Source organism: Methylomonas sp. (genome assembly GCF_023228165.1).
Lineage (GTDB): Bacteria > Pseudomonadota > Gammaproteobacteria > Methylococcales > Methylomonadaceae > Methylomonas.
Genome location: NZ_JALOBS010000032.1, coordinates 1 through 54,672, shown reverse-complemented (window position 1 = coordinate 54,672; position 54,672 = coordinate 1). Strand labels below are relative to the sequence as shown.

Here is a 54,672-nt window from a genome sequence, read left to right as displayed (position 1 = left end):
AATCCAGATCAGGCTGAAACTAAAATCAAATCGACCCAGGAGATTGCTAACCAGGAGCAAATAGCTGCATAAGAGTTTCACACTGAGGCGACAACTAGCTTGAAATTTTCCGAGGCATGCCTGAAACCGCGGCGTTTCACATCATCGCAACCAATGACGGTAAGCAGTACTTCTTTGGTGACCCTTTAAACAATGCTCTTGCAGGCACTCAACATTCCGTTTGGAGTTTGGCGGCTGGAGCTGCACAGCATGCAGGCGCCAAGGAGCTTCCCGACCTCAACGAAATTTTTCAGCACACCACATCAGTGCTGGGCGGCGAGCAGTTTGGCATTCCTCGCATACCGGAGAATAATAGTGCTCGCGACACGCCAATCAACTACTTAAAAGCAAACTGGCCATCGCATTTTCCAGTAGTGAAGCTGTTTTGCCCCAACTCTGTCGACTGGCCAATCCTTTATGGTCTCGCGATTCAAGAAGCCATTGATGCAGGCAAAAGCGCTCTTGACCCCCATCTGGCACTAAAGATAGTAATGGAAAGTGCCGTGCCTATGTCTAAGGTTGATCTGGCAAACCCCTAACCAATCAAAGAGTGGTTAGCATTTGGAAAGTAGAGCCGTAGTCTGAGTTGAGTAAGGCGAAAACCAGCATTACGAAACTATCGACTGGCATTCAGGTTTTAAATTCTAAAGACCATGGCTTAGCCGAGCAACTGCTTCGGCATATCGTCCTTTAAATGAACGCCGGAAACCCCGCTCCGTAACGCTTCGCGGCTCAGATAGGCTAGTTTTTGCGCGGCGGCTTGGTAAGATAATCCCTCCGGTGGGCGGATGTTGGAGAGGCAGTTGCGTTCGGCGTCGGTATTGCCTTCCCGAGGCGCGTAAGTCAGATACAATCCCAAACTGTCGGCGGCGCTGAGACCAGGGCGTTCGCCGACCATGATCACCGCCAGACTGGCCTGCAATAACGCGCCGATGCAGTCCGAAATGGCCACTCTGGCGTTGGGGACCAGACAAATGGGCGCTATGCTTAATGCCATTTCCGCATAGCGAGCCACGATGTGTTGCAACATAGGTATGCCGTGGGTTTCCACCGCCGTGGACGACAAACCGTTGCTGATGATAATCGCCACATCGAAGCCCGGCTCGGCAAGCTCCATAAGGCGTTTCAAGCCGTCGGCATCCAGCCGGCGCCCCAAATCGGGCCGCTGCAAATAACGGGTTCTGTCGCTTATCGGGGTATTCAAGCGGATATGGGCCAGCGACTGTTGTTGTAGTTGCGCGGCAAAACCGTCCACATCCCAAGTTTTCAGTACGGCATCGCGGGCACTGGCATGCGCCAGCTGAAAATCCAGATAGGCCGCCGTAGTGATGCCGTTGCCGGCCCGACCTAAAGCAATTCTGGCCTGGGTAAAGCGGCGCAGGCTGTGCCAGGGATCGTTCATAACGGTTCTCCCGAGATGCCGCGAAATTCGCTTAATAACGGAATAGTCGCACGCGCATCCGCCAAGCTGTTGCAACCATTGAATATGCCCATGGCATCCAGCCAGGCCTCGAACTCCGGCGCGGGCCGCAAGCCCAAGGCGTGGCGCAAATATAAGGCATCGTGAAACGAGGTGCTTTGGTAGGCCAGCATCACGTCGTCCGCCCCAGGCACCCCCATAATATAAGCACATCCCGCCACACCCAGCAGCGTTAACAGATTATCCATGTCGTTTTGATCGGCTTCAGCATGATTGGTATAGCAAACGTCACAACCCATGGGCAGACCCAGCAGCTTGCCGCAGAAATGGTCCTCCAGTCCGGCCCGGATGATTTGTTTGCCGTCGTACAGATATTCAGGGCCGATAAAACCCACCACGGTATTGACCAGCAATGGCGAAAATTCCCTGGCTACCGCATAAGCCCGCGCTTCGCAAGTTTGGGCGTCGATACCGTGATGCGCATCGGCGGACAGCGCGCTGCCTTGGCCGGTTTCGAAATACATCACATTGCTGCCCAGGCCGCCCCGCCCTAACGATTCGGCCATGGCTTTGGCTTCCCCCAGCATAGCCAAATCGACGCCAAAACTGCGATTGGCGGCTTCGGTGCCGGCGATGGATTGAAACACCAAATCCACCGGCGCACCGCGCTGCATCAGTTGCATGCTAGTGGTGACATGGGCCAGCACGCAGGATTGAGTCGGTATTTGGTGATATTGGATGATTTCATCCAGCAGATTCAGCAAGGTGCAGACATTATCGAGATTATCGGTGGCGGGGTTGATGCCTATCACCGCATCGCCGCTACCGTACAGCAGGCCATCCAGAATACTGGCGGCAACCCCACGCGGATTGTCGGTGGGGTGGTTGGGTTGAAGACGGGTGGATAGCCGGCCCGGCAAGCCTATGGTATCTCGGAAACGGGTCACCACCCGGCAGCGGCGCGCCACGGCAATCAAATCCTGATTGCGCATGATCTTGCTGACCGCAGCCACCATCTCCGGCGTCAAACCGAAACTCAAGCTGGACAAATCGCTACTGTCGGCCAACAGCCATTCACGAAACTCGCCGACACTCATGCCGGCAAAGGTAGCGAATGCCTCGGCATCGTGTTGTTGCAGAATCAACCGGGACACCTCATCGATTTCCGGGGCAATCAGCGGTTCCTCGATAAACCGGCTTAACGGCAGCTCGGCCAACAGGCGTTGCGCCAACGCACGTTCTACTTCCGATTCCGCCGCAAGCCCGGCCAATTCATCGGCGGCCCGGCGCGGTGAGGCTTTGGCAAGCAAAGTCCGCAAATTTTGGAAATTAAAGCATTTGCCCTGAACGGAAACCGAATAGTTCATGTTATGCGCCTAAAGAGAAGCAGGCTGATTCCTTTGTCAGTGGCCGAGCAGGCAAGAGTACTGTAAATATATGACGGCTATATGACAAGGTTTGAGCGAAAAGCACGCCACGCTTAGTGGTCGAGTGTGGGCGATGAGGCCGATTCCGGCTAATATTCAATCAACCCGGGCTAGTTACCTTAACATCTCCAAAGCTAAATCCGCCATGTTTTTCGAACCGCCGCCTTCGCCCAACAAGCGCTTGACCCGTTGTAACTCAGCCAGTATGCACTGACGATAATCGGCGTCGAACAGCAGTCGCTCTATCTCATCCGCCAGATTTTCCGCACTGACGGCCTGCTGTATCAGCTCTTTAACAACCGCCTTACCGGCAATGATGTTAGGCAAGCCTATAAACGGAATTTTCACCAGTTGTTTACCTAGCCAATAGGTGAACGGCGACAGGCGATAGGCAATCAGCATCGGCACTTGCAGCAAGGCGATTTCCAGCGAAGCGGTTCCGGAGGTGGTCATCACCGCATCGCAACATTGAATGGCGTCATAGGCTTGCTGTTTGATGACTTTGACCGGCACGGCAAAATCCTGCAGATAACTTTGCAGTACCTCATCGGCAACGGAATCGGCTTGCGGCAGCACAAACTGCAACTCCGGAAAGCGTTGCGACAGCAACTTTACCGCCTCCAGCATCACCGGCAGCATGCGTTTTATTTCATTAGCCCGACTGCCAGGCAACACCCCCACTACCGGGCGGGTGCTATCCAGACCGAATGATTCAAAGTCCGCCTGTTTGCTGCGCAAGGGCTGCACTTTATCGACAGACGGATGGCCGACGTAACGCACCGGTACGTTTTTCGCGTCGTAATAGGCGGTTTCAAACGGAAAGATCACCGCCATCATGTCGATGGCTTTGCCGTAAGTCTCCACCCGACCGGATCGCCAGGCCCAAACTTGCGGACTGACGTAAAACAGCACTTTCACACCCTGGCGCTTGGCAAACCGGGCCAGTTTTAGATTAAATTCCTTGTAATCGACACAGACCAGCAAATCCGGTTTTTCGTCGGCGACGATTTGTTTCATCAACCGTAAGGCGCGGCGGATCTCGCCATAGTGTTTGAGAATTTCCACCAGTCCGATCACACCGATACCGGACGAGTCGAAACGAATCTCGACGCCGGCCTGGCGCATTTTGTTACCGCCCATGCCCATGCCTCGAATATCCGGATATTGCTTTTGCAATTCCTGAAACATGTGCGCGGCGTGTTGATCGCCGGAGGACTCTCCGGCGCTGAACATTACCGTGTAAGACTGATTGGAAACCGTCATGAACAATTGCGTTTAGGCAAGGCGGAAGAGATGGCGTAGCCCGCCATTGATGAACAATTGCTTACCGATGCGTTACAAATCAAGCCGTCAAAGCTGTCCGAATCACATCGACAATTTGTTTAACGGTTTCGTCGCTCAAATTAGAACAAATCGGCAAGGAAAAGCATCTGGCCGCCACCGATTCGGTCACGGGCAGCGCCAAACCGGCGCATTCGTCCTTAAAGACTTTTTGCTGGTGTAACGGCACCGGATAATAGACGGCACAACCGATTTGCTGATCTTGCAAGGCTTTCATCACCTCGTCGCGGCGATCGCACAGCAAGGTGTACTGATGATATACGTGTACGCCCACCCCATCTTCATACGGCGTGGTCAGCGGCAAATCCGCCATCAAGCTGGAATATAAATGCGCAGCATGGCGGCGGGCAGCGTTGTATTGATCGATACGCTTCAATTTGGCCCGCAATACCACGGCTTGCAATTCATCCAGCCTGCTGTTGTAGCCGACCACGTCATGGTAATAACGCACGTCGGAACCATGATTACGGTATTGTTTGATTTTGGCCGCGGTGTCATCGCAATCAGTGGCAACCAAGCCGCCATCGCCGAAACACCCCAAATTTTTGCTCGGGAAAAAACTGAAGCCCGCCGCGTCGCCAAAGCTGCCGGTTTGCTGATTGTTAACCGTGGCGCCGAAGGATTGCGCGCAATCTTCGATCAGTTTCAGACCATTATTGTCGCAAATGGCTTTGATAGCCGGCAAATCGGCCGGTTGACCGAACAAATGCACCGGCATTACCGCCTTGGTTTTAGCGGTAATCGCCTTCAGGATATTTTGCGGGGTGATGTTGAAGGTACCCGGATCGATATCCACGAATACCGGCGTAGCCCCAACGTATTTGATGGCTTCCGCAGTCGCTATAAAGGTAAAGGCACTGGTGATGACTTCATCGCCCGGCCCTATGCCGGCCGCCAGCAACGCCAGATGTAATGCGTCCGTTCCCGACGCGCAACCGATGGCATGTTTAACCCCCAAGTACTTGGCCGCCTCCTTTTCGAACGCCTGTACATTAGGCCCTAGAATAAAGGCGCAATTGTCTAAAGTTTCGGCAAAGCCGCCAAGAATTTCCTCTTGAATATCTGCGTATTGCGCCTTTAAATTGACCATGGGGATCATAACTATTGCCTTTAACCGTGTTTTAGGAATTTGGTGATTTCAATCGCGGTAGCCAGTGCTTTGCGCCCTGCCTCACCCGATACCAGCGGATTTTCGCCGGTTTTAACGCAATGTACAAAATGTTTAATTTCTTCCAGCAAGGCATCTCCCGATTCGAATACCGATTCTTCGGTGACAATCTCGGGAATACCGGGGAACATTTCTTTTTCGCCGGTGCGGTGTTTTATCAGCACCCGGTTTTGGAAATCCACCGAAATATAAGAGCAAGGCCGGAACATGCGCATTTTGCGCTCCATTTTCATGCTGATACGGCTGGCGGTAACGTTGGCGACGCAACCGTTTTGGAAGGTAATACGGGCGTTGGCAATGTCGGTCCCCTGGGTCAACACCGATGTACCGCTAGCATCGATACGCTCCACTTCGGAACCGACCAAGGCCAGGATAATATCGATATCATGGATCATTAAGTCCAGCACCACGCTGACATCGTTGGCGCGCGGGTTAAAAGGCGACAAGCGGTGAGATTCGATAAACAGCGGTTTGTCCGCCATTTTCTCAAGCCCGCTAATCGCGGGGTTGAAGCGTTCCAGATGCCCTACTTGCAGAATGACGTTTTTTTCCCTGGCGATGGCAATCAGTTCGTCGGCTTCTTCAACCGTCACTGTAATCGGCTTTTCCACCAAAACGTGCGCACCTGCATGCAGAAAATCACGCGACACCAGGTGATGCAAACTGGTGGGCACTACAACGCTAACCGCATCAACCTGACCCAACAACGGTTGGTAGTCCGTCATGGCTTTTGCGCCATATAACTGAGCGACCTGCTCGGCCGCCTCCTGATTAATATCAACGACGGCGACTAATTCACAATCCTTTATCCCCGCATATTTTTCTGCATGAAATTTTCCTAAATAGCCGGCGCCAATAACAGCACACTTCAGTTTACTCATAAACGACCACACGTTGATTCAGCGTTCTCCCAAGCCAAAGCGACCCGGGCGTAAAACGGGTTATTGTAACATTAGAATGTATTCAGAATCAGCCGTAGCTGCAATTAGCAAACTGCATGTATCGCAATGAAAACGACAGCAAAGGCTGCGATTGAATTTTAATCAAACCGCGCACCGCCAGAAAAACAGTTACCAATTTGACGGGGCCGGCGAACGTTTTCCAAGCGCTCGCCGGCGTTATTCAGGAACTAGGTTCTTCGTCGCTGAGTTTAATCCAACGCAAGCGGTTGGCGTTACTGACAACCGTTACGGACGACATGGCCATGGCCGCTCCGGCAATCATCGGATTCAACAATATACCGAACACGGGATACAACAAACCCGCCGCGACCGGAATGCCGATGGTGTTGTAAAAAAACGCACCCAATAAATTTTGTTTGATATTGGCCACAGTCAATTTAGACAGGCCCATCGCTTCCGGCACTTTTAACAACGACCCCTGCAGCAGCACCACATCGGCGCTTTCAATGGCCACATCGGTGCCGGTACCTATGGCAAACCCGACATCGGCCTGCGCCAAAGCCGGCGCGTCGTTAATGCCGTCGCCCACCATGCCGACTTTCTCACCCTGGGTTTGCAATTCCTTAACTACGGCCGCCTTATCCTGCGGCAGCACCTGCGCGCGCACTTCGGTAATTCCCGCTTGGGCCGCAATCGCTTTCGCAGTGATTTCATTGTCGCCCGTCACCATCAACACCCGCACGCCGCGTTGTATTAACTGTTTCACAGCCTTTGCGGAATCCGCTTTAATCGGATCCGCCACCGCTACGATACCCACCAGCGTTTTATCGACCGCCAACAGCATCGGGGTTTGCCCCTGCCTAGCCAGTTCGGCCATTGCGTCCGCATGCGCATCGATAGCAATGTCATTTTCAGCCATCAGCGCCGCATTACCAAGCAACCAGGGCTGTTTATCGATCAGACCGGTGATGCCGTGCCCCGCCACCGCGTGAAATTTTCTGACCTTATCCAGTTTGAGCTGTTTTTCCTCGGCCGCCGTCAATATCGCCGCCGCCAGAGGATGCTCGGAACCGGATTCCAGGCTGGCGGCACGTTGCAACACTTGGTGGTCGGTATAGCCTTCAAAAGCCGCGATATGCGACAGCGTCGGCTTACCTACCGTAACCGTACCGGTTTTATCCAAAATCAAACAAGTCAGCTTGCCGGCCGTTTGCAGGGCCTCGCCTTTGCGAATCAGCACCCCCATCTGCGCCGCCCTGCCCACGGCCACCATTACCGAAATCGGTGTCGCCAGCCCCAAGGCACACGGACAGGCTATCACCAGCACTGTCATCGAGGTGACAAAGGCATAACCCAGCGATGGCGACGGGCCGAATATCAGCCAGACAAAAAAGGTGAATACCGAGATAGCCACGACCACGGGCACAAAAATCGCCGAAATTTTATCGGCCAGCTTGGCCAATTCGGGTTTGCTGTTTTGCGCCTGGCGGACGCTGTAAATGATTTGCGCCAAAGCGGTATCGCGGCCGATTCGAGTCGCCGTGAACAAAAAACTGCCGTTTTGATTGATAGTGCCGGCGGCCACGTTAGCACCGACGTTTTTTTCCACCGGCAGAGATTCGCCGGTCAACATGGATTCGTCGACCGTGGAGTGACCTTCCTGCAACACACCGTCCACGGCGATTTTTTCGCCGGGCCTGACCCGTAGCACTTCGCCCAAACCGACTTCTTCTATCGGAATATCGATTTCCTGTCCCTCCCTAACCACTCTAGCGGTGCGGGGTTGCAGGCCGATTAAGGCCCGAATGGCCGCCGACGTTTTGCCGCGGGCCCGGGTTTCCAAGGCGCTACCCAGATTAATAAACGCCAGGATAATCGCCGACGCTTCGAAATAAGCGTGATTCGATAATGACGGCAGTTGATCGGAATAATCGATAACTATGGATGAATACAACCATGCCGAACCGGTTCCCAAGGCAATCAGGGTGTCCATATTGGCTTGCCTGACCCGAATTAACTTGATGGCACTGGCGAAAAAATGCCCGCCGGAATAAAACATCACCACCAGCGTCAATAACGCTACGTTGGTCCAGAATCCTGTGCCGGCGCTGGTGCCCATCAACGGAAACCAGTCCAGATGAGCACCCAACATGAGCGGCACGCCCAAGGCACCCGCCACGGCGGCTTTCCGCATCAAATCCCGATAACGTTCTTCTTCCTGTTTTTCCTCTTCGCCCGGATCTTCCAACCCTTCCATCACCGCCGCATCGTAGCCGGCTTGCTTCAAAGCCAGCTTCATTTGCTCCGGTTCCGCCGCGCCCGCCACCACGGCGGAGTGATCGGCAAAATTGACGTTAACGGCTTTAACACCGGCCACGCCTTGTAGCGCCGTTTCCACGGCGGCAATACAGCCGGCGCAGCGCATACCCAAAATGGATAAACGTATTTCCTGCTCCTGACTCATCGTTTGTTCTGTATTCATAACAACCTGCTCGGATGGGTTTTGGTTTAACATTTAGGGGATGCGGATGACATCTCTATTCGACGCTGAATCCGGCATCGGTGATGGCGTCTTCGATCTCGTCCAGATCGGTTTTGCTCGGATCGAACTCGACATCCACCTTTTTGTCCTGATGCGAAGCTTTGACGGATAACACGCCGTCAATTGCCTTTAGCGCTGTGCTTACCGTATTTTCACAACCGCCGCATTTCATGCCAGTGACGTTGATCGATGCTGATTCGGACATAATGTACCTCCTGATTTAAAAATGAAAAATTGACTAAAAACCTTAAGATCAAGCGCCGCCTCGACTTGGTTTTAACTCTCATGGTATAAGGTTTTTAATTTCCATCATAGTTCAACGCTTCTCGATTCGTAAACTAAATGACAGACTTCTTAATCGGTCGCCAACAAATTCTTGACGATAAACTGAATACCTTTGCCTATGAAATTCTGTTCCGTGGCAAGGATTTTGATTTATCCATTCAAGAGAGCGCTGCTTCGGCCACCAACCAAGTCATCACCGACACTATTCTGGAAATCGGCTTAAACGAATTAGTGGGGCCTCATTTAGCTTTTATCAACTTTACCGCACAAAACATTCTGGAAAAAACCCCGTTGCATCTTCCCAAGGATCGCATCGTAGTGGAGGTATTAGAGAATGTGAAAGTGGATAAGCAAATCGTCAAAAATTTACGTGAATTGTCCGCCCAGGGCTATACCATTGCCCTAGATGACTTCGAACTGACTCCGGAATGGTTGCCGCTACTGGAATTTGTCGACATCATTAAGCTGGATATCATCGCCTTTAGCCTGGAAGACACTCAACAACTGATCGAAAAACTTAAACCCTACAAACTCAAACTACTGGCTGAAAAAGTCGAAACCTATCAGGAATTCAAACTGCTAAGGGATTGGGGCTGCGAGTTGTTTCAAGGCTTTTTTTTCAGCAAGCCCAATATCGTGGAAGGCAAACGCCTCGGCGTCTCGCAAATTACCACGCTGCAGCTGTTGGCGACCATTAACAAACAAGACGTCACTTTTCTGGACGTCAGTAAAGTCATCGCACAAGACATCAACTTAAGCTACAAGTTACTGCGCTACATTAATTCGGCTTCCTTCGCATTACCCAACAAAATCGATTCGCTGCAACATGCCGCCACCTATCTGGGACTTAAGGAAATACGCCGATGGGCGAATATTCTGGCTCTTTCTTCAATGTCGTCAAAACCGGATGCCGTGTTACAAACGATTTTAGTGCGGGCCAAAATGTGCGAATTACTGGCGTTCGAGGTCAAACAAGATCCGGAAATTTATTTTTTGATCGGCCTGCTGTCCGGCTTGGATAGTATTTTGGATATGCCCTTGGAAAAGAGCCTGCAACAATTGCCTTTGTCCGACCAAGTCTGTGAGGCGATATTACAAAAAACCGGTTCTGCCGGCGAAGCCTTACAATATGCGCTAGATTACGAACGCTGGGATGTCAATCGTCCAACGTTTGGCGGCATCAAGCCCAAGCGTATTGCCGATATCTACCTCGAGAGCATCCAATGGTGGAGTAGACAAGTGTTTCCTTACATCCAATAATGCCATCTTAAACACATGAGACGAATAGTAAATTCGATATTTGCCTGCTTGTTGTCATGTAGCCAACCGTTGCTGGCCGAAGATGTAACCGCTATCAGCCCCGAGCAGTTGCTGGATATGCAACAGCACAACAACGCGCTGGTCGTCGACATTCGCACCGAAGCGGAATGGCAACATTCCGGTATCATCGCCGAAAGCCACAAGCTGCAATTCTTTGATCAGCAAGGCCATTTCGAACAAGATAAATGGCTGGCCGATCTGGAAAAAATGAAATCTTCGCCCAATCAACCGGTAATCCTAGTGTGCCGTTCGGGCAACCGTAGCAGCAAGGTCGGATCGCTGTTAGCGCAACAACTGGGCATGAAAAATATCTACCATCTGGATAACGGCCTGCAATCGTGGCTTAAAACCGGCCATCCAGTCTCAGCCAATTGTTTACAAGTAGCCTGCAAATAACCTTCATGACCTTAATATCGCTCAGCAATCAAACCATCGCCCTGGCCGGCATTGCCCAAGCCTGCTCACTGGTTCGCCAACTAGCCACTACCGGCAATGCGGATCTGGAAGCCATGACGGCCAGCATCGGCAGCGTGTTAAAAATAGATTCCGACAGCGTGGCCGATGTATACGGGGGCTTGAACGGCATAAAACTCGGCCTGGAACAGTTGGATCTGCAACTCACCAGCCGCGTGGTCGCCAACCCCGAGCAAGCCCGTTATGCGGCCCAATTGGTGCATCTGCAAAAACAGCTAAGCCAAAGCCCGGATATGTTAAACCAGATCCGCATCGGCATAACCAAAGCCCAAAATCAAGCTGAACATTTTGGCGTTATGCACGAAAATGTGTTGGCGAATCTTGCCGATGTTTACCACAGCACCATCAGCACGCTACAGCCGCGCATCATGATTAATGGCGATCCGCAACATCTCGGCAATCAAACCACTGTCAACAAAATCCGCGCCTTACTGCTGGCGGGCATTCGCGCCAGCCTGTTGTGGCGCCAATGCGGCGGTAGCCGCTGGCATTTATTACTCTCTAGAAAAAAATTGCAAAACGAAGCAGACCGCTTGCGCTCGCAAATCTAAACGCCATGCCGGAACTACCCGAAGTCGAAACCAGCCGGCGTGGCATTGCCCCGCATATTCTCGGCAAAACCTTCAAACAAATAATCGTGCGCCAACCCAAGTTACGCTGGCCGGTGCCCGATAGTTTGATAAGCACGCTGCCCGGGTTGGCTCTGCTACGGATCGAGCGTCGCGGAAAATATTTGTTGCTGACCACAAAAGCAGGCACCTTGTTACTGCATCTAGGTATGTCGGGTAATCTGCGCATCTGCGATCCTCGTCAGCCGCTTCTTAAACACGATCACGCCGATTTCATATTCACCGACGACACCATCCTCCGATTTAACGACCAACGACGCTTCGGCGTAATTTTGTGGACCAGTGCCCCAGTGGAGCAACATGCGTTGCTGGCCGGATTGGGTCCCGAACCGCTTTCGGAGGCCTTTAACGCTGAATTCTTGCTGCAGCATTGCCAAAACCGCCGTATTCCCATTAAAAGCCTGATCATGGATAGTCATATCGTAGTCGGCGTAGGGAATATCTATGCCAGCGAATCGTTATTTCTGGCTGGCCTGCATCCCAACCGGCCGGCTGGAGAGCTTGATCTAGCCAATTGCCAATGGTTATGCGAATCGATAAAAACCGTATTGCAGCGGGCGATTGAGCAGGGAGGCACTACGTTACGTGATTTTATTAACGCGCAAGGAAAACCCGGATATTTTCAACAATCGTTATCGGTATATGGCCGTGCCGGACTGGCCTGCTCGCAGTGCGCCGAACCCATACAGCAGGTCAAAATTGGCCAGCGTGCCAGCTATTTCTGCGCCACTTGTCAAACCTAACCGCAGCTCTTCCAGTCGAACACCGCTGTCACCCGATTACCCTTGCCGTGATACGTCAGACTCGAACACAAGCTTTCCACCAGTTTGACGCCACGTCCGCAAAAGCCTTCATTGCCTTCCAGCATGCGATAAGGCATTTTCCAATCGAAACCATCGCCGCTGTCCGTCACCTTGATGGTTAGTTGACCACCTTCCGGCGTCGGCTTATGAATCGCCGACAACCTGACTTTGCCCTGCGCCCAGCTGGACAACCGATCTTGTTTTAATTGATAAAAGCGCATAAAGCCTTCCGGGGTTGATTTGACAGCCGAATCCAGCTTTAACACGCCATGGTCCAAAGCGTTAGCAAACAATTCGCTGACAATTAGAAAAATGGCTTGCCTATACTGCTTTAGGCCTTGTATTTCCATCAAGGCATTCACCAACACCGGCACCGGATTGACTATCCGTAACGCATCGATATCGAACTCCATAACGCTTTTCCAATGCAAGGCTACCGGCTGATGCTCGGTTTGAGCGGCTGGACTAGTCTGCCAAGAGATTTGGTCGACATCGCAAACCAGTTCGACCAAGGAAATATCATCTTGCTGACTTGAGCCCCGGCTATGTTCATTCAAACAAGCATGCAAAACAGCAAGCCCATCGCCTGGATTTTGCTTTATGGCGCTAAGCGCGCGCTCGTAGCCGAAGGCCTCGCCCCGTGAATTTTTTGCTTCTAATACGCCATCCGTCATAAGGAACACATGGTGATGATTATCCACACTAAAATTCTTAATCTCCAGCTCCATTCGATCCAATATCCCCAACGGAATATTTTTAGACTTTACAGTCGTATGTTTACCGTCCAAGTCGCTAACGATAAAATGCTCCGGCAAACCGCAGGTGATCATACTTAGGGTTTTGGAATCCGGATAAAGCCCGACTGCGGTAGCCGCCAAAAACATGTTGGTGGGCAACATATTGTAGAGCTTTAGATTGATCTCCTGGACGATATCGGGCAGGGAAAACCCCTTGCGGGTCATGCCGTAAAAAACGTCCGCGACCGGAGTTGCCCCCACCGACGCAGACAAGCCGTGCCCGGTGAAATCGCCCAATAACAAATACAATTGGTTGTCCGGGGTTTTTTCCACCAGCAGCAAATCGCCGTTAAATAAAGCGAGCGGGGACATCACGGATTTAACCGCTTCGGTCTGCAGCAAATTGGACTGCAGCACCGCATTGTAAATTTTAGCGGCCAACTCGCGCTCAATCTCCACGTTTTGCCGATAACACATCAATTGGCTGTGCTGATCGCATTCGTGTTGATAGAGCTGCCGCATCCTAAAAGCCGATTTGATTTTGGTCTGCAATAACCGAAAATTGACCGGCCTAACCACATAACTATCAACATTGGCATCCTGATAGCCATCCATCAGCGCATCATCGATGACTTCGCTAACGACGATGATGGGCAAATAGTCGTCCGCCAAACGCCTGAAGCTATCGACCTCGGCATTAAGACAGGCTGTTGTCGCTATAATCAACAGCCCAACCCCATCCTCGGTTTCGAGGAATTTCGTGGCTTCCGGCGCGGATACCGCGCACTGAATGCGATAACCGGCCTTAACCAGAAATTGCAACAAGCTTTGGTCATGAATTATTTCATCCGAAATCCATAAAATTATTTCAGGATTGGCTGGGTTTGGAGGACTTAAATTCATGATCTTTAAAATATTACAGCAGGCAGACAAGCATTTGGCATTTTATAATAGACGAACTTGTCGATTTCCCGAGCATGCTATTTATGTCAATACTGTTTTTTAATTTAAGAGGCGTTCCCGAGGATGAAGCGGAAGACATAAGAGAACTCCTTTCGGTCAACGGCATCGCATTTTACGAAACCTCGGCCGGTATCTGGGGTATTTCGCTACCGGCTATCTGGCTGCAACAACAGGATGACATGCCGGTTGCCCAACAATTGTTCCAGTCCTATCAACGGGAACGAGCCCACCGGCAGCGCGCCTTGTATGAAGAGCGTCAAAAGCAAGGTCGACAACCCGGCTTTTTACGGCACAACCTACAAAACCCGCTTCGATTTATCGCCTTATGTTTGGTCGCGGCCGTGGTTATTTATGCTTCCTGTCATTGGGTATACAAATTAGGGCTGTAAACAGCTCCTTATTTGGCCTTTAAAATGGTCAGCATCCTTTGCGCATGTTCAGCGACTTCAATACCTAAATCGGTGAGATAACCGCCATCTGGCTGATTGGTCAGGCCTTTTTCGTATAATCGTTTAGCGGCTTCGATCAGATGCGCTTCAGCATCACGATGAACTTTCACCCCTTCCTGAACAGATGCCAGATTAAATAATGATAATAAATGAATTTCTGCGACAGTTTCGTCGGTTATGCGCATTGAGCTGCTCCTGATTGATGGTTTATAAATTAGTTGGGGCCTAGGCTTAATGCCAGCCAGCTGTAGATACGTTTAATCAACATAACGGGATCATGCTGATAGGTATGGTTTTCGCCATTGATTCTGATTTGCCTAAAAACCGGATTATCCTTACCCAACATGCGCCGCTGTCGGGCGGTATCAACCACATCCGGCAAGTCGAATTCAGCGTACACATCGAGAAAAGGCAACGCGATATTTTTAATGAATTGGCCAATTTGCGCTTGCGGTAAAGTGCTTTCCGGCAGCGGCAGGCTGATCGCCGCCAGTGCACTCAAACCCTTGGGATCAAGGCTGAGGGCATAAGCGGCCATGGCGGCACCCACACCGTATCCAACCACGGCAATGTTTTTTGCACCCTGGTTGCGCAAATAATCCACGCCAGCCTGAATCCGCCCATGCGCCTCATCGAACAAGCCATAATAATCCTCCTGACTCGCGCCGATTTCCCGCAGCGGCAACTGTATCGACAATGTCGTCCAATTATGCTGGGGCAGCACGGCGCGCAAACCGTGAATGACGGGCCGTTGATCGGGATGCTCGCCCATATCATGCAACACGATCACCGCCTGGCTGTTATCGGTTTTTTCGGCTTCGGTAAATAATGCGAAAAAACGCTGCCCGCCCGAGGTTAACCAAATTCCACGCCCCATGCCTGCGGTTTGCTGCAAATTGCTGGCGTAATCCGATTCGCGTTGCAGGTTGCCGGCTTCAACCGTCCCGCACACAACCGCAAACACCCATAATCCCAGCAGCTGAAACTTCACAAATGGGAACCATTGCTATAGAAGATGCTAAAGGTATAGCGTTCGTGAATATGCCGCAACAGTACCATGATGACCGAAGCCACCGGCAAAGCCAGCAAAACCCCTAAAAACCCGAACAGTTGCCCGCCGGCCAGCACCGCGAAGATAACGGCGACCGGGTGCAAGCCGATTTTATTACCCACCAGCCAGGGTGTGAGCAGCATACTTTCCAAACTGTGGCCGATGGCAAACACGATCAGCACCGGTACCAGATGCATGGCGTCTTGAAATTGCAGTATCGCCGCTACGCACGCCATGCCGATACCTACGATAGCGCCCATATAGGGTATAAAGCTGATCAAACCCGCCATCATGCCTATCGGCAGGGCCAAATCAAGACTAATTAGGCGCAAACCGATGCTGTAAATCAGACCTAATGCCAACATGACATAAAACTGCCCGCGCAAAAACGCGCCGAGTACCGTGTCCGCTTCGGCGGCCAATTTGCCCACTGTATTTGCCATACGCCTGGGGAACAAATTATGTACTTTGATCACCAATCCATCCCAGTCACGCAACAGGTAAAATGTAATGACCGGAATCAACACCGTATTCATCATCCACCCCAATACAATCGCGCTGGAATGCGAGACGGATTTGATTAAATTTTCCGACACTGCGGAACCGTCCTGCCAATAACCGCGCACCAGCTCAATCAATTGTCCGGTTTTTACCGGCCGAATCCCCTTACCAAAATACTTCTGCAAAGTAGGAATAACGGATTTGTTTAACCACTGCAGATATGAAGGCAGCTTATCGATAAATACGCCGATTTGATATTCGATTGTAGGAATGATGACAAGTAAAATGGCGGTCGCGCCGATGATGATGCCAAAAAAGACCAACGTGACCGCCATGGTACGGTTCAAGCGAAATTTTTTATAGCGCCAGGTTTCCAGCCTATCCACCAGAGGGTCCCCCAGGTAAGCCAAAATTGCCGCCACGGCAAACGGCATCAATATGGGGGCCAACAAATACAGCAACCAACCCAATCCGGCCACAACAAACAGCACGAGCCACTTTTGCGAGTCATTCATAGTTAGTTTTGCTCCGGGAAAGGCCGGTACGTCCGCGGAATCATCAAATGACCGCCAGACAGTAAGTTACAAAAAATGCGTTTTCCATGGTTTGTTTAAACGGCTTATTTAACCCAAAATGCGTATGCCGCCGCCAGCGCGGCACTCACCAAACCCAACGCGACGGCAGCTATCCACAACCACTTTTTAGATATATTCGTCGATGCTTCTACTAATTCCACCCCTTCGATACTGGCGTTGACAGCTTTAAACTTTCCGCCGGCATCTTGACTGACTTGATAAAACAGCACATCGCCGCGCACCGGACGGCGCGCCATACCTTTTAAAGCCGAAATATGCACAAAAATATCCTTGTCGCCGTTGTCGGGCTGGATAAATCCGAAACCTCTGTCGTCTTTCCAGGTTTTTAAAATCCCCCTTTCGGTTGTCTCTGCCATTGCCTTCACCTCTGTCTTATTATTTTATTGTTATCATTAAATCGATCCATGTCCGTCTCTTACTCTCCAGCCTCTATCCACTAGAGGCGTTTTATTTCCGGTATTCAGATGCCGCATATTGACGAATCCGGCTTGCGGCATCGCTAGCATAATACCAGACAGAACCGAGCTCCACGCATAACAGGGCCAACACAATTAACCCATTAATCGCGTTTAGCAACGCAGAGTGTCTAATCGGGAGTTTATTCGGCCGGACCAGCGCAAGCCGCAACATTGTTGCCGCGGTCATTTATGGTCAAACACTCACGCGAATTGGTTACGATTAAACAGAGCAAACGTAAGAGTGTGAACTGAAACCGGAATTGTAAAAACGACAGACCCACATACTATCGCCCCCAATGCCGCTGAGCATGACGCCAGAGTCCGGAATATAGACAAACGGAACCGCGCAGGAATGTGCGGCGGATACCATTAAGGAAAAAATGGCGTTCCTAATTAAATTCAGAAACGCCGGAATAATTTAGAATTTTTTATCGATCAAGACTTCGCCATCGATAACGAGCTTCGATATACCGCCTAATTGCTGTTGTAATGTACAGGAAGCGGTTTTGAAGTTGTCGCCTTTTTCGCCAACCCATTCCATAGTGACGTAGGTCTCTTTATCCGTGTCGGTTTTGGATGGAAAATAGACTTGCGAACCGGTTTTATCTTGAATCAATTTAGGACATTTTTGAGTCGCCATTTCCTGCATGGCCACTAAAGTCCGAATTTGAGATGCCGATTCTTTTTGTTCGATGGTTTGATCCTTGCTGGCGCCAACAATAAAAAACCCCGCCACAAAGACCCCCGCCACTGCAATCATCAGTTTCTGTGAATCACCCATACTTACTCTCCTCTCGTTATAGTTATATTCGGCAAGTCCGAATTTGTGCTTAATCGGATTCTAAGCCATGTTGCCAATATCAGCAATTGATGATTCCAACCTAGGCCTGAATCGTCACGAGAAACCGCTGTCTACTTATTGCGGATCTACTTGTGCGATCCAATCGCCCAGATTGTAATAGTTAGTGATGCGTGCAACCTTGCCGTCGCGAATATCAAAAAACGCTCCGGCGGGTAACCGGTATTTTTGACCGTTGGCTTCCGGCAAACCTTCATCGGTATTCAAGTATTCACCCAAAACCACGAATTCCGCCGCTGCGCGCGTACCATCTTCGTTTGCCATAATCACCATATCAACCAACTGTTCACGGTAATGATGATTCATCTTATCCATGAATGCGGCAAAAGCAGCCTTGCCTTGCTCGCGATCACCCTGGTTGATGTCGTGTACCACATCATCGGTCAGCAAACTCAGGAAAGTATCCATATCGTTGTTATTGAAAGCCTGATAGTAATTTTCGATAAGTTGTTTCGCTTGTTGCATGCTTGCGCTCGTTGGATAAGGTTAAAAGGCGGCAATTTTGCCAGAATCGGCGGATTTTTTCAGCTTAAAATTCAACACCCTGCTCGGCTTTGATACCCGTTTCAAAAGCATGCTTGATGCGAGTCATTTCCGTCACGGTATTGGCCGCGGCAATCACTTCAGGCGCGGCATTGCGGCCAGTCAACACCAAGTGCAGCCAAGCCGGCTTATCGTTTTGCATAAAATCGGCAATTTCCTGGCCGCCGATCCAGCCGTAGCCGCAGCAATAATTGATTTCGTCGAGCACCACCAAGTCGAATTCCCCGGACAAAATCTTCTGTTTGCTGAATTCCCAAATTTCGCGACTGGTTTTGATATCCTGTTCCGGATTTTTAGTATCCCAGGTAAAGCCATCGCCCAAGGCATGCCATTCGATATTATCGAACCGCTCGGCGGCTTTCTGTTCGCCGGTTTGCCATTGACCTTTAATGTATTGAATCACGCAGACTCTCATACCCCAGCCGGCGGCGCGAAACACCATACCAAAAGCACTAGACGATTTACCCTTGCCTTCGCCTGTATGTACCAGCACTACGCCGTGTCGTCTATGTTTCGTTTTCATGTTAACCACTCTGTAATCGCCCGCGGGGCACTGGGAAAATACCAGTGATTGTAACAGGCGCGTAAATTTTTAAAGCGTATACCCTGATCGCCGTTACAGGCAAAACCAGGCGCTAAGGCGTGCTTGCTTTCCCTGATTGAATAATGGAATTCATGACCGCGCATACCCGACGCATCCTCGCGATAGCCTAGGGCCGCCAATTTGGTTTGCATTCTGGAATCGAACCGCAACACTTTGGCCATCGGCCATCGATTACCCTGCTGGTCGACCAAAGCGTCCCCCAACAACATACTGCCGCCGCACTCGGCCAACACCGGCCTGCCCGATTCGATAAATGCGTTTATAGACGCTAGGCTGAGCGAGTCCGCCAACTGCCGGGCATGTAATTCCGGGTAACCGCCCGGCAACCACAGCGCATCGGCCGCCGGCACCGGCTCGCCGGCCAAAGGCGAGAACCAAGCCAGCCGCGCCCCCTGCTCCAGCAGCCAATCGACATTGGCGGGATAGATAAAACAACAGACGGCGTCTCTGGCAATAGCAATGGTTTTACCTTGTAAGTAAGCCGTGTCGGTCTTTACCGGATCGCCAGGGGTAAATGGAGAAAATGCCGCCAACAAAGCGGCATGATCGACATGCAGGGCCGGCTCAAAATCGGGTACCCGGGATTTTTCCGGAATTTTCAGTCCCAACTGCCTTTCTGCCAATGTCGGCGCATCGTTAGTCAACCAGGCCAGCAAGGGCGGTAACTGATAATCAGCCAAGGCCTCGGCTAATAACCGAGCATGAAACTCGCTGCCAACCCGGTTAGCGACGATACCGGTGATTTGGACATTACGCTGCTTGGCGAAATCGCAGTAGCCGCTTACCAGCGGCACGATAGAGCCGCTCATGCCTTGCGCATCGACCACTAACATTACCGATACCTCTAACTGGCTGGCCAAATCGACACTGGAACCGGCCGACCCGACGCCGGAGCGGCCGTCGAACATGCCCATCACGCCTTCAATCAAGCCATACTCCGCAGCACCGGCCAGCCGATTCAGCAAGTACCGGGATTCGGTTATGCCGACCATCTGCGTATCCAGATTATAGGATGGTAGGCCGGTAACCGCGGCATGCCAAAGCGGATCAAGAAAATCCGGCCCTACTTTAAATGCCCGTGGCTTGAGCGCTTGTTTTTTCAAATATTGCAGCAAAGCCAGCATTAGCGTGGTTTTGCCGCAGCCGGAGTGCGTGCCCGCCAGCAAAGCGACCTTCATGACTGCCCCTGTTAAGTTTCCGGATGACTTATTTGCGCCGCTGGTTATAAAGTTTAATGCTCAATATCACTGTGGCCAGTAAAAAAGTGACTGCATTTGCGACAATAATGGCGGGATTGGCCAGATAAATTCCGTAGATCAACCACAACAACACACCGCTGGTGAACAGACTGTACATCCCCAGCGACAGGGAATCGGTATCGCGTGTTTTCAGGGTTAATACGGCTTGCGGCAAAAACGATACCGTGGTTAGCGTGGCCGCCAGATATCCGATCAGATCGGGGATGATGTTCATAGAGGGGTTAATGAAGAAAAAAGCGCTGACCAATGTAATACAGCAAGGTAGCCAGTAGCAACTGTAAAAATGTCAGCAGCCAGAAATAGCCGATGAACATCATCACCCGTACCGGCTTTTCAGCTGCCTTTCGCCGGCTCAACCACCCGGCAAGCACGCTTGACACGGCAAGCATGCCAAGCAATACCATTATGGCCGTATCCATAACGGCTTAACGCGGCGGGGGCGCCAGAACCTCGCGCGAACCATTGGTTTCGGCCGGACTGACCACGCCGGCATTTTCCATGTCTTCGATAATACGGGCGGCCCGGTTATAGCCGATTTTAAAGCGGCGTTGCACACTGGAAATCGAAGCCTTTCTGGAATCGGTAACAAAGGCGACCGCGTCGTCATACAAAGCGTCGCTTTCGCTCTCCTCACCCTCCAAACCCGCCACATCGCCGGAATCGCTGCGTTCCTGGGTAATTTCGTCCAGATAATTAGTCGGCCCGGTTTTCTTCAGGAACTCCACTACCCGGTGTACTTCATGGTCATCCACAAACGCGCCGTGGGCTCGTAATGGGATGCTGGTGCCGGACGGCAGGAACAACATATCGCCGTTACCCAACAATGCCTCGGCACCGCCCTGGTCGATAATGGTGCGGGAATCGATACGCGAGGAAACCTGAAAGGAAATCCGGGTCGGCACGTTGGCCTTGATCAGGCCGGTCAACACATCAACCGACGGTCGCTGGGTGGCCAACACCAAATGGATACCGGCCGCCCGGGCCTTTTGCGCCAGACGCGCAATCAACTCTTCGACTTTTTTGCCCACCACCATCATCATGTCGGCCAATTCGTCGATGACGATAACGATGCTGGGCAAGCTCATCAGCGTGGGATAATCTTCCAGCGGCACCGGTGTTTCCGGGCGGAATAAAGGATCTCGAATCGGTTTACCGGCGGCTTCGGCTTCACGTACCGCATGGTTATAACCGGCCAGGTTACGCACCCCGACTTTGGACATCAATTTATAACGGCGCTCCATTTCCGCCACCGCCCAACGCAAAGCATTTTGCGCATCCTTCATATCGGTCACCACCGGCGTCAACAAATGCGGAATACCTTCGTAAACCGACAGCTCCAACATTTTCGGATCGATCATGATCAGCCGCACATCGTCCGGTTTGGATTTGTACAGCAAGCTTAAAATCATGGTGTTGATGGCGACCGACTTCCCGGAACCGGTGGTGCCGGCCACCAGCGCATGCGGCATTTTACCCAGGTCGGCCACCACCGGGGTGCCGGAAATATCCTTACCCATGGCAATACTCAGCTTGGATTTGGAGCGCTCGAATTCGTCCGACACCAACAAGTCACGCAGCGAGACCATTTCCCGCTCCTGGTTGGGTATTTCCAGACCAATAACCGATTTGCCTTCGATCACCTCGACGATACGTACGCTGGTCACCGACAAACCGCGCGCCAAATCCTTGGCCAGGGTACTGATCCGGCTGACTTTCACGCCAGCGGCCAGGCGCAATTCAAAACGGGTAATCACCGGTCCGGGTAACACGGCCTCCACTTCAACTGCAATACCGTAATCCTGCAACACATCTTCCACTTGCCTGGAAATTTCTTCCAGTTCCAGTTTGGAATAGCGTTTGACTTTAATTTCGCGCTTATCCAACAACGACAAGGGCGGCAAGGCATTCAAATAAATATCGGGGCCAAAATCCTCAATCGCTTTAGAGTCTTTTTTACGCTGCGGCTTAGCAATGACCGGACTGTCTATTTTTGCTTCGGGTGCTGATTTTAGAATTTGCAGTTTGGATTTTTTGGGCGCCTCTGCTTCATCGGCACCGTCGGATTTTGATGGACGGATCTTTTTGCTAACCGCGGCCGGCCGTTGCGGCTTATCGGCCCGATAGCGCGCAGGCACGGTAATGGCTTGTCGGCCCACCACGGTGAAAGCCGTCAAGGCGAATTTCCCCACCCAGTTCATGGCGCCCAACCAGGACAAACCGGTCAACAGGGTCACGCCGGTCATAAATACCGCCAGCAACAGCAAGGTCGAACCGGAATTACCCAACAGATGCACCAACACCTCGCCGATCTCCCTGCCTAAAATACCGCCCGGGCTTTCAGGCAAATCCACCTTGGTTCTCAAAAAGTGCAAATGCAAAAAGAAAATCGCCGAACCGGAAATCATCGTAGCGATAAAGCCGCCGCTGCGAGCTAAAAATAGCCAGCGATTCCCCTGAATTCTGTCGGCGACATACAACATGTAACCGTAACTGAACACCATCAATGGAATCAGGTAAGCCATTAATCCGAAGAAGTACAACACAAAATTGGCCAACCACGCACCCAACAACCCGCAGGCATTGTTGAGTTCCTGAAAAGAAGTACTGTGGCTCCAGCCCGGATCGTTGGAATCGAACGTCAATAACGCAATTAAAAGAAACAGTCCGCAGCAGGAAAAACCCAGTAATGCAATTTCTCGAAAACCTTTCGAAGTTCTCTCTTCCACAACAGCTACCATAACTAAATGCTCGCAAAATAAAGCCCAATAAAACATGATTATAGATGATAAAAGCAGATTTCACATTAGCTTAACCGCATCACAGGCCAAACATCGGCAGCTTACGGGTTTTATCGCCCGGCAATTGCCCGTATAATTTTGCCACCTCAACCCGACATCTGGAGACCGCCTCAATGGCTGCCGCAAAACATTGCAAACTGTTAATTTTAGGTTCCGGCCCGGCCGGCTACACTGCTGCCGTTTACGCGGCGCGCGCCAATTTGAATCCGGTGATGATTACCGGTATGCAACAAGGCGGACAATTGACCACCACCACCGATGTGGATAACTGGCCCGGTGACGTTGAAGGCGTGCAAGGCCCCGAATTAATGGACAGAATGTTACGGCATGCGGAACGTTTCAATACCGAGGTTATCTTCGACCATATCCATACCGCCGACCTTTCCAAGCGCCCGTTTACGCTCACCGGCGACAGCGGTGTTTATACCTGTGACGCCTTAATCGTGGCCACCGGTGCTTCGGCCAAATATTTGGGGCTACCGTCCGAAGAAGATTTTAAAGGTCGCGGCGTATCCGCCTGCGCCACCTGCGACGGTTTTTTCTACCGTAACAAACCGGTGGCCGTGATCGGCGGCGGTAACACCGCCGTTGAAGAAGCTTTGTATTTGGCCAACATCGCTTCCGAGGTGGTAGTCGTACATCGCCGCGACAAATTTCGCTCCGAGAAAATCCTGTCCGACAAACTGCTGGAAAAAGCCAAGTCCGGCAATGTCAGCATCGAATGGAACCACCAGCTGGATGAAGTATTGGGCGACGACATGGGCGTTACCGGCATTCGCATCAAAAACAGCCAGGACGGCTCCAGCAAGGATCTTGACGTACACGGGGTATTTATCGCTATCGGCCACACGCCCAACACCGATATTTTCGCCGGTCAACTGGAGATGCAGCACGGCTATATCGTCGTCAACAGCGGCATCCAGGGCAATGCCACCGCCACCAGCGTACCCGGCGTATTTGCCGCTGGCGATGTGATGGATTCGGTTTACAAACAAGCCATCACCTCTGCGGGCGCGGGCTGCATGGCAGCGTTGGATGCGGAAAAATTCCTGGATGAGCTGACAGGTTAAGGTTTGGCGGGAACAGCTTGGCCGCTGTTCCCGCATCATTCACGATGCAACTCACCGTTCTCGACGCACTTAACCCCAACCAAGCTTTTCCGGCACTCGACAAGGCATTGGGCGAACCCAACGGCTTAATTGCCGTGGGCGGCTGTTTGTCGTCGCAACGCATCCTCAATGCCTACCGGCATGGTATTTTCCCCTGGTTCAACCCCGGCGAGCCCATATTGTGGTGGTGTCCCGATCCACGCCTGGTATTGTTTCCGGACAAACTCAAAGTCTCGCGCAGCCTGCAGAAAACCTTGCGCAAACAATTATTCCAGATCCGCTACGATTGCGCCTTCGAACAGGTCATTGCCGCTTGCGCCGCACCTCGCAGCGACCAAGGCGGCACCTGGATTACCGAGGACATGAAACAGGCTTATCTACGCTTGCACCGCCAAGGTATAGCTCACAGCGTCGAAGCGTGGCAAGACCAACAATTGGTAGGCGGTTTGTACGGTATCGGCATCGGCCAGGTATTCTTCGGCGAATCCATGTTCCACCACAAAACCGATGCCTCGAAAGTCGTCTTCGCGCATCTGGTCGGACAGCTGTCGGTTTGGGGCTATCAGCTGATTGATTGCCAAGTCAGCAGCGAGCACCTGTTTAGCCTGGGAGCCGAAGAAATCCCACGCAAAGTATTCGCCGGCCTGCTTAACCGGCTTTGCGAACTGAGACCCGGCGGACACGCTTGGCAAAGATGATATCAGTGCCATTGTGGCTTACCGCAGAACACGATTGCAGCTATCTGGACCATAAATTGTCCCGTTCGGCGGTCGTGCATCCTGATTTTCCACTGGACACCCTGCTCTATGCCCGCTTGATCGAACAAGGTTTCCGCCGCAGCGGTGATCAGGTATATCGACCCCACTGCGAGAATTGCCAAGCCTGCGTGCCCAGCCGGATTTCCGTGGCTGCATTTCAGGCCAACCGCAAACAACGCCGTTGCCTTCGACGCAATCAGCATACCCAGGTTGTCATTAAAACCGCCGAATTCAGTGAACGCCATTTCGATTTATACCGGCGCTACCAAATTGCCCGCCATGAAAAAACCCCGCAAGACCATATTAGCCGCGAGGACTACCTGCATTTTCTGGGTAGTAACTGGTGCAATACCTGGTTTGTGGAATTTCTGATCGAGGGCCGCCTGGCCGCCGTCGCTGTGGTCGATGCGCTGGATCATGCGCTATCGGCGGTGTACACCTTCTTCGACCCTGAGTTCAACGACTACAGCCCCGGCGTGTTTGCGGTTTTGTGGCAAATCGACGAAGCCCGCCGGCGCGACCTCGAATTCGTTTATCTGGGCTTTTGGATAGCAGATTGTCGTAAAATGCGTTACAAAAATCAGTACCAACCACTACAGGGCTTGATAGCCGGCCAGTGGCAAGACATCCACTTTCATCAGACTAACGAGGAATAAGCAGTGCCCAAAGCCAACGAACTCAAGCAGGGAAACGCCATCGAAATCAATGGCGAACCGTATGTGGTAAAAAAAATCGATGTGCGCAATCCGACTTCGCGCGGCGCTACCACGCTATATAAAGTCCGCTTCACACATATGAAAACCCGCCAAAAGCTGGACGAAACCTTCAAAAGCGACGATATGCTGAAAGCCGCCGATTGCTCGCGTTGCAACGTGCAATTTTCTTATCAGGACGGTGATAGCTACCATTTCATGAACAGCGAGACCTACGAACAGTACGCGCTATCCGCGGAAGACCTGGAAGGGCAGACCGAATATTTGTCCGACGGCCTGGAAGGCATCATCATGCTGCTGATGGACGAGGCGCCGTTGGGCATCCAGTTACCGACTACCATCACCCTGCAAATCGTCGAGACTCCGCCGGCGATGAAGGGCTCCAGCGCTACCAAACGCACCAAAACCGCCAAATTGACTACTGGCCTGGAAGTACAAATTCCGGAATACATCGAAACCGGCGAGATGATCAAGATCAACACCGAAACCGGCGAGTTTTCCTCCCGGGCTTGATCGACCGGCTTCACTGGGCGGGCTTAACGGCTCGCCCTCGTAACCGGCGCAACGAACCCGACTCCGCCGCAATCAATCACAATTCACACACATTCGAAATACCCGTACCAGCCGATGACAATAAAATCCGGCGCGAGCGGATTCAAGGCAATCAGCGATTCGTTGCCTTGAGCAGCATGAATATTTTTTCTGATGGCTCAGATAGGTGCCGAACCTGACGATCGAAGCAGACGTAGCGGGTGCCGCAGTGGACATTGCCAAGACCAGCAATGCCACACCTTTACCGACTTAGATTCGATTTATCCCGTTCACGCCGCGACCTTTCTTTTAAATCGGCCCGTCGCGCAAAGCCCAGCCAAACCGCTGGCAAACAACCAAACTGCAGCGGGAACCGGCACTACCGTGGTTTGAAAACTGAAGCTGCCGATGCGAGTGTCGCTCAAACGGGCATCGGTTGCCCCCAAATGATCAAGGCCCCAGCCATACCCTAAATTACCTGTCAAGGTCAGGCTCTGGCCGATCAAATTAGTGGTGACATCGAATAATTCAAAAGCATCGGCATCGAAACCGATGTGGTTGACCAATAACCATCCGGAGCGGCCCGGCGTGGCGGCCTCCAATTCCGGATGATATTCCAGCGTCATGTCACCCATTAAAATGCGGTTATTGGGCCTATCCACATCGACACGGAATCGAATCGCGCCGCCCAAGCCAATACTGCCGGTCGCGGTGCCGAACAAGTCATTTGGATCGAAGTCCAGCGTGGTGGGCTTATTCTGACGACCGGCGGGATTGACGGCAATATTGAACCCATTGACGGCAAATTGAAGGCCGGTGGCGGATATTTCGTTCGCTGCGTAATCGGACCAATCCACCGGGGTATTGTCGTTCAACAGCTGGGTTTGAGTTCTGTCCGCAGCGGCGGCATCAAAAAATTCTTCCACGTAAATGGACGGTGCGGCAGTGTTATCCAGGGTAACGCCGGCCGCCAGGGCGTCACGGTCTATGTTGAGAACAAGCGATCCGCCCGAGATTGTGGCCGCCTGCGCGTTAGTGCAAACCAATGCGCCGGCCAATAAAATGAGGTTAGATATTTTCATGTTTCTTCCGTAAATGCATAGTGAATTTGGCTTAAGTCTTTCGTCCCGCCAAAAGATACAGACAGAGGTCCGTACTACCCGTAACGTTTGAAATCAAACCCTACAGGTAGCGTTGACCAGTGCTTAAGCCGCCAAGGGCATTTTTCGACGAGCCACCCCCAGCAAGCCAAGCAGGGCGCTACCGAACAGCCAGGCCGCAGCGGGGACTGGAACAGCAGCTGGAGTCAGATTAAAAGTACCTAAAACGATAGAGGTATTTGCATTCAACAGCCCGCCATAGCTCAAACCACCAGTCCATAACAGATCTCCGCTCAACAGTAGCTCACCATTACCATTCAGCGCTTCCGATACGTTAGCCAACTTGAACAATCCCACGGTACCGAAGCTGCTGTCGTGCGAATTAATTAACCACTCGCCCGCCGACTTGCGTACGGCAAGATCAAAGGGTGCCAGATACGTCGTCATACTTGGATCTCTCATCCGCAGAGCGCCGCTCAAACCGATCTGCCCCGCCGCCGTATTGCCGGCATCCATGGTGGTCGGCTGGGCAATTCTCCCGGTTCCGGAGGTTGATAACGTTACCGTCGCGGTATTGGTATTTACCGGAAACACCAAGACCTTGGGTCCGCTGGCTGAAGTCAACGCAGTACCGCCGGTTGCGGCGCCATCAATGGGCAGCGCGTTATCGTCGGGCCCCCAATGGGTTTCAAAAAACCATCCGCCCGGATTGGAACTCACAACGGCAGGGTTATCTATCGTAAAGGTGGCATTACCGGTCACTAATGCCGCACTGGCCGTGCTAGGCGCTATTAATCCAGTCAATACGCTAAATGCGAAAACGCCTGCGCTGGCTAATTTCAAATGTCTCATTTTTCTTTCCTTAACTAATTTCGGTTACAGTTATTCTCCAACGCCAGACCGCGGGTATCGCCCAACAGGCGAAACGATATGAACAGATGGCAATCGAAGGTAACCCGGCTGTCTTACTTCCCAAGACCCGTGGCTTTCCGGCTCCGTCTCACGGCGGATGTGGCGGGGTTGCAATCCTTACAACGTCGCTCTGCTCCTTGAGCGTATCGTCCTGGGCATTTTTGAAGAACCCAACGCCGCTCACCGCCAAGCGAGCACTGGATACTGCATAAATACCGTCCCTTTATGATCAAAACGTTTGAGTTAAAGAAATGACTACAAAAAAATGAAAAATTTTTTGGCCGCTGGTTGTACGGGTATGAACCGGGCCGGAACAGCTCGCCGGAAACGCGGTGTTTTTAAGGTTATGGAGCCGGCCAAAGCATAGCGGCGTAGCTTAAAACGTCACCGAGGCGGAGAGAAATAGCATGCGGCCGGCCGCGGGAGCCACTCGCCCGCCGCCGGCATAACCGCCGCCGAAATATTGATAAGGTTGGTAATACGCCTGGTCAGTTAGATTCTTGACACTGGCGGCCAGCTTGAAGGCGCCGGTTTCATAACTGATCGCCGCATCGAAATTATAATAGCCGGGGGTTTTGTACTGATTTTGCTTGGCTAAGTAAGCTCCGGAGCTCAGATAAACACCGACACCGATACCTAATCCCCGCAGCGTTTCATCGTTAAACCGGTAGTGCGCCCAGACTCGTCCGGAGTCCTCGGGAACCCAGGGCAAGCGGCTGCCGGCGTCTTCATCGGCGAAACGGGCATCGGTGTGGGCATAATTAGCCAAAACGTTGACTTGCTCCAGCGGCCGCCAGACTAAATCCACCTCAATGCCCCGCGCCCGCTGCCGCCCGCTTGCGGTATACAGCGCCGCGTTTGCAGGCGTCGCCACCGCAACCTGGTTTCGGTCGATTTGGTAAACGGCGAATTGTCCGCTCAACCGACCGGAAAAATCCCATTTCAGTCCCGCCTCCATTTGCCGGGAGAGCTCGGGTATCGGCGCGCTGGCAAAATTGAAGAACGGCTGTCCGCGCATGCCTTCGCTATATGCCGCAAAGACTGAAATATCCCCGGTCACATCATAACTGGCGCCTATCTTCGGCAATAACTTCAACCGTGCTGTTTTACTGGAAAGATGGCTTAGCGAATTATCAAATCCAATCTCTACCCCTCCCAGCCGCAGGCTGAGTAAGGTGTGCAGACGTTGCCGAATATGACTCTGTAATTGCCAATATCCGCCGTAAGTCGTGTTGACTGTAAACTGGTTATTCCGAGCGGGTCCGGGTATTTGATAGGCGCTTGCAAAGTTCGGGCTAGCCAGATCGACCAGACCGGAAATTCGGCTGGCAACATCGATATACCCCTGGTCCCGCAGTTCACCGAGATCGCCGCCGACTAAAAACACATGTTCGATGCCGACGAAATTAAACTGGGCTTGCGCGAACCCCTGAAAACTGATTTCTTGCTGTCGTTGAGATAACTCGCCATTCACAACAGCCCAGGTAGAGGGCGCCAGCAGCGGTGTATCGGCGATAAACGATGCACCGTTAAATAAGGTCTGGATTTTTTCGGTAAACTCGGACACCCCATAACGAGCCCGCACATCCACGGCCCAGACTTGGTCTATGCGCTGCTTCAAGTTTAACCACACGGCGTCGTTGTCGGAGCGGCTGTCGGGCATGTCGGTAGGGCCGATAAAGGTTAGCGGCTCGACGCTAAAACTGCCCGCCAACGTCCCGCTAGCGGGCAGCCCCTGGTATTCCGGTTGTTGCCAGTGCGATAGCTTGCCGTGCAGCGTAAGCTTGGTATCGGCGTTGTCGGTTAAAACCAGCGTTGGATTGACATTAAACCGCTCGGTATGGATGACATCAACCCAGCTATCCGAGTTTGTATACTCGGCGGTGATACGAAACAACACATTTTCATTAAGCGGTTGATTAATATCGATATAAGGTTGGTAGAACGCATGACTGCCGGCTTTAAAACCCATTTCCCGAAAGGCATGAAATTTGGGCTGCTTGGAAACCACGTTGATGACACCACCGACCGGCGAGCCCGAACCGCCACTATAAAAAATCGCATTGGCGCCTTTAAGCACTTCAACTCTGTCCACATTGACAAGGCTCTCTCTGTCGCCCGTATTGTAATACTGGGTAAAACCGTCTATCAGTTGTTCCGCCCGGAAGCCGCGCAGCAAGGTACCTTCGATAACCGGGGTAAACAAGGAATTTCTCGGCACGACTCCGCTGACGTTATACAAGGATTCACTAAGAGTGATGTTTTGCTGATCATCGATTAACGAGTGCTTGACTGTCTGTATCGATTGCGGAATTTGTTTGATGGGGGTATCGGTTCGGGTGGCCGTGGTGGCACTGACCGCTTGGTAATCGAGCGGATCATCGAAGCGGGTTTCCGCCAATTCATCCGGCCAGATGCCCTCCGCTCGATCTATCACTATCGTGGTATCCAGGATTACCGAGGCAGGCTGTTTGATTTCAATTGCCTGTGTTGAGATTGGTGTCAAGGTTACCGTTGTCGCGTCGATGAAACGGTAGGTGTAGCCGCTATCGTTTAACAAGCGGCTCAACCCCTGTTCCACAGTCATTTTCCCTTGCAATTCCTCGGCAGTCATCCCACGTACCGCATCGGCGGAGAAAATCACGGCAAGGTTAGTGTCCGCGGCGAATTTTACCAAGGCATTGTTTAATGATTGGGCGGGAATATTGAAATAATGCCAGACTTCCGCCGCAACAATACGACTGCTAAACAGCATAAGGCCGATAAGCATCAGAAACGGCTTTAAAAATGGCGAGGCGGCAAAAGGGTGACCACCCTTGCTTGACTGCGGCTGCTTATGCGTCGGCGTAAACTCCGGGCAAGCTATCCTACTGCGTAACGGCAATTTCAAACTACTCCCTGTCAAATGGCCCGATGGTTTGCTGTCCTAACAGTCTTTAGCAAACGAAAACGGCTTGGGATATACTCCCCGCCCCTCTATCGCGGCGCGCGAGTCTATTGAAAAACGCAGCTCACCGATGTAATAAAACCCACAACGGACCCAGTTGGGTTGCTTGCAAGCCCAATACGTCCGCCACCGCGCGCAATATATCGTCCGGCCTGTCGAGTGGAAACACGCCGGTTACCCGAAGTTCGCTCAATTGCGCATCGCTTAAGAATATCCGCCCAACGCGGTAGCGGTTGAGTTCCGCAATCAATTCCCCCAAAGGTCGATCGCTGATAAATAATTTCTGCTGCTGCCATGCGGTAGCTTGCTCCAATTCGACTTCGCGCACCGTGGGCGGCTTGCCGTCGTAACCATAGCGCAAATTTTGGCCAACCCGCAACGTAAAGGTATTGACTGGCGCGCTTCCCGTCGAACTACCATCGGCGTCGCGACCGATATCGACTTTAACGGCATGTTGTTGCACCGTCACACTGACATTGTCGCCATCCGGACGGTAAACTTCAAACACGGTGCCTAATGCACGTGCTTGTAGATCATCCATCCTGACGTCGAATGGCCGCCGCTCATCTTTGGCCACTGTAAAGCGGACTTGACCATGGTGCAGGGTAATTTTCCGCTTCGACTCATCGTAAGCCACTGAAACCGCACTGTTGGTGTTGAGCAGCATATGGCTGCCGTCCGTTAATTCGATATCGCGCAATTCACCGGTTTCAGTGTGATAGTCGCTTAACAGACGAGCCAGGGGATGGGTATTTTCCGGCATCACTAAAACCACGGCAAACAACCAAACCGCCGCGATTGCCAATGCGCCCACTCCCCAACGAGAATGGCGGGGCGGCAGTTGGCGGGATGGGCCCTGCCCGGGCGCTAAGGATACATGTTGCAAAGGCGTTACGGACAGTGCGGTTTGATGATTCTCTAAGCAATCAACCGCCGACGTCGCCGCCGAACCGGCTGCATTCACCATCTCATCGAACAAGTCTTCCGCGAAGGCAAATGCTTCGGAATGCCGATAATCCTCCGCCAACCAGGCGGCGAACGAACTCATTTCCGCATCGGTCAAATCGTCGGCCCGCAAGCGAACCAGCCATTCAATGGCCAGCTGTTTACGCGCATCGTCTAAATTTGGGGCCATATCAGCATTCCAAGCATAAGCGGTAACTTATCGAAACAGCGGACGACTTGCACCGATAAGAAGGGATCAATCCAAAATCAACAAAACCGAAATTCATTCGCCTACCCGGCTGGCGCAATGAAGCATGGCTTGCGCCAAGTGCCTGCCGACCATGGATACTGATATACCCATGCGCACGGCAATTTCCGCATACTTCAAGCCTTCGACGCCATGTAGTAAAAACACGGTACGGCAAACCGGCGATAATTCATCCAGAGCAGTTTGCAGGATCGCCAAACGCTGTTGGGCGATCAAAATGCGTTCAGGCTGTGTCTGGCTGCCGGAAGGCGTTTCAGCGATGGCATCGATGCTCTCGGCAACCAGATATCGATTTCTAACCGATGCTTTACGTTGATAGTCAACCGCCAGATTCATGGCTATATGAAAAGCCAGAGCACGCGCGTTATCGTGCTGAGTATCCGCAGCACTATTTTGCTGATGCAGGCGCAAGTAGGTTTCCTGCGTTAAATCGGCGGCGGCTTCCGCGCATTTCAAGCGCTTGGTTAAGAAACGCCGCAAGTCATCCGCTAGCGAATCGTTCCAGATTAAATCGTAATTGAGTGCTTGGATACTATCCGACATGAGTCGCGGGTGAGATTTGATTCGCCGGAATCGCAAATGTGTTTAATGGCTTTAGCGGGTCCATGCTATTGGCTGGTAGAGATGAAAATATAAATGATCCTTGAATTCCGACCGCGTGCCCCGATCGAACCCGCGCGGCGTTGAACGCATGTTTTGAAGTTACAAACCGTACCGGCTTTCAACCCGTGCAGAGTATTCCGCCAGTCTGAAAATGTCAAAATTCCATACAACTTAAGTCATAATAAAACAGATTCGTGCTAAGATACCGGTTTTTTATCCGACAGGTGTATTTATGGCAAAAGAAGATCAAATTGAAATGGATGGTAAGGTTATCGACACCCTGCCTAATACCATGTTTCGTGTCGAACTGGAAAACGGGCATATTGTGACCGCTCACATTTCCGGCAAAATGCGTAAACACTATATTCGTATTCTGACCGGTGACAAAGTCCGAGTAGAAATGACTCCCTACGACCTGACCAAAGGCCGCATCACATTCCGCAATCGCTAATCCCGTTTTCCACGGGATTGCGATTGCTCTACCCGTTTAAACCATCTGATTCAATTCCGAAACCACGAGTTGCTTGCCTTCGATGCCAAAAGCCAGCTGATCGTTTTCGACAAAAATCCGTACATGCCCTCCGTTTATCAAACGGCCGAACAACAGATCCTCGGATAGTGGTTTTTTGACTTTTTCCTGAATCAGGCGCGCCATAGGTCTTGCACCCATTTTTTCGTCATAACCGCGTTCCGCCAGCCAAATCCGAGCATCCGTCTCCAGCGTCAAAGTGACGTTTTTATCCGCCAAAACCGACTCAAGTTCGAAAATAAACTTATCGACCACACTGCCAACCACGCTGATATCCAAAGGCTTGAACTGCACAATGGCGTCCAACCGGTTTCTAAATTCCGGCGAAAAACCGCGCTCGATCACTTTCATGCTATCGGTGGCATGATTTTGCTCGGTAAAACCTATCGAAGCCCGACTGCCTTCCTCGGCCCCGGCGTTGGTGGTCATAATCAAGATAACGTTGCGAAAATCGGCTTTACGACCATTATTGTCGGTCAAGGTGCCATGATCCATGACTTGTAACAGCAGATTGAACACATCGGGATGGGCTTTCTCCAACTCGTCAAGCAACAATACCGAATGCGGGTGTTTGGTTACCGCTTCGGTCAACAATCCGCCCTGATCAAAACCGACATAACCCGGAGGCGCGCCAATCAGGCGTGATACCGTATGCCTCTCCATATATTCGGACATATCGAAGCGAATCAGTTCTATGCCTAATACCTTCGCCAACTGCCGGGTCACTTCGGTTTTCCCCACCCCGGTAGGTCCAGCAAACAGAAATGATCCTATGGTTTTAGTGATATCGCGCAAGCCGGCACGCGACAGCTTGATAGCGGAAGTCAGCTCCGAAATCGCTTCGTCCTGTCCAAACACCAGCATTTTCAGATTTTTTTCCAGACTGGCCAATTTGTCCTTATCGCTGGAAGACACCGATTGGGCCGGCACCCGGGCTATCTTAGCGATGATTTCTTCAATGTCCGGCGCATCAATAGTGGCCTTACGCTCGCTTTCCACGAATAAGCGCTGCCTCGCGCCCGCTTCATCGATAACGTCAATGGCTTTATCCGGCAAATGCCTATCGGTGATATACCTCACCGACAATTCCACCGCTGCCCGTAAAGCCTCTTGAGTATATTTAAGACCGTGATGCTCTTCAAAGCGGGTTTTAAGACCTTTTAAAATCTGTACTGCATCTTCAACACTAGGCTCGACGACATCGATTTTCTGGAAGCGTCTGGCCAAGGCATGGTCTTTCTCAAAAATACCGCGATATTCCTGATAGGTAGTAGAGCCGATGCAACGCAGTTGTCCCGAAGCCAACACCGGCTTGATCAGGTTGGATGCATCCATCACCCCGCCGGAAGCGGAACCGGCCCCTATAATGGTATGTATTTCGTCAATGAATAAAATTGAATTGGGTTCTTTTTTAAGCTGCGCAACCAATGACTTCAGGCGTTTTTCAAAATCGCCCCGATATTTGGTACCCGCAACCAACGCCCCCATATCCAGCGAATAGATGACATTATTCAACAAAATTTCCGGGACTTGTTCTTCCACTATGCGTTTAGCCAAGCCCTCGGCAATGGCGGTTTTGCCGACTCCGGCTTCGCCTACCAATAACGGATTGTTTTTACGCCGGCGGCATAAAACCTGTATGGTCCTTTCCACTTCCAAATCGCGCCCGATTAGCGGATCGATATTGCCCTTGATCGCTTCTTCATTCAGATTGGTCGCATATTTTTCCAGCGGGCTGGCAGTGGCATCGCTGATACCCCGCTCGGTCTCGGTCTCTTCGCTAGGGCCTTGTTTTTGCTGCTGCTCGATTTTCGAGACGCCGTGCGCCAGATAATTAACCACATCCAAGCGGGTAATATCCTGTCTATTCAACAAATAAACGGCATGCGAATCCTGTTCACTGAATAAGGCGACGAACAGATTAGCGCCGGTAACCTCTTTTTTGTCGGAAGCCTGCACATGAAACACCGCGCGCTGCAAAACCCTTTGAAATCCTAACGTGGGTTGGGTTTCCCGCTGTATACCCTCCGGAATCAAGGAAATGGTTTCATCAATGAAACGAGTTAGCTCGGCGCGTAACGCATTTACATTGCAACCACAGGCAATCAATATTGGAATGGTGGTGACGTTATCCAGTAACGACAATAACAAATGCTCGACAGTTATAAATTCGTGCCGTTTGGCATGAGCATTTGTAAACGCGGCATTCAATGTCACTTCAAGTTCTTTGCTTAGCATGGCTACCTCTCACGCTTCTTCCATCGTGCACATCAAAGGATGATGATGCTCCCTGGAATAATCATTAACAATATGTACCTTGGTTTCGGCCACGTCTTTGGTGTAGGTGCCACACACCCCCACGCCTTGCGTATGCACCTGCAGCATCACTTGGGTGGCTCTTTCCTGACTCATATTAAAAAAACAGGTGAGAATTTCGACCACAAAATCCATGGGCGTAAAGTCATCATTTAACAACAATACCTTAAATAATGGCGGCCTTTTCAGTTGCGGTTTTGCCTGCTGAACTACAATATCGCCTTCATTATCTCTCATTGGATCGAAATCAGTCATTTTCCTGGTGTGCCTGTTTGTATCAGGGTTTTAACATAGCGCCTAAACAGGCAAATTTCAATCTTTACCCATATAAAAAACATTTCGCGTAAAATGCGCCTCCTTTAAGACATTACCGACACTCATGGTTTGGAAACCCCACGTCACCGTTGCCGCTGTCATTCAGAAAAACCAGCGCTATTTACTGGTCGAAGAGACAACGGACAATGGCATTGCGTTCAATCAACCTGCCGGCCATCTGGAGCCGGGCGAAGATTTGATCAGCGCAATCAAGCGCGAAGTTCTGGAAGAAACCGCCTGGCAGTTTCAGCCGGAAGCCCTGGTGGCCGTTCAGCTCTGGCGTAAAACCCCTGACTTCCCAAGTTTCGTGCGTTTTTGTTTTACCGGCAGCGTGCATAGCCATAACCCCGACCAAGCCCTGGATACCGGCATACTTGCAACCCATTGGCTAAGTCATCAGGAAATCATGGCAAAGCGTGACCAATTACGCAGCCCACTGGTATTAATTTGCGTAGATGAATATTTAAAAGGTCAGCATCATCCGCTGTCTTTATTACAAACCTATTTAGATTTAGCATGAGCAAACACATCATCGTCGGCATGTCCGGCGGCGTCGATTCTTCAGTAACCGCACTAACCCTGCAAGAACAAGGCCACAAAGTCACCGGTTTATTCATGAAAAACTGGGAAGAAGACGACGGCACAGAATACTGCACGGCAATGGACGACCTGGCCGATGCCCAGCAGGTTTGCGACACCTTGGGCATCGAATTAAAAACCGTCAACTTCGCCGCCGAATACTGGGACGAGGTATTCGAAGTATTTTTGTCGGAGTTTAAAGCCGGCCGTACGCCGAATCCCGACATTCTTTGTAACAAACACGTCAAATTCAAGGCGTTTTTGAACTACGCAATCGAAGACCTGGGCGCTGAATTTATCGCCACCGGCCATTATGCCCGTGTCGATGAACAAAATGGCGAGTTTCGTTTGCTGAAAGGGCTAGACCCCAACAAGGAACAAAGCTATTTTTTATATGCCATGGGCCAAAAAGCCTTATCAAAAACCCTGTTCCCGATCGGCCATTTGCATAAACCGGAAATCCGCGCCATGGCCGACAAGGCCGGTTTCGCCAACAGCCGCAAGAAAGACAGTACCGGCATTTGTTTCATAGGCGAACGCAAATTCAAAGAGTTTCTGCAACGCTATTTGCCACATCAACCCGGCGAAATGCGCACGCCCGAGGGCGTCTACATCGGACAACATCATGGCTTGATGTATTACACCCTGGGCCAACGCCAAGGTTTAGGTATAGGCGGGGTGAAAGACGCGCCGGACGAACCCTGGTTCGTACTGGAAAAAGACCTGGACAACAACGTATTAATTGTCGGCCAAGGCCACGACCATCCGCTGATGCTGCACAACACGCTGGAAGCCGGACAACTGGACTGGTGCGGCAGCCATCCCTTGACCGAAACCCTGCGTTGCGCCGCCAAGACGCGCTATCGGCAAGCCGATCAGGCTTGTATCGTCGAACCACTGGATGGCGGTTTGCGGGTAAAAGTCCGTTTCGACCAAGCGCAACGAGCAATTACGCCGGGCCAGTCTGTGGTGTTTTATCTGGGCGAGGTTTGCTTGGGTGGCGGCATCATCGAAGCCAAATACAACGAATAATGTTTGGTTACGCAACGCTAACCCAACCTACAAAAAATCCAATAAGCAGGAAACTATCATGACCCTCACCGCCATCTCCCCCATCGACGGCCGCTATGCCGGCAAAGTCGACGCCTTACGCCCTATTTTCAGCGAATACGGTTTGATCCGTTTTCGGGTCGAAGTGGAAGTGCGCTGGCTGCAAGCCTTGGCCGCGGAAGCAAAAATCGTTGAAGTGCCGACGTTATCGAGTGTAGCCAATGCCGTACTGAACGATATTGTCAGCCATTTCTCTGAAGCCGACGCCCAAGCGGTGAAAGATATCGAGAAAACCACCAATCACGACGTCAAGGCAGTCGAGTATCTGCTTAAACAAAAAATACAAGATAACGCCGAACTGCAGGCTGTTAATGAATTTATCCATTTCGCCTGCACCTCCGAGGACATCAATAACCTGTCTTATGGCTTGATGCTGAAAGAAGGCCGCGGGTTAATCCTGGCGGAAATCGACGCCACTATTGCGGCCATCAAGCAACTGGCTTTGGATTGTGCAGAACAACCCATGCTATCGCGCACCCACGGCCAATCCGCCACCCCAACTACAGTCGGCAAGGAATTCGCCAACGTGGTGGCCCGCATGCAACGTCAACGCCAGCAACTGGCAGCCGTCGAGCTGCAGGGCAAGATCAACGGTGCGGTCGGCAATTACAACGCGCATAGCGTGGCCTATCCGGATGTGGATTGGCCACAGTTTGCGCAGAATTTCGTCGAATCGTTGGGCCTGCACTTCAATCCCTACACTATACAAATCGAGCCGCACGATTACATGGCCGAGTTCTTTCATGCCTTATCCCGCTTCAACACCATTTTGCTGGATTTCGATCGCGACGTCTGGGGCTATATCTCGCTGGGTTATTTCAAACAAAGAACTGTTGCCGGCGAAGTGGGTTCATCGACCATGCCGCATAAAGTCAATCCGATTGATTTTGAAAACTCCGAAGGTAACCTGGGCTTGGCCAACGCGATTTTCGGGTTTTTGGCCGACAAACTGCCAGTCTCGCGCTGGCAACGCGATTTGACCGACTCCACCGTATTGCGCAATATCGGCGTCGGCATCGCTCATACCAGCATTGCCATTCAATCCACTTTAAAAGGCATTTCCAAACTGGAGCTCAACCCTGCCCTGCTGGATCAGGATCTGGATAATAACTGGGAAGTCTTGGCCGAGCCGATTCAAACCGTGATGCGCCGCTACGGTATCGAAAAACCCTACGAAAAATTAAAGGAACTGACTCGCGGCCAGCGCGTCACCGGCGAAGGCATGCGCGCTTTCGTGGAAAAACTGCAGATTCCCGCCGCAGCCAAAGCTGAATTAATGGCGCTGACACCGCACAGCTATACCGGTTATGCGGCGCAATTAGCCAAGAAAATCAGCTAAAAATCCGGACCCGGTTGTTGCTGAACTTCATCTGGATTTTCCTGTTCCTCAGCGCCTTCGTTACCGCCAGCTTTAAACTACTGGTGCTGGGCGACACGCAGGTATTTTCCGAGTTGATGACGGCCATGTTCAGCTTGTCCAAAACCGCGTTTGAAATTTCGCTGGGGCTAAGCGGGGTGCTGGCTTTATGGATGGGCATCATGAAAATTGGTGAGCATAGCGGCTTTATCGCATTGCTCACCCGGGTGTTAAATCCGTTATTTAATCGCTTGATGCCCGACATCCCGCAAAACCACCCGGCACTTGGGGCGATAACCATGAACATCGCTGCCAACATGCTGGGACTGGATAATGCCGCTACCCCGATGGGCATTAAAGCCATGCAGGAAATGCAGAGCATCAATCCGCATCCCGACCGTGCCAGCAATGCGCAAATTCTGTTTCTGGTGCTGAATACCTCTTCTGTGACCTTGTTTCCGGTCACCATATTCGCTTACCGGGCGCAACTGGGTGCCGCCAACCCAACCGATGTCTTCATTCCAATATTGATCGCCACCTATGTATCGACCTTGGCTGGTTTACTAGCCGTAGCATTTGTGCAAAAAATCAATTTGCTGGACAAGGTTGTACTGGCTTACCTGGGCGGTCTTACCGCGCTGATTATTGGCCTGTTAAGCTATTTTTCCAGCCTGGATCAGGTAATCATGCTGGAACAATCGGCCCTGCTCAGCAATCTGGTTTTGTTTAGCTTGGTAGCTGCCTTTATTGCCGCAGCCGCCTATCAACGCCTGAATGCTTATGAGTTATTTATAGAAGGCGCTAAACAGGGCTTTCAAACCGCTGTCGGCATTATTCCTTATTTGGTTGCCATGCTGGTAGCTTTTGGGGTGTTTCGTGCCAGCGGCGCGCTGGAATTATTGACCGGCGGCATTCGCTTGATGGTGGACTTTTTGCAAATTGATAACCGTTTTATCGACGGCCTGCCGACGGCATTGATGAAACCGTTTAGCGGCAGCGGTGCCAGAGCCATGATGATCGATACCATGCAAAGCCATGGTGCCGATTCGTTTGCGGGTCGCCTGGCCTCGGTCGTGCAAGGCAGCACGGAAACCACCTTCTATGTATTAGCGGTGTATTTCGGTGCGGCAGGCATCAGCAACATTCGTCATGCCGCCGTTTGCGGCCTGATTGCCGACTTTTCAGGTATTATGGCCGCCATTTTTATAACTTATTGGTTTTTTGGTTAATTATTTTGATTAGAGGTGCATGGCGCTACGCTTATGCACCCTACATTTTTTTAAACATATACATGCAAATACATTTAAAAACCCTGGGCTGTCGCCTCAACGAAGCCGAGCTGGAAACCTGGGCGCAAGCCTTTCAAGCTAAAGGCCACAGCATTACCCGCCAGCTGGATGACGCCCAAATGGTGGTGATCAATTCCTGCGCGGTCACTCAGGATGCGGTCAAAAAATCCAAACAACTGATCCGCCGCATCCATCGCGACAACCCGCAAGCCAAATTAGTGGTCAGCGGCTGTTACGCCACCTTAAACGAAACCGAAGCGGCCCAGTTGATGGGGGTGGATTTGATCGTCGGCAACCAAGACAAAAATCAGCTGGTCGAAAAAGCCTTAACCGAACTCAATCTGGACAGCATGCCGGCCATGTCGACCGAACCCGGTGAAATATCCTTGTTTAGCCGTGGCCGGCAACGTGCCTTCGTTAAAGTGCAAGACGGCTGCCGTTATCGCTGCACCTTCTGTATCGTTACCGTGGCGCGCGGCGAAGAGCATAGTCGCGCTATCGATGATGTAATCGCTGAAATCAATAGCCTGCACAGCCAAGGCATCAACGAGGCTATCATCACCGGCGTACACCTGGGCGGTTATGGCAGCGACATCAACAGTCACTTGGTCGAGTTGATTGAAACCATACTGGAAAAAACCCAAATCCCCCGCCTGCGTCTAGGCTCTCTGGAACCTTGGGAATTACCGCCGGGATTTTTTGAATTATTTAAAAACCCGCGTCTGATGCCACATCTGCATTTGCCTTTACAAAGTGGCAGCAACAGCGTGTTACGGCGCATGGCCAGACGCTGTAAAACCGAAGAATTTGCCGATATGGTGCAACAAGCCCGCAGCTTGATTCCAAACTTTAATATCACCACCGACATCATCGTCGGCTTTCCGGGTGAAACCGAGCAGGAATGGCAGGAAAGCTTTGATTACATCCAAAAGCTGGGCTTTGGGCATATTCATATTTTCAGTTATTCGCCGCGTGAGGGTACCAAGGCTGCAGGACTGCCGGATCAAATCAGTCAGACGCTGAAAAAACAACGCAGCAAACAACTGCATGAACTTGCCGAAACCTTAAAACAGGATTTCGTCGCCGAAAATCTAAACTCATTGGCTAACGTGCTTTGGGAAGGCCAGACTGAAGTACTGGATAACGGCAAAATCCGTTATTTTGGCTATACACCCAATTATCTGCGGGTTGCCTGCGATGTGCCCGGTGAGGTGAGCCTGGAAAACCAAATACGCCATGCCAAACTGCAAGCAGCTCACAGCCAGTTTATCGAATCGATCTTGGTTTAAGAAAAACGCCCTGCGATACAGGGCGTAAGCCGTTAAATAATATCAATAAGGTTGCACCGGCGACAAACCCTCCTGCTCGTCTAGATTCAACACATCGTCCTCGGGTACGTTACCGTCGTGAATCAAATAGTTGCGTTGCGATAAATAGGCGCCGCGAAAAAAGGCATAGCGATCCAGCGCTGCTTCGCTGGCTATTCTTTCATTTTCCAGGTTATCTGCCCGCAAGTCGGCCGCATTCAACGCGCCCAATCCGCCCGATACCGCTGTCGATACCGCAGACGAACTTAAATAAACACCGGTATAACTGATGGGATTCATAGCCACATCACCCGCCACACCGACTACGCCGCGCGGCGAGCTGGGACCCAGCAAAGGCAACACCAGATAAGGTCCGCTCGGCACGCCCCAAAACCCTAAGGTTTGGTCAAAATCTTCATGATGCTTGGGTAAATCAACATTGCTGGCCAAATCAATAAAACCGGCCAGACCCAAGGTGCTATTCAGAAAGAAGCGCGTACCGTCAAAAGCACTTTGGGCAAATTTGCCTTGTAAAGCATCATTGATGGTGACCCGGATATCGCCGATATTACTGAAGAAATTGGAAACGCCCTGATCGACAAAATCCGGGGTTATCCAGCGGTATCCTTCCGCCACCGGTTTCATCACATAATCATCCACCCCATCGTTGAACGATTGCATACTACGATTCCAACTCTCCCACGGATCATTTGGGTCCGTAGCATGAACAGTCGCACACCCGTTCAATAAAAGCATGTTGCCAAGGGCAGATAAAAGTATGGCTATATTTTTGATTTGCATCAGACTTACCTCGTATCCTGATTGTTTTTATAATCCCTAACAATGTTCAACCATAACATAGCTATCATCCGCTTAACCATCGTTGAAAAACAAACCAGTCATTTTCTGATAGCGAACGCAAAAAAAGGCCGCGTTGCTTTAGGCACGCGGCCTTTTTTAGCTGAATGAACTGCGTCGATTAATATGGATTGGTGTTTAACGGCCCATACCCATCGTCTTTAAGGTCTTCAAATTTCAAAACATCATCTTCCGGCACATTACCGTCATTGACTAAATAATTACGGTTGGACAGATAGGCATCGCGAAAAAACTGATAACGATCCAGCGCCGCTTCGGTTGCTACTTTTTCCATGCCCAACAGGTCGGAACGGGCATCAATGACCTTTAACGCGCCTGATCCCATCGATACCGCCGCGCCTATCCATTCAGGATTCAAATAGAAGCCGGCATATGTGATTGGATTCATGGCGGCATCCCCGACCAAACCAACCACGCCTCGCGGCGAACTGGGCCCGAAAAGCGGCAAGACGATATAAGGTCCGGTAGGCAGGCCCCAAACCCCCAGGGTTTGGTCGAAGTCTTCGTTATGCTTGGGCAAATCGATCATGCTGGCAACGTCAACCAGACCACCGACACCGGCCGTGGTGTTGACCAGAAAACGGGCGGTATCCATTCCGGACTGCATAAGTTTTGCTTGCAATAAGTCGTTGGTGAAGACACCAATGTCATCCAGGTTGCTAAAAAAGTTGGTTACCCCTTGATCGGCAAAATCAGGCATGACCCATTTGTAACCTTTGGCAACAGGCTTCATGACATAACTGTCCACGTCATCGTTAAACGACTGCACGCCTCTGTTCCAGCTTTCCCAAGGGTCTCTGGGATCGGGGCTTTGCACGGTTGCACACCCATTCATTAAAGCCATCGCACCGATAGCAACCAAAGAACCTATTATTTTGCCTCGCATAAGATTTACCTCGTCACCTGATTAATTGTTTATAGCCGTCTAAAACTGACGTAACATATCATATTAACGATTTATCAAGCCACCACAGACCATGGAACTAAGTCACAATCCGCTAGGAAACCGTTTCAGAGGCTATTTGCCCGTTATTGTAGATATTGAAACCGCCGGCTTCAACGCAAAAAAAAACCCACTCCTTGAAATAGCCGCCATTATCGTCGAACAAGATGCGGAAGGCTGGCTGGGGATCACTGAAAAACATCATTGCAACATCATCCCGTTTAAAAATTCGGAATTGGATGAAGCTGCCTTAAAGTTTACCGGGATCGACCCCTATCATCCGTTTCGCATGGCCGTCGACGAAAAAGAAGGCCTTAATCAATTGTTTACCCCGATTAGAGCGGCCGTAAAACGCAACGAATGTAAACGCGCCATTTTGGTGGGCCACAATCCGGCTTTCGACATCAACTTTTTAAATGCCGCCATTGACCGCACGCAAATAAAACGCAGCCCATTTCACCCATTCAGCAGTTTTGATACCGCTACTTTGGGGGGACTGGTATTCGGTCAGACGGTATTAGCCAAAATTGCCGAAGCGGCTGGATTGGAGTGGGATAACGAACGCGCCCATTCAGCCCTTTACGATGCCGAACAAACCGCGGAATTGTTTTGTATTATCTATAACCGCTGGAAAAAACTTTTAGCCTTCGAAGCGGCATAAGCGACTCACGGCTGCGAGTCGCCGGATACAAACAACGGTTATGCAGCGCCGATCATGCTCTGCAATTCGCCTTTATTAAACAAATCCATCACGATATCGCAGCCACCCACCAACTGTCCGTTGACATACAACTGCGGATAAGTCGGCCAGTTGGAATATGCTTTCAAGGCGTCGCGTAATTCAGGATCTTCAAATATATTGATCGCCCGATACTGCGCATTGCAGGCCTGCAATACCTGCACAACCCTGCCGGAAAAACCGCACTGCGGGAAATCCGGGGTACCTTTCATGTACAACACCACCGGTTGACTGGCAAGTTGTTCTTCAATTCTTTCAATCACGCTCATGACTATTACTCAATCCAAATTAATAACCCAGTAATTTTATCAAGAATACCCGGTTTATTAAACAAAACTAACGCATGGACAGGCCTTGGATATCCATTACCGGCTGACAAAATTTTAAACAAATATTAAACAGGGTGTCCCATTCATCGCCGGCGAGCTGACCTTTGGCCTGCCTGTCCGCCTTGGCACCGGCCAGCAATAAAGACTCTATTTGCTCTACGGAAAACCTGCGCAGGGCATCCTGCATTAATGACTTACGTTTATCCCAAACCTGATGACTCTTAAAGGCCGCATCCTGATGGCGGCCCTGTATCAATTCGGATTTAACATTAAACAAAACCCTCGCTTCGCGACTAAGCGCCCACAGCACGACAGGTGCGGCGATACCTTCTGCTTTCAGTCCGTTTAGAATTTTAACGGCCCTATTATGCTTACCAGCCAACAAGGCCTCCGTCAATTTAAACACATCAAAACGCGAACTATCGGCCACCGCCTCCGCAATCATGGTTTTGTTTATCACTGCTTTGCCGTGCAGAATAAACAGTTTTTCTATCTCTTGTGCCGCCGCCAACAAATTGCCTTCGATACGTCCGGCCAGGATTTTAACGGCGTCCTGCTCAAGCCGCATCCCCCTGCGTTCCGCGCGCCGCTGCAACCAGTTCAGCAAGTCAGGCCCCTGCAGAGGCCACACCTGCACAATGACTCCGACATTGTCGATAGCCTGGAACCATTGGGTTTTCTGCGATGCCGTATCGAGCTTGCCGGTGGTAATCATCAAAAGCGTGTCGGCCGGCAAGTGTTGGCAATAGGCAAGTAGAGCTTTACTGCCTTCGCTACCCGGTTTTGCCGAAACCAGCCGCAAATCGATAACTTTTTTATCGGCAAAAATCGACAGCGAGTCGGCTTCCTCGGACAATTGCGACCATTCGTTACCGTGATCGATGCTGACGACTTCCCGCACAGTGTAACCCGCCCGCCGAGCCGCATCCCTGATGGCGTCGGCAGCTTCACCGACTTGCAGCGGCTCATCACCCGTAATGAGGTAAACCGGCTGCAAAGCCGCCTTTTGCAGCGCGGCTTCCAGTTGCTCCGGCTTATAGCGCATGGCTTAGAGTTTCTTGTTTTCGATCGCGGCTTGCGCACGTGACATCAGCATCCGCACAGCCTGTCTATAAATCTCTTTTTGTATCAATGCTTCTTCGTTTTCCTTAGCCAGAATGGCAGTCTGGTCATTGAAAAACTCACGACTGATTTCTATGGTTTGCTCGTCCTGCAGGGTATTTTCTTTATTATCGTAAAACTGAAATCTCAGGTAATAATTCAGCTCCACTTCGCTGGACTTACCCGTCGAGCCCACCGACAACACACGACGGCGAAAATCTTCCTTTAAAACCTTTACTACAATGCCCGCATCATTCGGAGAATCCGCCAGCTTGCCATCCGAAGCCTTCAATACCGCTTTTGTTTCGGCATTAAGCGAGCCGGAGGCACCGAATAAATACATATTTTTCAAAGCGGCCGGCAAAGCAATGGATCCGCGCAGATGATAACCGCAAGCAGTCAACAAACTCAGGACAGTAAGCAAAACGATTTTCCGGGCAATTTTCATCAGATTCAGTCTATTGATTAACGGATCAAACAACGATATTTACCAGTTTTTGCGGTACCACAATCAGTTTTTTCACCGGTTTACCGTCGATATAGCGTTGCACGTGTTCGTCGGCCAGCACTAACGCTTCGATCTGCTCTTTTGACGCTGTAGCCGCCACCGAAAATTTGCCGCGTAATTTACCATTGACTTGCACCACCATTTCGATGGCGTCCTGCACCAATGCCGTCTCATCGAGCACCGGCCAGGCCGCCATGACGATATCGCTAGCATGACCCAGTTCATGCCACAATTGCTGCGCCGCATGCGGAATAATAGGCGCCAACATCAATACAATAGCCTCCAAGGTTTCCTGACGCACGGCCCGGCCATTGTCGCTATCATCCTCGAACTTGTTCAAGGCATTCACCAGCTCCATATTGGCGGCAATCGCGGTATTGAAGGTGTGCCGACGCGCCATATCGTCGGTGACTTTTTGCAGGGCTTGATGCAATTGCCGGCGCAAGGCTTTTTGCCCATCGGTCAGCGCGGCCGCATCCAAACCCTTGCCGGGCAAGCCCGATTCAACATGCAGATAAACCTGCCGCCATAACCGTTTCAAAAACCTGAACGCACCTTCCACACCGGCATCGTTCCATTCCAGCGACTGGTCCGGCGGCGAAGTAAACATGGTATACAAACGCACGGTATCGGCGCCGTATTGATCGATCAATACCTGCGGATCGACACCGTTGTTTTTGGATTTTGACATTTTCTCAATCGCGCCCACCGTGACATGCGAACCGTCTTCCAGCAATTTCGCACCGACGATTTTACCCTTGCTATCGCGCTCGACCTGAATCTGCGTCATGTTGTAATAACGCTTATGACCGTGTTCATCGATTTGATAGAAGGTTTCCGCAACCACCATACCCTGAGTCAACAAGTTTTTGAACGGCTCATCGCAAACGATCAAACCTTCGTCGCGCAGCAGCTTGGTGTAAAACCGCGCATACAGTAAATGCAGAATGGCGTGTTCGATACCGCCGATGTAATGGTCGACCGGCAACCAATAATTGGCTCGGCTGTCCAGCATCGCCGTGTCGCAATCCTGACTGGCGTAGCGGGCAAAATACCAGGACGATTCCATAAAGGTATCGAAGGTATCGGTCTCGCGCTGCGCCGGCTTGCCGCATTTCGGGCAATCGGCATGCGGAAAAGTCGGATGCGCCGCCAGTGGGGACTGCGACCCGTCCAGCACTACATCGCGCGGCAACGTCACCGGCAACTGCTCGTCCGGCACCGGCACGGTGCCGCAATCGTCGCAATAAATCACCGGCACCGGCGCGCCCCAGTATCGTTGACGCGAAACACCCCAGTCGCGCAGACGAAAGTTGGTCTTACGTTCGCCCTTGCCCAGCCCGATCAATTTAGCGGCAATAGCGTCGAAAGCCTGACTAAAATTCAGACCGTCGAATTCGCCGGAGTTTTTCAATACACCTTTGTCGGTGAAGGCCTTTTCACTAACGCTGTCGTTAGATCCATCACTGGCAGCGATAACATCCTTGATAGCGATACCGTATTTTCGGGCAAATTCATAATCGCGCTGATCGTGTGCGGGTACGGACATTACCGCACCGGTACCATAGCTCATCAATACGAAGTTGGCGATCCAAACCGGCACTTGCTCACCGCTCAAAGGATGCGTCGCGGTAAACCCGGAATCGATGCCGCGCTTTTCCATGGTTTCCATGGCCGCTTCCGAGGTTTCCATCTGCTTGCAGGCTTCCAGAAACGCCGCGATATCGGCATTGTTTTCGGCGGCCATTTTGGCCATGGGATGCTCTGCCGCAACCGCCAGATAGGTAACACCCATCAGGGTATCGGGGCGAGTGGTGTAAATGCGGACCGCCTCATCGAAACCCGCTACCGCAAAATCCATCTCCACGCCTTCGGAGCGGCCTATCCAGTTGGCCTGCATGGTTCTGACCTGTTCCGGCCAGCCCGGCAAACTCTCCAGCGAACTTAGCAATTCGTCGGCATATTCGGTAATTTTTAAAAACCACTGGGAGATTTCTTTTTTCTCGACCAGGGTATCGCAACGCCAGCAGCAACCGTCTATGACTTGCTCGTTGGCCAACACGGTTTGATCGTGCGGACACCAGTTGACCGGCGCGGTTTTTTTGTAAACCAGGCCTTTCTGCATCAGACGCAGGAAAAACCATTGTTCCCATCGATAATATTCCGGATCGCAAGTGGCCAGCTCGCGGCTCCAGTCGTAACCGAAACCAAGCCGTTTCAGCTGTTCGCGCATGTAATCGATATTGGAATAGGTCCAGTCGGCTGGATGCACTTTGTTTTGCATGGCGGCGTTTTCCGCCGGCAAACCGAAGGCATCCCAGCCCATGGGTTGCAACACGTGTTTACCCTGCATGCGTTGAAAACGGCTGATCACATCGCCTATGGTGTAATTACGCACATGGCCCATATGCAGTTTGCCGCTGGGATAGGGAAACATCGACAAACAATAGTATTTTTCTTTACCGGTATTTTCGCTGGCGGTAAATACGCCGGATTTTTCCCAGTCAGCCTGTACCTTTTGCTCAATCGGCAACGGTTTGTAATGCTCTTCCATCCTATTCGTCTTTTGATGTAAAAAGGCGCTAGAATACCTTACGGGCGCTTAAATCCAAAGCCTGAAATCATTAAAACAACAAGGAGAAGCCATGGGCGAAAATAAACTGATCAAAGCTTACGATGACCTCATGGGCCATCTTTACGAAGCACTGGACGATACCCTACACAGCGTTGCCGATGCCTTGGAAATTGCCAAGGAAAAAACCAGCGCCTTAGGCGGACACACCCAGGAAGAAATCAACAAAGTCGCCGATTATGTGATGCGTGATATCGAGCATGTCGCCACCGCGCCATCGCAACAACACGACAACAATTCACTGTCCGAATGGTTGAAATTCGATATCGATCTGATCGAGAACTTCGCTCTGGACGCCTTTATGGACATTGCCGACAAAACCAAAGTCAAGTTGGCCGCCCTGGAAATGGAAGCCAAGCAATACCATCCTTACAAAAGCGGAGAAGTGGCCAGCCCCGGCACCTTTACCTGCGACGCCTGCGGCAAGGAAATCGCCTTTAAATCCACCAGCGTGATTCCCAAATGCCCTGCCTGCCAAGGCGATGCATTTACACGTTGTTGATATTACAAGCTTTAACCTTATAATGCGGGTTTTTATTTATTAAACTATCGAGGCGATTATGCGCAGGGTGATTTTTAATCAAAAAGGCGGTGTCGGAAAATCCACCATCACATGCAATCTGGCGGCAATTAGTGCTGTCGAAGGCAAAAAAACCCTGGTAATCGACCTGGATGTGCAAGGTAACTCGACGCAATATTTAATGGGCGTGAAAATTACCGATTCGGACAAAACCATTGCTCATTTTTTCAAAGACAGCCTGGGACTGGAGTTATTCGGCGGCGGCAAGGAGGGCCTGGACAGCGCCATTCATGAAACCCCGTTTCCGAATTTGTTCGTGCTGCCTTCCCATCCGGATCTGGAAGGCCTGCAAAGCCGGCTAGAATCCCGCCATAAAATTTACAAACTGAAGGAAGCGCTGGAAAAACTGGAAGGCTACGATTGCATCTACATCGACACCCCGCCCATCCTGAATTTTTACAGTTTGTCGGCATTGATAGCCGCAGAAAAATGTCTGATTCCATTCGATTGCGACACCTTTGCCCGCGAAGCGCTATACACGCTGATGCGCTCAATTGCGGAAGTCAAGGCCGATCACAACCCTGGCCTGGAAGTGGAAGGCGTGGTAGTCAACCAATACCAAAAACAAGCCAACCTGCCCCGGCAACTGGTGGATGACTTGATTGCGGAAGGCCTGCCGGTGCTGGAATCCAAAATATCCACTTCGGTCAAGGTCAGGGAGTCGCACACCGACGCCAAACCGCTAGTGCATTACGCGCCATCGCACAAACTGACCGAAGAATATCGGGCGCTGCATTTGGAAATTCATAAATAAACCCCGCAAAAAGGCCGCATCAACGCTAGCCATTAAGCTCAAGTGTCGCCGACGACAGTTTTATAGCTAAGGGATAAACCGTTGCAATCTTCTGTAAATTATTTGAAGAGAACAACGACTATCCCTAACGCTTACATCTTGTCAGGTACTGATTAGGTAGTCGGCCATTCTTATGCGACAATGTCTTAAATTATCTTAGCCGTTGGGTTTCATCCCTGACTAAACAGGCCATTAGCCTGCCTTATTTATCACTGTTGTCCTTGTCAATTAATCAACTACCTGTTTAATGCCCGCCCACTTCCGCCAATTTGCTATTTATTTCGGCGGCATTGGTACTATAAAGTCTTAATTTTTTGTTTTAGACGTCTGGACCGACGCCCCGCAAATCGCACCAACCCCCAAACTATACCCACCAATAGAATTAACCCGCCAAAAACCGCTTGATCGCCCCATCTGGCATAAGGTGTCAATCCCGCCATGGGGATGATGGTACTCGTCAATGTAGTGGCGGTAAACAACGGTGCCTGCGCAAGGATTTTACCATTCGGCCCGACGAATCCGGTTACCCCGGTATTGGTAGCGCGCAACAGGTAACGGCCGGTTTCCAAGGCGCGCATTTGCGCCATCTGCATATGTTGATAAGGTTGCGAGGTATCGCCAAACCAGCCGTCGTTGGTGACATTCACCAAATAAGCCGCCTGCCCGACTTGCCGATTAACCAACTCACCAAAGGCATCTTCATAGCAAATAGTGGTCACGAACCGATAACCGCCCGCCTTGAGTAAAGGCTGCCTGGCGCCGCCCAAGGCAAAGTTGCCCAACGGGATTTGCAGCTGATCCAGCACCCAACCCGACAGCGGTTGCAACGGTAGATATTCGCCAAACGGCAGCAAATGATGTTTGTGATATATCGCCTCGCTCTCGCCCAAGGTGATGACGCTGTTGTAATAATCGTTACCGGCACCGTTACTGGGCAAACCTACCACTAAATCCACCCCTTTTTCCCGTGCCTTGGCAGACAAGGGATCAAGGTAAAAGTCTTTAACGTCCGCTAAAAAAGCCGGAATCGCCGTTTCCGGCCAGATGATCACATCGGCGTCCCAATGCTGTTCGGTCAGTTGCAGATACAACCTTAAAGTACTCAACATTTGATCGGTTTGCCATTTTTGATCCTGAGCTATATTACCCTGTACCAAGGTCACTTCAATGGGACTTCCGATAGCATGCGTCCATTGCAGGCCCTGCAACAACCAACCGCCGCCCCAAATCACAAATAACATCAACACGCCGGGTAAACGCAGTGTTCGGACTCGCCACGATTCCGCCAGCAGAGCCGCGCTAACGACCAATAAAAACCCCATACCATACACACCAACGACAGGCGCATAGCCAGCCAAAGGCGTATTTATCTGGCTATAGGCAATCTGCAGCCACGGAAAACCATTCAGCAACCAATAACCGCGAAAATACTCGACCGCCACCCAAACCAAACTCACCGCCAACAGCCGAAACCAAACGCCCTTCATGGCAAGCAATTTTGCCGAAAAGTACGCCGTTATTGCCGGAAATACCGCCCATATAGACACCAACAAACCGGCCAATAAACCGGAGCTGAGCGCAGCCGCGCCGCCGAAATCATGAATACTGATATACACCCACCAGATACCGGAACCGAACAATCCCAAGCCGAATAAATAGCCGCATAAAGCCGCTCGTCCGGCCGGCTGTACGAGGCAAAACCGATAAAAAAACACTATCGCGATTACCGCAAAATAGCTGTAATCGTAAGGTGCGAACGCCAGCGTCAACAGTGCACCCAATACCGGTGCCGGCAATAGCCATTTCCATTGGAATAATCGAGTCATCTTAACGAGTAAATATGTGAAAACCTGTTGAGTATTATGCCGTGATTAGCGATACGCTTGAGCTAAGTTTTCATAGCCATGCTGATTTCGGCTAGACTTGCAAGTTTACTAAGCGTCATACCCAACAAAATCAATGGCAACAGACAATACCCTACCCTTTGAATTGAACTCTGATGCGCTGGCTGAATGGCTGGACGGTTTAAGCCTATTGCCCCACGCTCAGGCCGCCCATCAACTAAACCTGGTACTAAAACAGCTCAAAGACGACAAATACCCGCCTATCGAACTTTTACCCTTATTGGTCAATTTAACGCCGTTGACATTGCACTTTTCCAACAGCCTGTCCGCAACCGCCGCAACCGAAACGGACCTTTCCGGCAAATCTCTAAAAATCGGCAAATTGGCCATGCAACTGCCCCGCCAATTAGCCCTGATTTTTTGCCAGAGCATTGAAAGTAAAAAGCTGGAATCCACCAGTCAGAATCTGGCCATTTTTTATGCCCTGCAGTTAATCGGCTATGCCATGCGCTGCTACAGCCTGTTTTATGACGTACCTTCCGCCACGCTTTGGAAAAAATCCGCGCAACTTTATAAACTGGCCGCATCAACCGAGGCATTGAAACTACCCCAGGCAACAAAATTAAGTGAATTCAAACCCCAAACCGACATCGAGTCTGTCGTCAAACGCAACCTGCTGTTCAACATTATCTGTCCGGGACTCTACAAACCCGATGAAATCAGCCAGCTGTTCCTACTATCCAATCAGTGCGCCCATTTGCTGAAAATTGAAACCTCAACAGAGGCATTGGATTGCGGATTTTATTGGGACTTGAGCAAAGACTTGCCGCCCTATCCGGTCAGAAGGAACAACCGCTCCCTACCCACTCATTTTATGGGCATAAAAAGTCAGCGTATCAGCCATGAATTGCAATTGGGCACCGTTGCGACCAAGTTAAGCCCCAGCCACCAAAACAAACTGGCCTTACTTTTCGGCGGTTACAAACAGGTATTCAGCGCCATCACTCCAGGCATGCCATCGCGCACCAAGCTGATCCCCGGCTTCCTCGGCGCCTGCCACTATTTGCAAGAACTCAACAAGCTATCGAAAATCAATCAACTTAGCGCCCAACTTCGCGACCCCACCAATTTCAATCGCGGCTTAGCGTTGGTGCCATTGGAGCATCAACGCAATGTTTTCGAACAACCCGAACAGCCTTTTAGCGGCGAAATCGCCTTGGGCAAATATGTCAACTTACATAAAACCCCTAACAAATCCTATTGGGTTGCCGAAAGCCGTATGCCGGATTGTTCTACCGGAGACATCGTGCTGCTTTATAAAGAACAACACCCCGTTTCGATAGCGATCATTCGCCAACAAAACTTCAACGAACTGTCCAATGCCATTCAATTATTACTGGAGCAAATATCCGGTAATTGCACAATTTATAGCATTGCGGATAACGGGAACGAAGCATCCGCGGTCGTCATTGGTGAAGGCACCGATAATGCTCAGGTTTTTTTAGCCAACGGTAAATATGCTCTAAACAGCAAAATTCCATTAACCATCGGCTCGTCATTACGCCTGACCGCCTGTATGGAAAGCAATCCATTTTTCGCCCGCTTCAGATTTGCCCTTGAATGACGATTAGCTTGTAATAATAGCAATGGCAGGGCAATTGCTCTTTTGCAGGGTTCATTACATAAACTAACGCGACGCCGCTTACAATGCACTTACTACACACCCGCAATACCCGTACTGTTGCGCATTCATTACACCAATCGTCTTATGATTTGCGCATTCCAATAAAGCCGATTTATCTCTCCCTGATTCTCGCTTCCACGCTGGTCACCGCCGATGAGGCCAAACCGACCTGCTTTGATAACGCCGACACCCAGCAAGAAATCAATCAGTGCAGCGGTCTGGACAATCAAACGGCCGACCAGGCGCTAAACAGTACTTATCAAGCGATACTCAAGCAACACGCCAACGACAAACCTTTTATAGACAGCCTCAAGCAAGCCCAACGTGCCTGGCTAAAGTGGCGTGACGCGGAAATGCTCGCCATATACCCCATAAGAGAACAACCCGGCTACTACGGCAGCAGTTTCAAGGCTTGCTGGCATGAGCAAATCGCATCCATGACGCGCGAACGCACCCGGCAATTGAAAAAATGGCTGGACGGCGTGGAAGAAGGCGATATGTGTTCGGGGTCGTTTCCGATCAAGCCGATTCAACCCGCATTGCCGGAAGCGCCGTAAAAGTTTGGCGGCTCGACCTCGCTTCGTTCTCGGTGCGTATCGCCCCATCATGCAAAAGTTCGCTGCTTTACCTCAAGCGGCATCGCCCGGCTAATTAGAGTCTGCTCAGTAAGTGCATCTTATTGATATATAATGATAATAAAGGTTTTTTTGGTATAATGATGCACGAAAAATGAGCCACCATCCCCAAAAAGCGTGCACCTATGATTCGAACCACCAGCTCAAAG

At 51.1% G+C, this 54,672-nt stretch carries 54 protein-coding genes and 1 riboswitch; of the genes, 21 read left to right on the top strand and 33 right to left on the bottom strand.

Annotated elements, in window-relative coordinates:
* Positions 1-116 precede the first annotated feature (116 nt).
* Entirely contained in the window at positions 117-578 is a 462-nt protein-coding gene (locus M0R33_RS19590; protein ID WP_292573394.1) for a hypothetical protein, read from the top strand.
* Positions 579-697: 119 nt separating this feature from the next.
* Here M0R33_RS19590 and eutC read toward each other — a convergent pair whose 3' ends face one another.
* The 7 genes from eutC to M0R33_RS19555 form a co-directional block, all read right to left on the bottom strand.
* Positions 698-1,441 carry an ethanolamine ammonia-lyase subunit EutC gene (gene eutC / locus M0R33_RS19585; protein ID WP_292573392.1) on the bottom strand — a complete coding sequence of 248 codons (744 nt, stop codon included), beginning with the start codon at positions 1,439-1,441 and terminating at the stop codon, positions 698-700.
* Complete coding sequence (locus M0R33_RS19580; RefSeq protein WP_292573389.1) at positions 1,438-2,826, bottom strand: ethanolamine ammonia-lyase subunit EutB; 1,389 nt, start codon at positions 2,824-2,826, stop codon at positions 1,438-1,440. Before M0R33_RS19580 ends, eutC begins: the two co-directional genes overlap by 4 nt.
* Before the next feature lie 174 nt (positions 2,827-3,000).
* Entirely contained in the window at positions 3,001-4,149 is a 1,149-nt protein-coding gene (lpxB, locus tag M0R33_RS19575) for a lipid-A-disaccharide synthase (protein WP_292573388.1), read from the bottom strand.
* 79 nt (positions 4,150-4,228) lie between these two features.
* The gene (locus tag M0R33_RS19570) at positions 4,229-5,326 is read right to left on the bottom strand and encodes a DegT/DnrJ/EryC1/StrS family aminotransferase (RefSeq protein ID WP_292573386.1); all 1,098 of its coding nucleotides are present in this window, start codon (positions 5,324-5,326) and stop codon (positions 4,229-4,231) included.
* Between the two features lie 11 nt (positions 5,327-5,337).
* The gene (locus M0R33_RS19565) at positions 5,338-6,276 is read right to left on the bottom strand and encodes a Gfo/Idh/MocA family oxidoreductase (protein WP_292573384.1); all 939 of its coding nucleotides are present in this window, start codon (positions 6,274-6,276) and stop codon (positions 5,338-5,340) included.
* Positions 6,277-6,517: 241 nt separating this feature from the next.
* On the bottom strand, positions 6,518-8,779 hold the full coding sequence (locus M0R33_RS19560) for a heavy metal translocating P-type ATPase (protein ID WP_292573381.1): 2,262 nt from the start codon (positions 8,777-8,779) through the stop codon (positions 6,518-6,520).
* A 55-nt stretch (positions 8,780-8,834) separates the two neighbouring features.
* The gene (locus M0R33_RS19555; RefSeq protein WP_292573378.1) at positions 8,835-9,044 is read right to left on the bottom strand and encodes a heavy-metal-associated domain-containing protein; all 210 of its coding nucleotides are present in this window, start codon (positions 9,042-9,044) and stop codon (positions 8,835-8,837) included.
* Between the two features lie 137 nt (positions 9,045-9,181).
* Between M0R33_RS19555 and M0R33_RS19550 the strand changes: the two genes are divergently transcribed.
* Genes M0R33_RS19550 through mutM form a run of 4 tightly spaced genes read left to right on the top strand, consistent with a single transcriptional unit; the run spans position 9,182 to position 12,290 of the window.
* Complete coding sequence (locus tag M0R33_RS19550; protein WP_292573375.1) at positions 9,182-10,384, top strand: HDOD domain-containing protein; 1,203 nt, start codon at positions 9,182-9,184, stop codon at positions 10,382-10,384.
* Between the two features lie 15 nt (positions 10,385-10,399).
* Positions 10,400-10,840, top strand: a complete 441-nt coding sequence (locus M0R33_RS19545) for a rhodanese-like domain-containing protein (protein ID WP_292573373.1) — start codon at positions 10,400-10,402, stop codon at positions 10,838-10,840.
* 5 nt (positions 10,841-10,845) lie between these two features.
* Positions 10,846-11,469 (top strand): high frequency lysogenization protein HflD, encoded by a 624-nt coding sequence (gene hflD, locus M0R33_RS19540; protein ID WP_292573371.1) that lies wholly within the window; start codon positions 10,846-10,848, stop codon positions 11,467-11,469.
* 5 nt (positions 11,470-11,474) lie between these two features.
* Positions 11,475-12,290, top strand: coding sequence for a bifunctional DNA-formamidopyrimidine glycosylase/DNA-(apurinic or apyrimidinic site) lyase (gene mutM / locus M0R33_RS19535; RefSeq protein WP_292573369.1), 816 nt, complete (start codon positions 11,475-11,477; stop codon positions 12,288-12,290).
* On the opposite strand, the gene M0R33_RS19530 is transcribed toward mutM, so the two are convergent.
* The gene (locus tag M0R33_RS19530; RefSeq protein WP_292573367.1) at positions 12,287-13,990 is read right to left on the bottom strand and encodes an ATP-binding SpoIIE family protein phosphatase; all 1,704 of its coding nucleotides are present in this window, start codon (positions 13,988-13,990) and stop codon (positions 12,287-12,289) included. The two genes, mutM and M0R33_RS19530, sit on opposite strands and share 4 nt — an antisense overlap.
* Before the next feature lie 83 nt (positions 13,991-14,073).
* On the opposite strand from M0R33_RS19530, the gene M0R33_RS19525 reads away from it, so the two are divergent.
* Positions 14,074-14,439, top strand: a complete 366-nt coding sequence (locus M0R33_RS19525) for a DUF6164 family protein (RefSeq protein ID WP_292573364.1) — start codon at positions 14,074-14,076, stop codon at positions 14,437-14,439.
* Positions 14,440-14,447: 8 nt separating this feature from the next.
* On the opposite strand, the gene M0R33_RS19520 is transcribed toward M0R33_RS19525, so the two are convergent.
* The 11 genes from M0R33_RS19520 to M0R33_RS19470 all read right to left on the bottom strand — a co-directional run bounded on the left by M0R33_RS19520 (position 14,448) and on the right by M0R33_RS19470 (position 23,108).
* Complete coding sequence (locus M0R33_RS19520; RefSeq protein WP_292573362.1) at positions 14,448-14,684, bottom strand: TIGR02647 family protein; 237 nt, start codon at positions 14,682-14,684, stop codon at positions 14,448-14,450.
* 29 nt (positions 14,685-14,713) lie between these two features.
* Complete coding sequence (locus tag M0R33_RS19515) at positions 14,714-15,490, bottom strand: DUF3530 family protein (RefSeq protein ID WP_292573358.1); 777 nt, start codon at positions 15,488-15,490, stop codon at positions 14,714-14,716.
* Entirely contained in the window at positions 15,487-16,566 is a 1,080-nt protein-coding gene (locus M0R33_RS19510) for an AI-2E family transporter (RefSeq protein ID WP_292573355.1), read from the bottom strand. Before M0R33_RS19510 ends, M0R33_RS19515 begins: the two co-directional genes overlap by 4 nt.
* A 104-nt stretch (positions 16,567-16,670) precedes the next feature.
* Positions 16,671-17,003, bottom strand: a complete 333-nt coding sequence (locus M0R33_RS19505) for a cold shock domain-containing protein (protein ID WP_292573353.1) — start codon at positions 17,001-17,003, stop codon at positions 16,671-16,673.
* A gap of 520 nt (positions 17,004-17,523) precedes the next feature.
* Positions 17,524-17,886 carry a hypothetical protein gene (locus tag M0R33_RS19500; RefSeq protein WP_292573350.1) on the bottom strand — a complete coding sequence of 121 codons (363 nt, stop codon included), beginning with the start codon at positions 17,884-17,886 and terminating at the stop codon, positions 17,524-17,526.
* Between the two features lie 135 nt (positions 17,887-18,021).
* Positions 18,022-18,429: a ketosteroid isomerase-related protein gene (locus M0R33_RS19495; RefSeq protein WP_292573347.1), complete on the bottom strand. Its 408-nt coding sequence runs from the start codon at positions 18,427-18,429 to the stop codon at positions 18,022-18,024.
* Positions 18,430-18,493: 64 nt separating this feature from the next.
* Positions 18,494-19,030, bottom strand: coding sequence for a cob(I)yrinic acid a,c-diamide adenosyltransferase (cobO, locus tag M0R33_RS19490; protein WP_292573345.1), 537 nt, complete (start codon positions 19,028-19,030; stop codon positions 18,494-18,496).
* Positions 19,027-20,289 carry a cobyrinate a,c-diamide synthase gene (locus M0R33_RS19485; protein WP_292573342.1) on the bottom strand — a complete coding sequence of 421 codons (1,263 nt, stop codon included), beginning with the start codon at positions 20,287-20,289 and terminating at the stop codon, positions 19,027-19,029. Before M0R33_RS19485 ends, cobO begins: the two co-directional genes overlap by 4 nt.
* Before the next feature lie 28 nt (positions 20,290-20,317).
* Positions 20,318-20,584 (bottom strand): SemiSWEET transporter, encoded by a 267-nt coding sequence (locus M0R33_RS19480; RefSeq protein ID WP_292573340.1) that lies wholly within the window; start codon positions 20,582-20,584, stop codon positions 20,318-20,320.
* Between the two features lie 7 nt (positions 20,585-20,591).
* The gene (locus M0R33_RS19475) at positions 20,592-20,789 is read right to left on the bottom strand and encodes a hypothetical protein (protein WP_292573338.1); all 198 of its coding nucleotides are present in this window, start codon (positions 20,787-20,789) and stop codon (positions 20,592-20,594) included.
* Between the two features lie 6 nt (positions 20,790-20,795).
* Positions 20,796-23,108 carry a DNA translocase FtsK gene (locus tag M0R33_RS19470; protein ID WP_292573335.1) on the bottom strand — a complete coding sequence of 771 codons (2,313 nt, stop codon included), beginning with the start codon at positions 23,106-23,108 and terminating at the stop codon, positions 20,796-20,798.
* Positions 23,109-23,281: 173 nt separating this feature from the next.
* Here M0R33_RS19470 and trxB point away from each other — a divergent pair, with 173 nt between their 5' ends.
* The 4 genes from trxB to yeiP are packed head-to-tail and all read left to right on the top strand — an operon-like array spanning position 23,282 to position 26,261.
* Positions 23,282-24,238, top strand: a complete 957-nt coding sequence (gene trxB / locus M0R33_RS19465; RefSeq protein WP_292573332.1) for a thioredoxin-disulfide reductase — start codon at positions 23,282-23,284, stop codon at positions 24,236-24,238.
* Positions 24,239-24,282: 44 nt separating this feature from the next.
* Complete coding sequence (aat, locus tag M0R33_RS19460; protein WP_292573330.1) at positions 24,283-24,975, top strand: leucyl/phenylalanyl-tRNA--protein transferase; 693 nt, start codon at positions 24,283-24,285, stop codon at positions 24,973-24,975.
* Positions 24,972-25,691, top strand: a complete 720-nt coding sequence (locus tag M0R33_RS19455) for an arginyltransferase (protein WP_292573396.1) — start codon at positions 24,972-24,974, stop codon at positions 25,689-25,691. Before aat ends, M0R33_RS19455 begins: the two co-directional genes overlap by 4 nt.
* A 3-nt stretch (positions 25,692-25,694) precedes the next feature.
* Positions 25,695-26,261 (top strand): elongation factor P-like protein YeiP, encoded by a 567-nt coding sequence (gene yeiP / locus M0R33_RS19450; protein WP_292573327.1) that lies wholly within the window; start codon positions 25,695-25,697, stop codon positions 26,259-26,261.
* Positions 26,262-26,569: 308 nt separating this feature from the next.
* On the opposite strand, the gene M0R33_RS19445 is transcribed toward yeiP, so the two are convergent.
* From M0R33_RS19445 to M0R33_RS19425, 5 genes are all read right to left on the bottom strand, one after another.
* The gene (locus M0R33_RS19445; RefSeq protein ID WP_292573324.1) at positions 26,570-27,361 is read right to left on the bottom strand and encodes a VPLPA-CTERM sorting domain-containing protein; all 792 of its coding nucleotides are present in this window, start codon (positions 27,359-27,361) and stop codon (positions 26,570-26,572) included.
* A gap of 123 nt (positions 27,362-27,484) precedes the next feature.
* On the bottom strand, positions 27,485-28,231 hold the full coding sequence (locus tag M0R33_RS19440) for a hypothetical protein (RefSeq protein ID WP_292573321.1): 747 nt from the start codon (positions 28,229-28,231) through the stop codon (positions 27,485-27,487).
* Between the two features lie 95 nt (positions 28,232-28,326).
* A riboswitch (cyclic di-GMP riboswitch) is annotated at positions 28,327-28,405 on the bottom strand.
* 262 nt (positions 28,406-28,667) lie between these two features.
* Positions 28,668-31,061, bottom strand: a complete 2,394-nt coding sequence (locus tag M0R33_RS19435) for a TonB-dependent receptor (RefSeq protein ID WP_292573318.1) — start codon at positions 31,059-31,061, stop codon at positions 28,668-28,670.
* A 241-nt stretch (positions 31,062-31,302) separates the two neighbouring features.
* Complete coding sequence (locus tag M0R33_RS19430) at positions 31,303-32,373, bottom strand: FecR domain-containing protein (RefSeq protein WP_292573316.1); 1,071 nt, start codon at positions 32,371-32,373, stop codon at positions 31,303-31,305.
* A 93-nt stretch (positions 32,374-32,466) separates the two neighbouring features.
* Positions 32,467-32,994: a sigma-70 family RNA polymerase sigma factor gene (locus tag M0R33_RS19425; RefSeq protein ID WP_292573313.1), complete on the bottom strand. Its 528-nt coding sequence runs from the start codon at positions 32,992-32,994 to the stop codon at positions 32,467-32,469.
* 292 nt (positions 32,995-33,286) lie between these two features.
* Between M0R33_RS19425 and infA the strand changes: the two genes are divergently transcribed.
* Positions 33,287-33,505, top strand: coding sequence for a translation initiation factor IF-1 (gene infA / locus M0R33_RS19420; protein WP_013819653.1), 219 nt, complete (start codon positions 33,287-33,289; stop codon positions 33,503-33,505).
* 36 nt (positions 33,506-33,541) lie between these two features.
* Here the strand turns inward: infA and clpA are convergent, their stop codons facing one another.
* On the bottom strand, positions 33,542-35,821 hold the full coding sequence (gene clpA, locus M0R33_RS19415) for an ATP-dependent Clp protease ATP-binding subunit ClpA (RefSeq protein WP_292573293.1): 2,280 nt from the start codon (positions 35,819-35,821) through the stop codon (positions 33,542-33,544).
* Positions 35,822-35,830: 9 nt separating this feature from the next.
* The gene (clpS, locus tag M0R33_RS19410; RefSeq protein WP_292573290.1) at positions 35,831-36,154 is read right to left on the bottom strand and encodes an ATP-dependent Clp protease adapter ClpS; all 324 of its coding nucleotides are present in this window, start codon (positions 36,152-36,154) and stop codon (positions 35,831-35,833) included.
* A gap of 124 nt (positions 36,155-36,278) precedes the next feature.
* Between clpS and M0R33_RS19405 the strand changes: the two genes are divergently transcribed.
* The 5 genes from M0R33_RS19405 to mtaB all read left to right on the top strand — a co-directional run bounded on the left by M0R33_RS19405 (position 36,279) and on the right by mtaB (position 41,838).
* Positions 36,279-36,734, top strand: coding sequence for an NUDIX hydrolase (locus M0R33_RS19405; protein ID WP_292573287.1), 456 nt, complete (start codon positions 36,279-36,281; stop codon positions 36,732-36,734).
* Entirely contained in the window at positions 36,731-37,825 is a 1,095-nt protein-coding gene (mnmA, locus tag M0R33_RS19400; RefSeq protein ID WP_292573284.1) for a tRNA 2-thiouridine(34) synthase MnmA, read from the top strand. The genes M0R33_RS19405 and mnmA overlap by 4 nt, the downstream gene beginning before the upstream one ends.
* Positions 37,826-37,883: 58 nt before the next feature.
* Positions 37,884-39,242, top strand: a complete 1,359-nt coding sequence (purB, locus tag M0R33_RS19395) for an adenylosuccinate lyase (protein ID WP_292573281.1) — start codon at positions 37,884-37,886, stop codon at positions 39,240-39,242.
* A gap of 17 nt (positions 39,243-39,259) precedes the next feature.
* Entirely contained in the window at positions 39,260-40,489 is a 1,230-nt protein-coding gene (locus tag M0R33_RS19390) for a nucleoside recognition domain-containing protein (protein WP_292573278.1), read from the top strand.
* Positions 40,490-40,551: 62 nt separating this feature from the next.
* A complete protein-coding gene (gene mtaB / locus M0R33_RS19385; protein ID WP_292573275.1) occupies positions 40,552-41,838 on the top strand; it encodes a tRNA (N(6)-L-threonylcarbamoyladenosine(37)-C(2))-methylthiotransferase MtaB in 1,287 nt (428 codons plus the stop codon).
* Positions 41,839-41,880: 42 nt separating this feature from the next.
* Here the strand turns inward: mtaB and M0R33_RS19380 are convergent, their stop codons facing one another.
* Together M0R33_RS19380 and M0R33_RS19375 are read right to left on the bottom strand one after the other, a co-directional pair.
* Entirely contained in the window at positions 41,881-42,612 is a 732-nt protein-coding gene (locus M0R33_RS19380) for a VacJ family lipoprotein (protein WP_366044308.1), read from the bottom strand.
* 223 nt (positions 42,613-42,835) lie between these two features.
* Positions 42,836-43,621, bottom strand: coding sequence for a VacJ family lipoprotein (locus tag M0R33_RS19375; RefSeq protein WP_292573269.1), 786 nt, complete (start codon positions 43,619-43,621; stop codon positions 42,836-42,838).
* Between the two features lie 91 nt (positions 43,622-43,712).
* Between M0R33_RS19375 and rnt the strand changes: the two genes are divergently transcribed.
* On the top strand, positions 43,713-44,339 hold the full coding sequence (rnt, locus tag M0R33_RS19370; RefSeq protein ID WP_292573266.1) for a ribonuclease T: 627 nt from the start codon (positions 43,713-43,715) through the stop codon (positions 44,337-44,339).
* A 38-nt stretch (positions 44,340-44,377) separates the two neighbouring features.
* On the opposite strand, the gene grxD is transcribed toward rnt, so the two are convergent.
* The 4 genes from grxD to leuS all read right to left on the bottom strand — a co-directional run bounded on the left by grxD (position 44,378) and on the right by leuS (position 48,909).
* A complete protein-coding gene (gene grxD, locus M0R33_RS19365; protein WP_292573264.1) occupies positions 44,378-44,686 on the bottom strand; it encodes a Grx4 family monothiol glutaredoxin in 309 nt (102 codons plus the stop codon).
* A gap of 67 nt (positions 44,687-44,753) precedes the next feature.
* On the bottom strand, positions 44,754-45,791 hold the full coding sequence (gene holA / locus M0R33_RS19360) for a DNA polymerase III subunit delta (protein ID WP_292573261.1): 1,038 nt from the start codon (positions 45,789-45,791) through the stop codon (positions 44,754-44,756).
* A gap of 3 nt (positions 45,792-45,794) precedes the next feature.
* Positions 45,795-46,295, bottom strand: a complete 501-nt coding sequence (gene lptE, locus M0R33_RS19355) for an LPS assembly lipoprotein LptE (RefSeq protein ID WP_292573258.1) — start codon at positions 46,293-46,295, stop codon at positions 45,795-45,797.
* A 25-nt stretch (positions 46,296-46,320) separates the two neighbouring features.
* Complete coding sequence (gene leuS / locus M0R33_RS19350) at positions 46,321-48,909, bottom strand: leucine--tRNA ligase (RefSeq protein ID WP_292573255.1); 2,589 nt, start codon at positions 48,907-48,909, stop codon at positions 46,321-46,323.
* 91 nt (positions 48,910-49,000) lie between these two features.
* On the opposite strand from leuS, the gene M0R33_RS19345 reads away from it, so the two are divergent.
* Both M0R33_RS19345 and M0R33_RS19340 read left to right on the top strand, forming a co-directional pair.
* Positions 49,001-49,489 (top strand): zinc ribbon-containing protein, encoded by a 489-nt coding sequence (locus M0R33_RS19345; protein ID WP_292573252.1) that lies wholly within the window; start codon positions 49,001-49,003, stop codon positions 49,487-49,489.
* A gap of 58 nt (positions 49,490-49,547) precedes the next feature.
* A complete protein-coding gene (locus M0R33_RS19340; protein WP_292573249.1) occupies positions 49,548-50,321 on the top strand; it encodes a ParA family protein in 774 nt (257 codons plus the stop codon).
* A gap of 335 nt (positions 50,322-50,656) precedes the next feature.
* Here M0R33_RS19340 and lnt read toward each other — a convergent pair whose 3' ends face one another.
* Complete coding sequence (gene lnt, locus M0R33_RS19335) at positions 50,657-52,186, bottom strand: apolipoprotein N-acyltransferase (RefSeq protein ID WP_292573247.1); 1,530 nt, start codon at positions 52,184-52,186, stop codon at positions 50,657-50,659.
* A 133-nt stretch (positions 52,187-52,319) separates the two neighbouring features.
* On the opposite strand from lnt, the gene M0R33_RS19330 reads away from it, so the two are divergent.
* Positions 52,320-53,828: a hypothetical protein gene (locus M0R33_RS19330; RefSeq protein WP_292573245.1), complete on the top strand. Its 1,509-nt coding sequence runs from the start codon at positions 52,320-52,322 to the stop codon at positions 53,826-53,828.
* 83 nt (positions 53,829-53,911) lie between these two features.
* The gene (locus tag M0R33_RS19325) at positions 53,912-54,445 is read left to right on the top strand and encodes a lysozyme inhibitor LprI family protein (protein WP_292573242.1); all 534 of its coding nucleotides are present in this window, start codon (positions 53,912-53,914) and stop codon (positions 54,443-54,445) included.
* The last annotated feature ends 227 nt before the right edge of the window (positions 54,446-54,672 follow it).

Excerpts from the sequence above, each read along its gene's own strand:
- M0R33_RS19590 (WP_292573394.1), top strand. The coding sequence starts at position 117 with ATGCCTGAAACCGCGGCGTTTCACATCATCGCAACCAATGACGGTAAG.
- eutC (WP_292573392.1), bottom strand. The coding sequence starts at position 1,441 with ATGAACGATCCCTGGCACAGCCTGCGCCGCTTTACCCAGGCCAGAATT.
- M0R33_RS19580 (WP_292573389.1), bottom strand. The coding sequence starts at position 2,826 with ATGAACTATTCGGTTTCCGTTCAGGGCAAATGCTTTAATTTCCAAAAT.
- lpxB (WP_292573388.1), bottom strand. The coding sequence starts at position 4,149 with ATGACGGTTTCCAATCAGTCTTACACGGTAATGTTCAGCGCCGGAGAG.
- M0R33_RS19570 (WP_292573386.1), bottom strand. The coding sequence starts at position 5,326 with ATGATCCCCATGGTCAATTTAAAGGCGCAATACGCAGATATTCAAGAG.
- M0R33_RS19565 (WP_292573384.1), bottom strand. The coding sequence starts at position 6,276 with ATGAGTAAACTGAAGTGTGCTGTTATTGGCGCCGGCTATTTAGGAAAA.
- M0R33_RS19560 (WP_292573381.1), bottom strand. The coding sequence starts at position 8,779 with ATGAATACAGAACAAACGATGAGTCAGGAGCAGGAAATACGTTTATCC.
- M0R33_RS19555 (WP_292573378.1), bottom strand. The coding sequence starts at position 9,044 with ATGTCCGAATCAGCATCGATCAACGTCACTGGCATGAAATGCGGCGGT.
- M0R33_RS19550 (WP_292573375.1), top strand. The coding sequence starts at position 9,182 with ATGACAGACTTCTTAATCGGTCGCCAACAAATTCTTGACGATAAACTG.
- M0R33_RS19545 (WP_292573373.1), top strand. The coding sequence starts at position 10,400 with ATGAGACGAATAGTAAATTCGATATTTGCCTGCTTGTTGTCATGTAGC.
- hflD (WP_292573371.1), top strand. The coding sequence starts at position 10,846 with ATGACCTTAATATCGCTCAGCAATCAAACCATCGCCCTGGCCGGCATT.
- mutM (WP_292573369.1), top strand. The coding sequence starts at position 11,475 with ATGCCGGAACTACCCGAAGTCGAAACCAGCCGGCGTGGCATTGCCCCG.
- M0R33_RS19530 (WP_292573367.1), bottom strand. The coding sequence starts at position 13,990 with ATGAATTTAAGTCCTCCAAACCCAGCCAATCCTGAAATAATTTTATGG.
- M0R33_RS19525 (WP_292573364.1), top strand. The coding sequence starts at position 14,074 with ATGTCAATACTGTTTTTTAATTTAAGAGGCGTTCCCGAGGATGAAGCG.
- M0R33_RS19520 (WP_292573362.1), bottom strand. The coding sequence starts at position 14,684 with ATGCGCATAACCGACGAAACTGTCGCAGAAATTCATTTATTATCATTA.
- M0R33_RS19510 (WP_292573355.1), bottom strand. The coding sequence starts at position 16,566 with ATGAATGACTCGCAAAAGTGGCTCGTGCTGTTTGTTGTGGCCGGATTG.
- M0R33_RS19505 (WP_292573353.1), bottom strand. The coding sequence starts at position 17,003 with ATGGCAGAGACAACCGAAAGGGGGATTTTAAAAACCTGGAAAGACGAC.
- M0R33_RS19500 (WP_292573350.1), bottom strand. The coding sequence starts at position 17,886 with ATGGGTGATTCACAGAAACTGATGATTGCAGTGGCGGGGGTCTTTGTG.
- M0R33_RS19495 (WP_292573347.1), bottom strand. The coding sequence starts at position 18,429 with ATGCAACAAGCGAAACAACTTATCGAAAATTACTATCAGGCTTTCAAT.
- cobO (WP_292573345.1), bottom strand. The coding sequence starts at position 19,030 with ATGAAAACGAAACATAGACGACACGGCGTAGTGCTGGTACATACAGGC.
- M0R33_RS19485 (WP_292573342.1), bottom strand. The coding sequence starts at position 20,289 with ATGAAGGTCGCTTTGCTGGCGGGCACGCACTCCGGCTGCGGCAAAACC.
- M0R33_RS19480 (WP_292573340.1), bottom strand. The coding sequence starts at position 20,584 with ATGAACATCATCCCCGATCTGATCGGATATCTGGCGGCCACGCTAACC.
- M0R33_RS19475 (WP_292573338.1), bottom strand. The coding sequence starts at position 20,789 with ATGGATACGGCCATAATGGTATTGCTTGGCATGCTTGCCGTGTCAAGC.
- M0R33_RS19470 (WP_292573335.1), bottom strand. The coding sequence starts at position 23,108 with ATGGTAGCTGTTGTGGAAGAGAGAACTTCGAAAGGTTTTCGAGAAATT.
- trxB (WP_292573332.1), top strand. The coding sequence starts at position 23,282 with ATGGCTGCCGCAAAACATTGCAAACTGTTAATTTTAGGTTCCGGCCCG.
- aat (WP_292573330.1), top strand. The coding sequence starts at position 24,283 with ATGCAACTCACCGTTCTCGACGCACTTAACCCCAACCAAGCTTTTCCG.
- M0R33_RS19455 (WP_292573396.1), top strand. The coding sequence starts at position 24,972 with ATGATATCAGTGCCATTGTGGCTTACCGCAGAACACGATTGCAGCTAT.
- M0R33_RS19445 (WP_292573324.1), bottom strand. The coding sequence starts at position 27,361 with ATGAAAATATCTAACCTCATTTTATTGGCCGGCGCATTGGTTTGCACT.
- M0R33_RS19440 (WP_292573321.1), bottom strand. The coding sequence starts at position 28,231 with ATGAGACATTTGAAATTAGCCAGCGCAGGCGTTTTCGCATTTAGCGTA.
- M0R33_RS19435 (WP_292573318.1), bottom strand. The coding sequence starts at position 31,061 with ATGCTTATCGGCCTTATGCTGTTTAGCAGTCGTATTGTTGCGGCGGAA.
- M0R33_RS19430 (WP_292573316.1), bottom strand. The coding sequence starts at position 32,373 with ATGGCCCCAAATTTAGACGATGCGCGTAAACAGCTGGCCATTGAATGG.
- M0R33_RS19425 (WP_292573313.1), bottom strand. The coding sequence starts at position 32,994 with ATGTCGGATAGTATCCAAGCACTCAATTACGATTTAATCTGGAACGAT.
- infA (WP_013819653.1), top strand. The coding sequence starts at position 33,287 with ATGGCAAAAGAAGATCAAATTGAAATGGATGGTAAGGTTATCGACACC.
- clpA (WP_292573293.1), bottom strand. The coding sequence starts at position 35,821 with ATGCTAAGCAAAGAACTTGAAGTGACATTGAATGCCGCGTTTACAAAT.
- clpS (WP_292573290.1), bottom strand. The coding sequence starts at position 36,154 with ATGACTGATTTCGATCCAATGAGAGATAATGAAGGCGATATTGTAGTT.
- M0R33_RS19405 (WP_292573287.1), top strand. The coding sequence starts at position 36,279 with ATGGTTTGGAAACCCCACGTCACCGTTGCCGCTGTCATTCAGAAAAAC.
- mnmA (WP_292573284.1), top strand. The coding sequence starts at position 36,731 with ATGAGCAAACACATCATCGTCGGCATGTCCGGCGGCGTCGATTCTTCA.
- purB (WP_292573281.1), top strand. The coding sequence starts at position 37,884 with ATGACCCTCACCGCCATCTCCCCCATCGACGGCCGCTATGCCGGCAAA.
- mtaB (WP_292573275.1), top strand. The coding sequence starts at position 40,552 with ATGCAAATACATTTAAAAACCCTGGGCTGTCGCCTCAACGAAGCCGAG.
- M0R33_RS19380 (WP_366044308.1), bottom strand. The coding sequence starts at position 42,612 with ATGCTTTTATTGAACGGGTGTGCGACTGTTCATGCTACGGACCCAAAT.
- M0R33_RS19375 (WP_292573269.1), bottom strand. The coding sequence starts at position 43,621 with ATGCGAGGCAAAATAATAGGTTCTTTGGTTGCTATCGGTGCGATGGCT.
- rnt (WP_292573266.1), top strand. The coding sequence starts at position 43,713 with ATGGAACTAAGTCACAATCCGCTAGGAAACCGTTTCAGAGGCTATTTG.
- grxD (WP_292573264.1), bottom strand. The coding sequence starts at position 44,686 with ATGAGCGTGATTGAAAGAATTGAAGAACAACTTGCCAGTCAACCGGTG.
- holA (WP_292573261.1), bottom strand. The coding sequence starts at position 45,791 with ATGCGCTATAAGCCGGAGCAACTGGAAGCCGCGCTGCAAAAGGCGGCT.
- lptE (WP_292573258.1), bottom strand. The coding sequence starts at position 46,295 with ATGAAAATTGCCCGGAAAATCGTTTTGCTTACTGTCCTGAGTTTGTTG.
- leuS (WP_292573255.1), bottom strand. The coding sequence starts at position 48,909 with ATGGAAGAGCATTACAAACCGTTGCCGATTGAGCAAAAGGTACAGGCT.
- M0R33_RS19345 (WP_292573252.1), top strand. The coding sequence starts at position 49,001 with ATGGGCGAAAATAAACTGATCAAAGCTTACGATGACCTCATGGGCCAT.
- M0R33_RS19340 (WP_292573249.1), top strand. The coding sequence starts at position 49,548 with ATGCGCAGGGTGATTTTTAATCAAAAAGGCGGTGTCGGAAAATCCACC.
- lnt (WP_292573247.1), bottom strand. The coding sequence starts at position 52,186 with ATGACTCGATTATTCCAATGGAAATGGCTATTGCCGGCACCGGTATTG.
- M0R33_RS19330 (WP_292573245.1), top strand. The coding sequence starts at position 52,320 with ATGGCAACAGACAATACCCTACCCTTTGAATTGAACTCTGATGCGCTG.
- M0R33_RS19325 (WP_292573242.1), top strand. The coding sequence starts at position 53,912 with ATGCACTTACTACACACCCGCAATACCCGTACTGTTGCGCATTCATTA.